This is a genomic window from Pseudomonas sp. SDO52101_S400 (assembly GCF_054071635.1).
Genome location: NZ_JBSVWF010000001.1, coordinates 55,688 through 113,358 on the forward strand (window position 1 = coordinate 55,688; position 57,671 = coordinate 113,358).

General features: G+C 62.3%; 32 protein-coding genes (2 of these 32 running past the window's edge). 20 read left to right on the top strand and 12 right to left on the bottom strand.

What is annotated here, in order from left to right:
* The 3 genes from ACW9HX_RS00280 to gloB form a co-directional block, all read right to left on the bottom strand.
* On the bottom strand, positions 1–265 hold the 5' end (the start) of the coding sequence (locus ACW9HX_RS00280) for an extracellular solute-binding protein (protein ID WP_457378994.1). It extends 1,568 nt beyond the left edge of the window; only the first 265 of its 1,833 coding nucleotides appear in the window; it begins with the start codon at positions 263–265; the stop codon falls past the left edge of the window.
* A gap of 322 nt (positions 266–587) precedes the next feature.
* On the bottom strand, positions 588–2,057 hold the full coding sequence (locus tag ACW9HX_RS00285) for a LysM peptidoglycan-binding domain-containing protein (RefSeq protein WP_457378995.1): 1,470 nt from the start codon (positions 2,055–2,057) through the stop codon (positions 588–590).
* Positions 2,058–2,156: 99 nt separating this feature from the next.
* Positions 2,157–2,924, bottom strand: coding sequence for a hydroxyacylglutathione hydrolase (gene gloB / locus ACW9HX_RS00290; RefSeq protein WP_457378996.1), 768 nt, complete (start codon positions 2,922–2,924; stop codon positions 2,157–2,159).
* 65 nt (positions 2,925–2,989) lie between these two features.
* On the opposite strand from gloB, the gene ACW9HX_RS00295 reads away from it, so the two are divergent.
* The 5 genes from ACW9HX_RS00295 (at position 2,990) to ACW9HX_RS00315 (ending at position 8,181) form a co-directional block, all read left to right on the top strand.
* Positions 2,990–3,748 (top strand): methyltransferase domain-containing protein, encoded by a 759-nt coding sequence (locus tag ACW9HX_RS00295; RefSeq protein WP_011333614.1) that lies wholly within the window; start codon positions 2,990–2,992, stop codon positions 3,746–3,748.
* A gap of 92 nt (positions 3,749–3,840) precedes the next feature.
* A complete protein-coding gene (gene rnhA, locus ACW9HX_RS00300) occupies positions 3,841–4,302 on the top strand; it encodes a ribonuclease HI (RefSeq protein ID WP_039770807.1) in 462 nt (153 codons plus the stop codon).
* 81 nt (positions 4,303–4,383) lie between these two features.
* Positions 4,384–5,142: a DNA polymerase III subunit epsilon gene (gene dnaQ, locus ACW9HX_RS00305; RefSeq protein ID WP_457378997.1), complete on the top strand. Its 759-nt coding sequence runs from the start codon at positions 4,384–4,386 to the stop codon at positions 5,140–5,142.
* A gap of 154 nt (positions 5,143–5,296) precedes the next feature.
* The gene (locus ACW9HX_RS00310) at positions 5,297–7,552 is read left to right on the top strand and encodes an Orn/Lys/Arg family decarboxylase (RefSeq protein ID WP_457378998.1); all 2,256 of its coding nucleotides are present in this window, start codon (positions 5,297–5,299) and stop codon (positions 7,550–7,552) included.
* A 14-nt stretch (positions 7,553–7,566) separates the two neighbouring features.
* The gene (locus ACW9HX_RS00315; RefSeq protein WP_457378999.1) at positions 7,567–8,181 is read left to right on the top strand and encodes a GNAT family N-acetyltransferase; all 615 of its coding nucleotides are present in this window, start codon (positions 7,567–7,569) and stop codon (positions 8,179–8,181) included.
* Here ACW9HX_RS00315 and ACW9HX_RS00320 read toward each other — a convergent pair.
* Both ACW9HX_RS00320 and ACW9HX_RS00325 read right to left on the bottom strand, forming a co-directional pair.
* On the bottom strand, positions 8,147–9,040 hold the full coding sequence (locus ACW9HX_RS00320; RefSeq protein ID WP_457379000.1) for a LysR substrate-binding domain-containing protein: 894 nt from the start codon (positions 9,038–9,040) through the stop codon (positions 8,147–8,149). The genes ACW9HX_RS00315 and ACW9HX_RS00320 overlap by 35 nt on opposite strands.
* A gap of 85 nt (positions 9,041–9,125) precedes the next feature.
* Positions 9,126–9,362 carry a hypothetical protein gene (locus ACW9HX_RS00325; RefSeq protein ID WP_457379001.1) on the bottom strand — a complete coding sequence of 79 codons (237 nt, stop codon included), beginning with the start codon at positions 9,360–9,362 and terminating at the stop codon, positions 9,126–9,128.
* Positions 9,363–9,547: 185 nt separating this feature from the next.
* Between ACW9HX_RS00325 and ACW9HX_RS00330 the strand changes: the two genes are divergently transcribed.
* Together ACW9HX_RS00330 and ACW9HX_RS00335 are read left to right on the top strand one after the other, a co-directional pair.
* A complete protein-coding gene (locus ACW9HX_RS00330) occupies positions 9,548–10,105 on the top strand; it encodes an NADPH-dependent FMN reductase (RefSeq protein WP_457379002.1) in 558 nt (185 codons plus the stop codon).
* Between the two features lie 165 nt (positions 10,106–10,270).
* Complete coding sequence (locus ACW9HX_RS00335) at positions 10,271–11,554, top strand: arsenic transporter (protein WP_457379003.1); 1,284 nt, start codon at positions 10,271–10,273, stop codon at positions 11,552–11,554.
* Here the strand turns inward: ACW9HX_RS00335 and ACW9HX_RS00340 are convergent.
* On the bottom strand, positions 11,551–12,501 hold the full coding sequence (locus ACW9HX_RS00340) for a DUF1853 family protein (protein WP_457379004.1): 951 nt from the start codon (positions 12,499–12,501) through the stop codon (positions 11,551–11,553). The two genes, ACW9HX_RS00335 and ACW9HX_RS00340, sit on opposite strands and share 4 nt — an antisense overlap.
* Positions 12,502–12,616: 115 nt before the next feature.
* On the opposite strand from ACW9HX_RS00340, the gene ACW9HX_RS00345 reads away from it, so the two are divergent.
* From ACW9HX_RS00345 to pepN, 6 genes are read left to right on the top strand one after another with little or no spacing between them, the layout of a single operon-like run.
* Positions 12,617–13,507 carry an NAD(+) kinase gene (locus tag ACW9HX_RS00345; RefSeq protein WP_085733063.1) on the top strand — a complete coding sequence of 297 codons (891 nt, stop codon included), beginning with the start codon at positions 12,617–12,619 and terminating at the stop codon, positions 13,505–13,507.
* Entirely contained in the window at positions 13,504–14,478 is a 975-nt protein-coding gene (locus tag ACW9HX_RS00350) for a metallophosphoesterase (RefSeq protein WP_457379005.1), read from the top strand. The genes ACW9HX_RS00345 and ACW9HX_RS00350 overlap by 4 nt, the downstream gene beginning before the upstream one ends.
* Complete coding sequence (locus tag ACW9HX_RS00355; protein ID WP_457379006.1) at positions 14,475–15,344, top strand: rhomboid family intramembrane serine protease; 870 nt, start codon at positions 14,475–14,477, stop codon at positions 15,342–15,344. Before ACW9HX_RS00350 ends, ACW9HX_RS00355 begins: the two co-directional genes overlap by 4 nt.
* Positions 15,345–15,373: 29 nt before the next feature.
* The gene (locus ACW9HX_RS00360; RefSeq protein WP_007956913.1) at positions 15,374–15,634 is read left to right on the top strand and encodes a YeaC family protein; all 261 of its coding nucleotides are present in this window, start codon (positions 15,374–15,376) and stop codon (positions 15,632–15,634) included.
* The gene (locus ACW9HX_RS00365; protein WP_102621881.1) at positions 15,631–16,461 is read left to right on the top strand and encodes a DUF2797 domain-containing protein; all 831 of its coding nucleotides are present in this window, start codon (positions 15,631–15,633) and stop codon (positions 16,459–16,461) included. The genes ACW9HX_RS00360 and ACW9HX_RS00365 overlap by 4 nt, the downstream gene beginning before the upstream one ends.
* 10 nt (positions 16,462–16,471) lie before the next feature.
* Positions 16,472–19,129 carry an aminopeptidase N gene (gene pepN / locus ACW9HX_RS00370; protein WP_457379007.1) on the top strand — a complete coding sequence of 886 codons (2,658 nt, stop codon included), beginning with the start codon at positions 16,472–16,474 and terminating at the stop codon, positions 19,127–19,129.
* A gap of 299 nt (positions 19,130–19,428) precedes the next feature.
* Here the strand turns inward: pepN and katG are convergent, their stop codons facing one another.
* The gene (gene katG, locus ACW9HX_RS00375; RefSeq protein ID WP_457379008.1) at positions 19,429–21,702 is read right to left on the bottom strand and encodes a catalase/peroxidase HPI; all 2,274 of its coding nucleotides are present in this window, start codon (positions 21,700–21,702) and stop codon (positions 19,429–19,431) included.
* 372 nt (positions 21,703–22,074) lie between these two features.
* Here katG and ACW9HX_RS00380 point away from each other — a divergent pair, with 372 nt between their 5' ends.
* On the top strand, positions 22,075–24,105 hold the full coding sequence (locus tag ACW9HX_RS00380) for a TonB-dependent receptor (RefSeq protein WP_457379009.1): 2,031 nt from the start codon (positions 22,075–22,077) through the stop codon (positions 24,103–24,105).
* A gap of 57 nt (positions 24,106–24,162) precedes the next feature.
* On the opposite strand, the gene ACW9HX_RS00385 is transcribed toward ACW9HX_RS00380, so the two are convergent.
* Positions 24,163–26,373, bottom strand: a complete 2,211-nt coding sequence (locus ACW9HX_RS00385) for an LTA synthase family protein (protein ID WP_457379010.1) — start codon at positions 26,371–26,373, stop codon at positions 24,163–24,165.
* 333 nt (positions 26,374–26,706) lie between these two features.
* Between ACW9HX_RS00385 and ACW9HX_RS00390 the strand changes: the two genes are divergently transcribed.
* From ACW9HX_RS00390 to ACW9HX_RS00400, 3 genes are all read left to right on the top strand, one after another.
* Positions 26,707–27,288: a hypothetical protein gene (locus ACW9HX_RS00390; RefSeq protein WP_457379011.1), complete on the top strand. Its 582-nt coding sequence runs from the start codon at positions 26,707–26,709 to the stop codon at positions 27,286–27,288.
* A gap of 165 nt (positions 27,289–27,453) precedes the next feature.
* Positions 27,454–27,975, top strand: a complete 522-nt coding sequence (locus tag ACW9HX_RS00395) for a hypothetical protein (protein WP_457379012.1) — start codon at positions 27,454–27,456, stop codon at positions 27,973–27,975.
* A 178-nt stretch (positions 27,976–28,153) separates the two neighbouring features.
* The gene (locus ACW9HX_RS00400) at positions 28,154–28,570 is read left to right on the top strand and encodes an organic hydroperoxide resistance protein (RefSeq protein ID WP_085733053.1); all 417 of its coding nucleotides are present in this window, start codon (positions 28,154–28,156) and stop codon (positions 28,568–28,570) included.
* Positions 28,571–28,652: 82 nt separating this feature from the next.
* Here the strand turns inward: ACW9HX_RS00400 and ACW9HX_RS00405 are convergent, their stop codons facing one another.
* The 4 genes from ACW9HX_RS00405 to ACW9HX_RS00420 all read right to left on the bottom strand — a co-directional run bounded on the left by ACW9HX_RS00405 (position 28,653) and on the right by ACW9HX_RS00420 (position 32,163).
* Positions 28,653–29,132, bottom strand: a complete 480-nt coding sequence (locus ACW9HX_RS00405; protein WP_457379013.1) for a copper chaperone PCu(A)C — start codon at positions 29,130–29,132, stop codon at positions 28,653–28,655.
* A complete protein-coding gene (locus tag ACW9HX_RS00410; protein WP_102622132.1) occupies positions 29,132–29,737 on the bottom strand; it encodes an SCO family protein in 606 nt (201 codons plus the stop codon). Before ACW9HX_RS00410 ends, ACW9HX_RS00405 begins: the two co-directional genes overlap by 1 nt.
* 156 nt (positions 29,738–29,893) lie before the next feature.
* The gene (locus ACW9HX_RS00415) at positions 29,894–31,306 is read right to left on the bottom strand and encodes an efflux transporter outer membrane subunit (RefSeq protein WP_457379014.1); all 1,413 of its coding nucleotides are present in this window, start codon (positions 31,304–31,306) and stop codon (positions 29,894–29,896) included.
* A 62-nt stretch (positions 31,307–31,368) separates the two neighbouring features.
* The gene (locus tag ACW9HX_RS00420; RefSeq protein ID WP_457379015.1) at positions 31,369–32,163 is read right to left on the bottom strand and encodes a helix-turn-helix transcriptional regulator; all 795 of its coding nucleotides are present in this window, start codon (positions 32,161–32,163) and stop codon (positions 31,369–31,371) included.
* 493 nt (positions 32,164–32,656) lie between these two features.
* Here ACW9HX_RS00420 and ACW9HX_RS00425 point away from each other — a divergent pair, with 493 nt between their 5' ends.
* From ACW9HX_RS00425 to ACW9HX_RS00435, 3 genes are all read left to right on the top strand, one after another.
* A complete protein-coding gene (locus ACW9HX_RS00425; protein WP_457379016.1) occupies positions 32,657–39,067 on the top strand; it encodes an amino acid adenylation domain-containing protein in 6,411 nt (2,136 codons plus the stop codon).
* 185 nt (positions 39,068–39,252) lie between these two features.
* Positions 39,253–55,485, top strand: a complete 16,233-nt coding sequence (locus tag ACW9HX_RS00430) for an amino acid adenylation domain-containing protein (RefSeq protein ID WP_457379017.1) — start codon at positions 39,253–39,255, stop codon at positions 55,483–55,485.
* Positions 55,482–57,671, top strand: partial view of an amino acid adenylation domain-containing protein gene (locus ACW9HX_RS00435; RefSeq protein WP_457379018.1) — the 5' end (the start) only. The gene runs 12,462 nt beyond the window's last position; only the first 2,190 of its 14,652 coding nucleotides appear in the window; the start codon lies at positions 55,482–55,484; its stop codon lies off the right edge, out of view. The genes ACW9HX_RS00430 and ACW9HX_RS00435 overlap by 4 nt, the downstream gene beginning before the upstream one ends.

A 57,671-nucleotide genomic window follows, 5' to 3' on the forward strand; every position in this document is an offset into this window, starting at 1 on the left:
TGATGCCGTACTGCAGGAAATTCGGGGTAGTGACCGGGCTGGTGCCCTTGAACGTGTAGGGGTTGAGCGTATCGAAGGTGCCAAACGCCATCACCCGCAATGTGCCGCCCTTGGGCGCTTGCGGGTTGACCCAGTCGAAGTGGGTAAATCTGGCCGGGTACTTGAGCGTGCCGAACTGCGCATAACCGTGACTCTCGGTGATCGTCGCGCTGACGGGGGAGCTCAAGGCCAGGCTGATCAGGAGCAGGAGGAGGGGACGCTTCAAGTCAGATCCGATCCAGGCGGCTTGGGCTTTGTGGGCCGTACAGTAACAGCTTGTATGGACAGGAAAAAGATGCGGGTTAATGCAGGGTTAATCGTTTGCGCGAAGAGCCCCTCACCCTAACCCTCTCCCGGAGGGAGAGGGGACTGACCGAGGTAGTTATGAGAGGTACGCCGACCTGAAAAATTGAGTCGAGCTCAGGATTTGAAAAGCCCCCAATCGGCTCCCTCTCCCCCTTGGGGAGAGGGCTGGGGAGAGGGGTGGATCTTATGGGCACCGCAGAATTCGAACCAAAAAAAAGCCCCTGAAATTCAGGGGCTCTTTATCAGTGCGGCTGGTAGACCGTGAGCATCTGCCCAGGCTTGAGCGCCTTGCCGGCGCCCGGGTTCCAGCGTTTGAGATGCTGCATCTCGACGTTGAAACGCTTGGCCACCACGTACAGCGTGTCGCCTTGCTTGACCTTGTATTGGGTCTGCTTCTGGTTGTCGGTCTTGCTGCTGGTCTTGCTGTTGGCCGCCAGCACCGTATTGATGCGTCCGCCGCTGGTGTTGCGGGCCGGCGTGCGCTTGGTGGTGTCCTGCATGACCAGGGTCTGGCCGACCTTGAGGTTCTTGCCGGTCAGCTTGTTCCAGCGTTGAAGGTCCTTGACGTCAACCTTGTTGGCCTTGGCGATGGATGCGAGGTTGTCACCGCGTTTGACCCGGTAGGCACGCTTGAGCTTCGCGACTTCGGTCGGATCGGCGCCTTCGAAGACCGGTTTCAGCGAGCGAGGGCTGATCAGTTCTTCAGGACGCATGGTCTGCAGGCTGGCGGTCAGCAGTTGCGCCTTCGAGGTCGGCACCAGCAGGTGCTGCGGGCCGTCGATGGTGGTGCGCTGCTTGAACGCCGGGTTGAGCTGGAACAGCTCGTCTTCGTCGATGTTGGCCACCGCGGCGACCTTGGACAGGTCCATGCGCTGGTTGATTTCGACGACCTGGAAGTAAGGTTCGTTGGCGATCGGGTTGAGGTTCACCCCGTAGGCTTCCGGCGACAGCACCACTTGCGACAGCGCCAGCAGTTTTGGCACGTAGGCCTGGGTTTCCGCCGGCAGCGGCAGGTTCCAGTAGTCGGTCGGAAGGCCCAGTCGTTCGTTGCGTTCGATGGCGCGGCTGACCGTGCCTTCGCCGGCGTTGTAGGCCGCCAGGGCCAGCAGCCAGTCACCGTTGAACATGTCGTGCAAACGGGTCAGGTAATCCATCGCCGCCGTGGTCGAGGCGGTAATGTCGCGACGGCCGTCATAAAAACGGGTCTGGCGCAGGTTGTAGTAACGTCCGGTGGACGGGATGAACTGCCAGAGACCCACCGCGTCGGCCCGGGAATAGGCCATCGGGTTATAGGCGCTTTCAATCACCGGCAACAGGGCCAGTTCCAGCGGCATGTTGCGTTCTTCGAGGCGCTCGACGATGTAATGAATGTAGAGGCTGCCGCGTTCGCCGGCGTTCTCGAGAAAGGAAGGGTTACTGGCGAACCACAGGCGCTGTTGCTCGATGCGCGGGTTCACGCCCAGGCCTTCCTGAAGCTGGAAACCACCGCGCATGCGTTCCCAGATGTCCTGGGGCGCCTGCGGGCTGGGCTTTTCGGACAGCCAGATGGGCTTCTGCTTGGCTCGCGCAGCAATGTTCGGCGTATGGGTCGCTTCAGTCTGCGGAGCATGGCTGGAGCAGCCCGCCAGCGTGGCGGACACAGCCACCGCGATGGCTTGCGCCAGGCGGGTCAATGCGTCTGAATTGACGGACTTACGTATGGATGACGACATTGGCTGGAAGTAAGTTCCGGGCAAAAATGTCGGGGGATTCTAGAAAGCGCACCCCCTGCGGTCAACCATTCAGAGTTTTTGTACCAAGTGGTGAACGGCTTAGAACTTATCTTTCCAAGCCCGCAGAGCCGCAAAAACCTCACTCGGAGCCCGGTTTTGAGCGCCATTCCGTTCGTCCACTTTTTGTTTAACTAATGTTTCACTGGTGCGCAAAAACGGGTTTGTGAGCTTTTCCAGCGCGATGGTCGAGGGCAGGGTCATGACCCCGTTCTGGCGTTGCAGGGTGACTTTTTCCAGACGGGCGGCAATGTTCGGGTTGCCCGGTTCTACGGCAGCGGCAAATTTCAGGTTGCTCAGGGTGTATTCGTGGGTGCAGTAAACCAGCGTGTCTTCAGGCAGCGACGCCAGACGACCGAGCGAATGGTGCATCTGCTCCGGCGTGCCTTCGAACAACCGGCCGCAACCGGCGGCGAACAGGGTGTCGCCGCAGAACAGCAGGCCGTGATGGTAATAGGCGATGTGCCCCAGGGTATGGCCAGGAACGGCATAGACGTCGAAGTCCCAGCCGAGCACGCGAACCTTGTCGTTGTCCTTGAGCGCCACATCACGCCCCGGAATGCTTTCGCTGGCCGGACCGTAGACGGTGGCGCCCGTGGCCTTTTTGAGCGTCTCGACGCCGCCGACATGGTCGTGATGATGGTGAGTGATCAGAATGTCGCCAAGCACCCAGCCCGGATGCGCGGCGAGCCACGCCTGCACCGGGGCGGCATCCCCCGGATCGACCACCGCGCAACGCTGGGTGGCATGATCCTGTAACAACCAGATGTAGTTGTCGGTGAAGGCGGGCAGGGCACTGATCTGTATCATCTTCGGATTCGCCAAGCGGGTAACATTGGCGCATCTTAGAGGTTCCTGGCGTGTTGGAGAATGCAATGATCGATAAAGCGTTCGCTCAGGCCGATCCTGACTGGCTCGCCCTGATCGGTGCGGCCCGTGAATGGCTGTCCGGCCCCCTCGGGCAATTTCTGCTGGACGAAGAACGCCGCATGCTCGAAGACGAGCTCGGCCGGTTCTTCGGCGGTTATCTGGTGCATTACGGCCCGTCTGCCGAAACGCCGCCGTCGGCACCGCAGGTGCAGCGCAACGTGCGACTTGGCGCGCCATTACCCGGTGTCGAGATCGTCTGCGAGGAGCAGGCCTGGCCATTGAGCGAGCATGCCGCCGACGTGGTGGTGTTGCAGCATGGCCTGGATTTCTGCCTGTCGCCCCATGGTTTGCTGCGTGAGGCTGCCAGCAGCGTGCGCCCCGGCGGGCATCTGCTGATTGTCGGCATCAACCCCTGGAGCACCTGGGGCCTGCGTCATGTGTTCGCTCATGACGCCTTGCATCAGGCGCGCTGCATCTCGCCGTCGCGGGTTGCCGACTGGCTCAACCTGCTGGGTTTCGCGCTGGAGAAACGCCGCTTCGGGTGCTATCGTCCGCCGCTCGCGTCACCCAAGTGGCAGGCCCGTCTGGCCGGCTGGGAGCGCAAGGCCGGCGACTGGCAACTGTCGGGCGGCGGCTTCTATCTGTTGGTTGCGCGCAAGATCGTGGTCGGCCTGCGTCCGGTGCGTCAGGAGCGCCGCGAACCGATGGGCAAGCTGATTCCGCTGCCAATGGCCAAGGTCAATCGTCGCCGTATCGAACCGTAAACCTTCTTTTATTTGTGGCCGGGTTAATCCCGGCCTCGGCCATCGTCGATCCATGATCGGCGGGGCCTCGCATTTTTTCTGGATAGACTGGCATGAGCGAAAGCGTCGATAGCGTAGAACTGTTCACTGACGGCGCCTGCAAGGGCAACCCCGGCCCCGGCGGTTGGGGCGCCTTGCTGGTGTGCAAGGGCGTTGAAAAGGAACTGTGGGGCGGCGAAGCCAACACCACCAACAATCGTATGGAGCTGCTCGGCGCGATTCGCGGCCTGGAAGCCCTCAAGCGTCCGTGCGAAGTACTGCTGGTGACTGACTCGCAATACGTGATGAAAGGCATCAACGAGTGGATGGCCAACTGGAAAAAGCGTGGCTGGAAAACCGCCGCCAAGGAGCCAGTTAAAAACGCCGACCTGTGGAAGGAGCTCGACGAGCAGGTCAACCGCCACAAGGTCACCTGGAAATGGGTGCGCGGCCACATCGGCCACCACGGCAACGAGCGCGCCGACCAATTGGCCAACCGTGGGGTGGATGAAGTTCGCGGTTACAAGCAGGACTGATTCCGTCCGACTGAAACACCCCCGGCGAGCGTGTTAACATCGCCGTTTTTGCACGATTGACCCGTTGAGAGCTGAACACTGATGGCCACCAGATCCGTTGTACTCGATACCGAAACCACCGGCATGCCGGTGACCGACGGCCACCGGATTATCGAAATCGGTTGTGTCGAGCTGATCGGTCGGCGCCTGACAGGCCGGCACTTTCACGTGTACCTGCAACCGGATCGTGAAAGTGACGAAGGCGCGATTGGTGTTCACGGTATCACCAACGAGTTCCTCGTCGGCAAGCCGCGCTTCGCCGAAGTGGCCGATGAGTTCTTCGAGTTCATCAACGGCGCGCAACTGATCATCCATAACGCGGCGTTCGACGTTGGCTTCATCAACAACGAATTCGCCCTGATGGGGCAACAGGATCGCGCTGACATCACTCAGCATTGCACGATCCTCGACACCCTGATGATGGCCCGGGAGCGCCATCCGGGTCAGCGCAACAGTCTCGATGCCTTGTGCAAACGCTACGGCGTCGACAACTCCGGCCGTGAGCTGCACGGCGCATTGCTCGACTCGGAGATTCTCGCCGACGTCTACCTGACCATGACCGGTGGCCAGACCAGCCTGTCGCTGGCCGGCAACGCCTCCGACGGCAATGGCACGGGCGAGGGCGCGGACAACTCCGCCACCGAAATCCGCCGTCTGCCGGCGGATCGCAAGCCGGGACGGATCATTCGCGCCACCGAAGCCGAGCTGGCCGAGCACCAGGTGCGCCTGGAGATCATCGCCAAGTCTGCCGGCGCGCCGGCGTTGTGGACTCAGCTGCTGGAAGCCGAAGCCCAGACGTAAAGCACAAAGGATCGTCCGAACACTCTGGTCGAGTTCGGACGATCCTTTGTTTTTGGCAGTACTGACAACTGGCCACCCTCGCCACATCCGCTCCGACCCTCTACCCTGAGGACATTGGCAGATCACTCTCCGCCGCCTCAGGACACTGAGCCTCATGTACAAAGATCTGAAGTTCCCGGTGTTGATCGTCCACCGCGACATCAAGGCCGACACGGTGGCCGGCGAACGCATTCGCGGCATTGCCCATGAACTGGAGCAGGAAGGATTCAGCATCGTTTCGGCCACGGACTACACCGAGGGCCGGCTGGTGGCGTCGACCCATCATGGTCTGGCGTGCATGTTGATCGCCGCCGAAGATGCCAGCACCAATTCCCATTTATTGCAGAACATGGCCGAACTGATCGGTCTGGCCCGAGTGCGGGCGCCGGACCTGCCGATCTTCGCGCTCGGTGAGCAGGTCACTCTGGAAAACGCCCCGGCCGATGCCATGGCCGAGCTCAATCAGTTGCGCGGGATTCTCTACCTTTTCGAAGACACCGTGCCGTTTCTGGCCAGGCAAGTGGCCCGCGCTGCTCGCAAGTATCTGGATGGATTGCTGCCACCGTTCTTCAAGGCCCTGGTGCAGCACACGGCCGACTCCAACTATTCCTGGCACACCCCTGGCCATGGCGGTGGCGTGGCTTATCACAAAAGCCCGGTGGGGCAGGCGTTTCACCAGTTCTTCGGTGAAAACACGCTGCGTTCGGACTTATCGGTATCGGTGCCTGAGCTGGGTTCGCTGCTCGATCACACCGGCCCGTTGGCTGAAGCCGAGGCGAGGGCTGCGCGCAATTTCGGCGCCGATCACACCTTTTTCGTGATCAATGGCACTTCGACCGCCAATAAGATCGTCTGGCATTCCATGGTCGGGCGCGACGATCTGGTGCTGGTGGATCGCAACTGCCACAAGTCGGTGTTGCACGCCATCATCATGACCGGTGCGATTCCGCTGTACCTGTGCCCGGAGCGCAACGAACTGGGGATCATCGGCCCGATTCCGTTGAGCGAATTCAGCCGCGAATCGATCCAGGCCAAGATCGACGCAAGCCCGCTGACCAAGGGCCGCGAGCCGAAAGTCAAATTGGCGGTGGTCACCAACTCCACCTATGACGGCCTCTGTTACAACGCCGAGCTGATCAAGCAGAGCCTGGGCAACAGCGTCGAAGTCCTGCATTTCGACGAAGCCTGGTACGCCTACGCGGCGTTTCACGAATTCTTTGCCGGGCGTTACGGCATGGCTACCTCGCGCAGCGCCGACAGTCCCTTGGTGTTCACCACCCATTCCACCCACAAACTGCTGGCAGCGTTCAGTCAGGCTTCGATGATTCATGTTCAGGATGGCGGGGCGCGGCAACTGGACCGTGACCGGTTCAACGAAGCGTTCATGATGCATATTTCGACGTCGCCGCAGTACAGCATCATCGCTTCGCTGGACGTGGCCTCGGCCATGATGGAAGGCCCGGCAGGTCGTTCGCTGCTGCAGGAAACCTTCGACGAGGCCCTGAGCTTTCGCCGGGCGCTGGCCAATCTGCGTGGGCACATCGACGCCAATGACTGGTGGTTTTCGATCTGGCAGCCGCCGGGTGTCGAGGGCATTGATCGGGTACAGACCGAAGACTGGTTGCTGAAGCCCGAAGCGGACTGGCACGGTTTCGGCGAGGTCAGCGACGACTACGTGCTGCTCGATCCGATCAAGGTCACTCTGGTGATGCCCGGCCTGACTGCTGGCGGAGCGTTGAGCGACAAGGGGATTCCGGCAGCGGTGGTCAGCCGCTTTCTCTGGGAGCGCGGGCTGGTCGTGGAGAAAACCGGGCTGTACTCGTTCCTTGTGCTGTTCTCCATGGGTATCACCAAAGGCAAGTGGAGCACGCTGCTGACCGAACTGCTGGAGTTCAAGCGCAGCTACGACGCCAACGTCAGTCTCGACACCTGCCTGAAGTGTGTCGCCCAGGAAGCCCCGGCGCGCTATCGCGGCATGGGTCTGCGCGATCTGTGCGATCAGCTCCACGCCTGCTATCGCAGCAATGCCACCGCCAAACACCTTAAGCGCATGTACACCGTACTGCCGGAAATCGCCATGAAGCCGGCCCATGCCTACGATCAACTGGTACGCGGCGAAGTCGAGGCGGTGCCGATCGATGAACTGGACGGCCGGGTCGCGGCGGTGATGCTGGTGCCGTATCCGCCGGGGATTCCGTTGATCATACCCGGAGAACGTTTTACCGAATCCACTCGGTCGATCATCGATTACCTGAAATTTGCCCGCACGTTCGATGCAAGTTTTCCGGGATTCGTGGTCGATGTGCACGGACTGCAACACGAAGATGAGGGCAATGGACGGCAATACACCGTCGATTGTGTGAAGGAATGAGGGCGTTTCCCAGTATGCAACCGGTCATGAATCCAAAATACCCAGGGCTTTCGGTGCGCGTCGCCGACGATGGTTTTGCCGCTTATATCTGGGGCAGTGATTTCAGCTTCGAGGTCGCCGCCTATGGCTCGGCCGAAATCGGCAAGCCTGTCGCGCAGTGGGGCGTGACGTCCATCGTGCCGTACCGCAAGTGCTACGGCATCGACCCCGAGGAGTTCAGCAGTTTTCGCGATGCTGCCGACAGTGCGATCTTCATGGCGTATCTGGAGGATCAGCCGGTGGGGCATCTGGTGATCAGCACCAACTGGAACGGCTTTGCCCACATCGATGAACTGGCGGTACATGCGCCGGCACGGCGTCACGGTGTTGCGAAAGCATTGCTGGACGTGGCGCAGTTCTGGAGCCGCAAGAAAAAACTGCCGGGGATCATGCTCGAGACCCAGAACAACAACCTCGGCGCCTGTCGCTTGTATGAGCGCTGCGGTTATGTGATCGGTGGCATCGACCATTTGCGTTATCGCGGGATCGACCCGAACACTGCCGAAGTGGCGCTGTTCTGGTATCGATTGTTCGATAACCCGCTGGAAAACCCGATCAGCTCGCCAGCATCGCCGCGGCTTGTTCCGTGACGATGCCGAGCAGGGTCTGGACCGCCGATGGCGGCGCTGCGTGCTTGAAGGTCAGCGCGTAGAGGCTGATCGGTACCGCCGGTGACAGCGGGCAGACATCGAGACCGCCGGCGCGGGCGCCGAGTGCGGTGAACGGGTCGACGATGGCCAGGCCTTCACCGGCCTCGACCATGCTGCGCATCATTTGGTGGGTCTGCACCCGGGTCTGGATGCTTGGCGCCGGGCGCAAGGCCTGGAGCTTGTGCTCCAGCGCCGGGCTCAGCGGGTCCTGGCCTTCGAGGCCGAGCATCGCCTGGCCTGCCAGGTCCTGCAGTGAAATGTACTTTTGTTTGGGTTGCAGCCAGCCGTGGGGGGCGAGCAATTGCAGCTTGCCTTGCGCCAGCACCTGGCAATCGATGTCGGGGTGTTCGGGGTCGTGCAGGCTCAGGCCCAGGTCGCTCTCGCGCAGCAACAGACTGCGAACGATATGGCGCGTCGGCTCACTGAACAGAGTGCAGGGTACGTCCGGCAGACGTCGGCGCAATGCGGCGAGGCTTTGCGGCAACAGCTGTTGGGCCAGCGGGGGAGTGCCGATGATTCGCAGAGGCGGGGCGAGGTACTGCTTTAGGCTGTTGGCCAGCCGTTGCACCGGCTCCAGCGCGTCATAGATGTGGGCGATTTCAACCTGCAACGCACGGGCTTCGGCCGTGGCCTGAAGCCGTCCGCGTACGCTTGCGAACAGCATGAACCCCAGCTGACTCTCGGCTTCGCGCAACCGCTCTTCGACATCGCCCGTCGGCAATTGCAGCCATTCGGCGGCGGTGCCCACGTGACCCGTCTGTAAAAGCGCCTGTATCACCTCGATATGACGTAAACGCATGCGTGAAGTCCATGTCCGGCCGTTGGGGTCAGTGGCTGAATCCTACCCCAACTCGGCGCGGATGACTTCTGCTCATAACAATCGGTTATGAAGCGACAGTCGGCTCGGGTTCGCGAATCAACGTGATGCCGGACTGAACCAGCAGGAATTCGTTGTCGTCGATTTTATTGACGCGATCGCCAATGGCCAGTTTGTAGGTTGTAACAGGCTCCGTGCCGGTGAAACCGTCTGCCGACGGGTTGGATTCCTGGAACTCATGCACGGAATAAACGCGGCCTTCCGCATCTCTTGCATGGAACTGACCGACGAGTACTGCTGCCATCTGCTTAGAACCTCTGGAGATAAAACGCTTGATTTGCGGCTTGGTAGACCGTCATCGAGCTCGGTAAGTTTTCCTACGGGAAAAAAATAATCCGGACGCGGGAAATATCCCTCGTCGTCTGGTGGAATCGTCGCCGGATCATCTATAACTACAGGCTCCTCCCACGGACAGTCGAGAGTCTTCCCATGAGCAATGTCTATAACGTCGCCGTAGTCGTCGGCAGCCTGCGCAAAGCCTCGATCAATCGCAAGGTCGCTCTGGCGCTGGCGGAACTGGCGCCGGCCAACCTCAAGCTGAACATTGTCGAAATTGGCGATCTGCCACTCTATAACGAAGACATCGACGGCGATTCACCGCCGGCAGCCTACAGCACTTTCCGGCAAAAAGTGGGCTCATCCGACGCGGTGCTGTTTGTCACGCCGGAGTACAACCGTTCGGTGCCTGCACCGCTGAAGAACGCGATTGATGTCGGCTCACGGCCTTATGGCAAGAGTGTCTGGGGTGGCAAGCCGGGCGCAGTGATCAGTGTTTCGCCGGGTGCCATTGGCGGTTTTGGCGCCAACCAGCATTTGCGCCAGTCGTTCGTTTTCCTCAACGTGCCGTGCATGCAACAGCCTGAGGCCTACCTGGGCGGCGCCGGTACCGCGTTTGACGAGGCGGGAAAATTGAACGACTCGGTGAAACCATTCCTGCAAAGTTTCATCAATGCCTATGGGCAATTCGTAGAGCAACACAAGAAGTGATCCGCTGACTTTTCTGACAAGATATCGACCCTGTGGGAGCGAGCTTGCTCGCGATAACGGTGTATCAGCTGACACCTCAGTTGAATGACACACCGCAATCGCAAGCAAGCTCGCTCCCTCAGGTTTTGTGGTTTGATTTTTCCCTTTTATTGAAGGCTGTCGCGAATGCTTGCTGCGTCACTGATTTTCCTGCTGACCATTACCCTGGTGATCTGGCAACCCAAAGGCCTCGGGGTCGGCTGGAGTGCGACGTTCGGTGCGATTCTGGCGCTGATCTTCGGCGTGGTGCACCTGAGCGATATTCCGCTGGTGTGGCAAATCATCTGGAACGCCACCGGCACTTTCGTGGCGCTGATCATCATCAGCCTGCTGCTCGACGAAGCGGGGTTCTTCGCCTGGGCCGCGTTGCACGTGGCGCGGTGGGGGCGGGGCAGCGGGCGCAAGCTGTTTGCGTTTATGGTGCTGCTCGGAGCGCTGGTGTCGGCGTTGTTCGCCAATGACGGCGCGGCGCTGATCCTCACGCCCATCGTGATTTCCATGCTGCTGGCGTTGCGTTTTTCCCCGGCGGCGACTTTGGCGTTCGTGATGGGCGCCGGCTTCATCGCCGATACCGCGAGCCTGCCGCTGGTGGTGTCGAACCTGGTGAACATCGTCTCGGCCGACTTCTTCCACATCGGCTTCAATCGTTATGCAGCGGTGATGGTGCCAGTCAACTTCGTCAGCGTCGCGGCCACGCTGGCGGTGTTGTTGTGGTTTTTCCGCCGCGACATTCCGACAGCCTACGATCCTGAACAGCTTGAGCACCCGGAGACGGCGATCCACGACAAGGCCACGTTCTACGCCGGCTGGGCGGTGTTGCTGATTCTGCTGGTGGGCTGTTTCGCCCTGGAGCCGTTGGGCATTCCGATCAGTGCGATCTCGGCCGTTTGCGCGGCATTGCTGCTGGGCATCGCTGCGCGTGGACACAAGATCTCCACGCGCAAGGTGATGAAAGAGGCGCCGTGGCAGATCGTGATTTTCTCGTTGGGTATGTATCTGGTGGTCTACGGGCTGCGCAATGCCGGGCTCACGAATCATCTGGCCGGTTGGCTGGATGGCTTCGCCGGGTATGGCGTTTGGGGCGCGGCCATGGGCACTGGCGTGCTGACGGCCTTGTTGTCGTCGATCATGAACAACCTGCCGACCGTATTGATCGGGCTGCTGTCGATCGATGCCAGTCAGGCCTCCGGTGTAGTGAAAGAGGCGATGATCTACGCCAACGTGATCGGCAGCGATCTGGGGCCGAAAATCACCCCGATCGGCAGTCTGGCGACTTTGCTCTGGCTGCATGTGCTGGAGCGCAAGGACATCCGGATCGGCTGGGGGTATTACTTCCGGGTCGGGATTGTGCTGACGGTGCCGGTGTTGCTGGTGACATTGGCGGCTCTGGCACTGCGGTTGAGCGTCTAACTCTGCCCGGGCACGTTCGGCCACAGATCCGAAACCAGAAACAGCCGCTCGGCCTCTTCCCACTCACCCCGGGCATTCTCGGTCAGGCGCACCATCAACTGCGCCGGGGCCAGCGGTTCAAGTTCATCGAGCCAGGTCTGCAACTGCTCGTGGCTCCAGGTCTGATCCGCCGGGTAATGCGCCGGGGCCAGCCAGGCGTGGCGGGGCAGGGGTTGCCAGCGCCCGGCCGGGCGTTGGGCGACAAACGCCGGCCAATCCTTTTGATGTAACCAACTGCCGCGCAAATGTTGCGGATGGGCGCCGTTCGGTGGTTCCGATTGCCCGGGCCATGGATACAGCAGGTAACCGCCCAGCCACAACTGCGCACTGAATGACTCGATATCCAGCGCCGCCAGAGCCTCGCGGCTTTCCGGGCGGGCGGAAATCGGCAACTGGTGTTCGCTCAGATGGGCCAGTTTGCGGTCCAGTCGATCATGGCAGCCGGGGCCGAGCCACTGCGCCGGATCGCGGCCGTCACCGTCCTGCGGGCCGAGGTAGAGCTTGATCGCCAGTTCCAGGTGATGCACGCCGTCGCGATCGCGTAGCAGCATGTCGAGTTCGCCGAGGGTGTGGCCTTCGCGGCGGATCGGCAGGTTGGCGGCGATCAGTTCGATCCCCGGCGCATGCTCGACGGCAAACTGCCAGAGGCGTTCGTAATACAGCCCCAGACGCCGGGTGCGGGCCTGGGACAGCCAATGCAACAAGCCATAGCTGTCCCGGTCGAGCTGCTGCAGCCAATGCGCCAGCCGTTCGGGATCGCGCACCCAGTCGCTGCCCGCCAATGGATGGCGTTGCGGCCACGGCGTGGCGGCGAGCATCGGCGGGGCGAGGATCACCCACGCCAGATCGCGCACCTCCGGGTGACGCAATTGGTGAGGCAACTGGAGCAAATCGGGAAATAGGATCATCTTGCGAGCATAGCCTCAAACACGGTTGCACCCTCGGGGCTGAAAGGATTTTGTCTATCCGGCGCTTTCGCCCATAATCGTCGTTTTCGCCGTTGCAGCCCCCCGCAGGAGTCCCATGGAGCAATTTCGTAATATCGGCATCATCGGTCGCCTGGGCAGTTCCCAGGTGCTGGATACCGTCCGCCGACTGAAACGGTTTCTGCTCGATCGTCACCTGCATGTGATCCTCGAAGACACGATCGCCGAAGTCCTGCCGGGCCATGGCCTGCAAACCTCCTCGCGCAAGATGCTCGGCGAAGTCTGCGACATGGTCATCGTCGTCGGCGGTGACGGCAGTCTGCTCGGCGCTGCCCGGGCGCTGGCAAAACACAATATTCCGGTACTGGGCATCAATCGTGGCAGCCTGGGCTTTCTGACCGATATACGGCCCGATGAGCTGGAAGTCGAAGTCGCCAAGGTGCTCGACGGCCACTATCTGGTGGAAAACCGTTTCCTGCTGCAAGCCGAAGTCCGCCGCCACGGCGAAGCCATCGGCCAGGGCGACGCGTTGAACGACGTGGTGCTGCACCCCGGCAAGTCGACGCGAATGATCGAGTTCGAGCTGTACATCGACGGGCAGTTCGTCTGCAGCCAGAAAGCCGACGGCCTGATCGTCGCCACGCCGACCGGTTCCACGGCGTACGCGCTGTCGGCCGGTGGCCCGATCATGCATCCCAAGCTCGACGCCATTGTGATCGTGCCGATGTATCCCCATATGTTGTCCAGCAGGCCGATTGTGGTCGATGGCAACAGTGAGCTGAAAATCGTCGTGTCCAAAGATATGCAGATTTACCCGCAAGTTTCCTGTGACGGGCAGAACCATTTCACCTGCGCGCCGGGCGACACCATCACTGTCAGCAAGAAAGCGCAAAAGCTGCGGCTGATCCATCCGCTCGATCACAACTATTACGAAGTGTGCCGTACCAAGCTCGGCTGGGGCAGCCGCTTGGGGGGTGGAGGCGAGTGATGCTCGATCCCGCGCGTGGCTACGACCTGATCGGTGACGTGCACGGTTGCGCTCTGACCCTTGAGCACCTGCTCGACCGGCTCGGTTATCACAAACAGGCAGGCGTCTGGCGGCACCCCTCGCGCATGGCGGTGTTCGTCGGCGACATCATCGACCGTGGCCCGCGGATTCGCGAGGCGCTGCACATCGTCCACGACATGGTCGAGGCCGGTCAGGCGCTGTGCATCATGGGCAATCACGAGTTCAACGCACTGGGCTGGAGCACGCCGGCGCCTCCGGGCAGCGGCAAGCAGTTCGTGCGTGAACACACGCCACGCCACGCCCGCTTGCTGCACGAAACCCTGACTCAGTTCGAAGACCATCCCGGCGACTGGCACGACTTCCAGCAGTGGTTCTACCAACTGCCACTGTTCGTCGATGCCGGGCGTTTCCGGGTCGTGCATGCCTGTTGGGATGCCAGCCTGATCGAGCCGTTGCGTGCGCTGTTTCCCGATGGCTGCATCGATGAGCACTTCCTCCAGGCGTCGGCCGTGCCGGGCAGTTTCGCCTGCACCGTATTCGATCGCCTGCTGCGTGGCACCGACATGCGCCTGCCTGATGGCCTGACCATGACCAGCGGCGACGGTCTGGTGCGTTCGTTCTTCCGCACCAAGTTCTGGGAAGACGACCCGCAGACCTACGGCGACATTGTGTTTCAGCCCGACGCACTGCCAGAGCCGGTGGCACAGAAGCCGCTGACCTCCAGCGAAAAGAATTCCCTGCTGCGCTACGGCGTCGATGAGCCGTTGCTGTTCGTCGGCCATTACTGGCGCAGCGGCAAACCGGCGCCGATCCGCCCGAACCTCGCGTGCCTGGACTACAGCGCCGTGCTCTACGGCAAACTGGTGGCTTATCGTCTGGATCAGGAAACCCGCCTCGATCCGCATAAATTTGTCTGGGTCGATGTCGAGCGGCCGGAGGTGCTGCGATGAGCGCGGTAGCGGTATTGCGTCTGCCATTGGCGGCGGACCTGAGCGGTTTCGTCAAACTGCTGCAACGGATGCAGGTGCCTCACCGCGTCAGCGAAGAGTCGGGCGAGCAGGTGCTGTGGGTGCCCTCGGAAATCAGCGAAGACGTGCGTTCGCTGTACGAACGCTTCCCGGCAGGCGACCCGGATCAGCAACTGGATATTCCGGTGGCGCCGACGTTCAAGCGTCCGAGCTTCGCCGAGCAACTGAAACACGCCAGGGCCACCGGGTTCATTCTGTTGCTGAGCCTGCTGGTCGGCGGGCTGACGTATCTGGGCGACAACCTCGACACGATGCGCTGGCTGACCTTCCTCGATTTTCGCGTGGTCGGCGACTATATCCACTTCACGCCATTGGCCGACAGCCTGGCGGCGGGGCAGTGGTGGCGCCTGTTCACGCCGATGCTGATTCACTTCGGCATCCTGCACCTGGCCATGAACGGCATGTGGTACTGGGAGCTGGGGCGGCGCATCGAGTCGCGTCAGGGCAGCATCAACCTGATCGGCCTGACGTTGCTGTTCAGCCTGGTGTCCAACTACGCGCAGTTCGCGTGGAGCGGCCCGAGCTTGTTCGGCGGCCTGTCCGGCGTCCTTTACGGCTTGCTCGGTCACTGCTGGATCTTCCAGTTGCTGGCGCCGAATCCGGCTTATCGTCTGCCGCGCGGCGTGCTGGTGATGATGCTGGTGTGGTTGCTGGTGTGCATGTCGGGGCTGATCTCGATGATCGGCTTCGGCCAGATCGCCAACGCCGCCCACGTCGGCGGGTTACTCATCGGATGCTTCACCGGTTTGTTGGGCGGTTTGTACAACCGCCGTAAACTGGCCGCCTGAATTTTTGAATAAAGAGCACGGAGACCCTGATGTCCTCTTTTAACGACCTGATCAAGAACATCACCCCGGATATCTATCAGAGCCTGAAACTGGCCGTAGAGATCGGCAAATGGTCCGACGGCGGCAAACTCACCGCCGAGCAGCGCGAACTGTCGTTGCAGGCGATGATCGCCTGGGAAATGCAGAACCTGCCCGAGGAAGAACGCACCGGTTACATGGGCCCGCAGGAGTGTGCGTCGAAGTCGATCGAAGTGCCGAACATCCTGTTCAAGTCGGACGCCATCCATTGATCGAGATTGGCCGCGGTGCAATCAGCAAAATGTCGGCGCGCCTGGACGGGCCGAACGTGCAATACGCGTTTCGTCTGGATGACGTCGAGGTGCCGGTCAACCCGTTGATCGGCACGACGGTGCGCCTGGAATATCTGGGGGCGATTCACTGCACCCATTGCGGGCGCAAGACCAAGACCAGTTTCAGTCAGGGTTATTGCTACCCGTGCATGACCAAACTGGCCCAGTGCGACGTCTGCATCATGAGTCCGGAGCGCTGCCACTTCGACGCCGGCACCTGCCGGGAACCGGAGTGGGGCGAGAAGTTCTGCATGACCGACCACGTCGTCTACCTGGCCAATTCGTCGGGGATCAAGGTCGGCATCACTCGCGCCACCCAGTTGCCGACCCGCTGGCTCGATCAGGGGGCCAGCCAGGCGCTGCCGATCATGCGCGTCGCCACGCGGCAGCAGTCGGGGTTCGTCGAAGACCTGTTCCGCAGTCAGGTGGCGGACAAGACCAACTGGCGCGCCTTGCTCAAGGGCGATGCGGCGGCGGTGGATCTGGCGCAAGTGCGCGATCAACTGTTCGACAGCTGCGCCGAAGGCCTGCAAGGCTTGCAGGAACGTTTCGGTCTGCAGGCGATTCAGCCGGTGACCGACGTCGAGCCGCTGGAAATCCGTTATCCGGTCGAGCAGTACCCGGCCAAGATCGTCAGCTTCAACCTGGACAAGAACCCGATTGCCGAAGGCACGCTGTTGGGGATCAAGGGCCAGTACCTGATCTTCGACACCGGCGTGATCAACATTCGCAAGTACACGGCCTATCAGCTCGCCGTGCATCAATAAGGACTTCAGCATGCGCACCGAACAACCGAAGATGATTTACCTGAAGGACTATCAGGCGCCCGAGTACCTGATCGACGAAACACACCTGACCTTCGAGTTGTTCGAGGACCACAGTCTGGTCCACGCGCAACTGGTGATGCGCCGCAACCCGGCCCGTGGCCCGGGCCTGCCGCCGCTGGTGCTCGATGGCCAGCAGCTGGAATTGCTCTCGGTGACCCTGGCCGACCAGGAACTGAGCGCCGATGATTACCAACTGACCGAGAACCACCTGACCCTGCAACCGGCCAGCGAAACCTTCACGGTCGACACCAGCGTTCGCATCCACCCGGAAACCAACACTGCACTGGAAGGCCTGTACAAGTCCGGCACGATGTTCTGCACCCAGTGCGAGGCCGAAGGTTTTCGCAAGATCACCTATTACCTCGACCGCCCGGACGTGATGAGCAAGTTCACCACCACCGTGGTCGCCGAGCAGCACAGCTATCCGGTGCTGCTGTCCAACGGCAACCCGATTGCCAGCGGCCCCGGTGAAGATGGCCGTCACTGGGCAACGTGGGAAGATCCGTTCATGAAGCCGGCCTACCTGTTCGCGCTGGTGGCGGGTGACTTGTGGTGCGTTGAAGACAGCTTCACCACGATGACCGAGCGCAACGTGGCGCTGCGTATCTACGTCGAGCCGGAAAACATCGACAAGTGCCAGCACGCCATGAACAGCCTGAAGAAATCGATGCGCTGGGACGAAGAGGTCTACGGTCGCGAGTACGATCTGGACATCTTCATGATCGTCGCCGTGAACGACTTCAACATGGGCGCCATGGAGAACAAGGGCCTCAACATCTTCAACTCCAGCGCTGTGCTGGCCCGCGCCGAAACCGCGACCGACGCCGCGCACCAGCGGGTCGAGGCAATCGTCGCCCACGAATACTTCCACAACTGGTCGGGCAACCGCGTGACCTGCCGCGACTGGTTCCAGCTGTCGCTCAAGGAAGGCTTCACCGTATTCCGCGATGCCGGTTTCTCCTCCGACATGAACTCGGCCACGGTCAAGCGCATCCAGGACGTGGCGTACCTGCGTACCCACCAGTTCGCCGAAGATGCAGGTCCCATGGCCCACGCCGTGCGCCCGGACAGCTTCATCGAGATTTCCAACTTCTACACCCTGACCGTGTACGAAAAGGGCTCGGAAGTGGTCGGCATGATCCACACGCTGCTGGGCGCCGAAGGCTTCCGCAAGGGCAGTGACCTGTACTTTGAGCGTCATGATGGCCAGGCCGTGACCTGCGATGACTTCATCAAGGCCATGGAAGATGCCAACGGCGTCGACCTGACCCAGTTCAAGCGCTGGTACAGCCAGGCCGGTACACCACGTCTGGCGGTGAGCGAGTCTTATGACGCCGTCGCGAAAACCTACAGCCTGACCTTCCGTCAAAGCTGCCCGGAAACCCCGGACAAGGTTGAAAAGCTGCCATTCGTGATCCCGGTAGAACTGGGCCTGCTGGACAGTAAAGGCAACGAGATTGCCCTGCGTCTGGCCGGCGAAGCCGCGGCCCAGGGCACTACCCGAGTGATCTCGGTGACCGAAGCCGAACAGACCTTCACCTTCGTCGACATCGCCGAACAGCCGCTGCCATCCTTGCTGCGTGGGTTCTCGGCGCCGGTGAAACTGAGCTTCCCGTACAACCGCGACCAGTTGATGTTCCTGATGCAGCACGACAGCGACGGTTTCAACCGCTGGGATGCCGGCCAGCAACTGTCGGTGCAGGTGCTGCAGGAACTGATCGGTCAGCAGCAGAAGGGCGAAAGCCTGGTGCTCGACCCGCGTCTGATTTCTGCCTTGCGTACGGTACTGGCTGACCAGACTCTGGATCAGGCAATGGTCGCGGAAATGCTCTCGCTGCCGAGCGAAGCGTACCTGACCGAAATCAGCGAAACCGCCGACGTGGACGCGATCCACACCGCTCGCGAATTCGCCCGTCAGCAACTGGCGGACAACCTGTTCGATGCCCTGTGGCAGCGTTATCAGGCCAACCGCGAGCTGTCGAAAAAGACCCCGTATGTGGCCGAAGCCGAGCACTTCGCCCGCCGCGCGCTGCAGAACATCGCGCTGTCGTACCTGATGCTCAGCGGCAAGCCTGAAGTGCTGGCGGCAATGCTGGAGCAGTTCGACGCCTGCGACAACATGACCGAGCGCCTGACCGCGCTGGCGGTGCTGGTCAACTCGCCGTTCGACGACGAGAAGGCCAAGGCCCTTGCCAGTTTCGCCGAGCACTTCAAGGACAATCCGCTGGTCATGGACCAGTGGTTCAGCGTGCAGGCCGGCAGCACGTTGCCGGGCGGTCTGGAACGTGTGAAAGCGCTGATGCAGCACCCGGCGTTCAACATCAAGAACCCGAACAAGGTGCGCGCGCTGGTCGGTGCTTTCGCCGGGCAGAATCTGATCAACTTCCACGCGGCGGACGGTTCGGGTTATCGCTTCCTGGCAGATCTGGTGATCGAGCTGAACGGCTTCAACCCGCAGATCGCTTCGCGCCAATTGGCGCCGCTGACTCGCTGGCGCAAGTATGACGGCGCTCGTCAGGCGTTGATGAAGGCGGAGCTGGAGCGGATTCTGGCTTCGGGGCAGCTGTCCAGCGATGTCTATGAAGTGGTCAGCAAGAGCTTGGCTTGAGGCTGGTTGATTGGGGTCGGTCTTGAAGTTGTCTTTCAACTTTAGATCCAGCCCTCACCCTAACCCTCTCCCAAGGGGAGAGGGGACTGACCAAGTTGTTTTCATGAGATACATCGACCTGAAATATTGAGTCGAACTCGAGTTTGAAAAGCATGAAAATCGGCTCCCTTTCCCCCTCGCCCCCTTGGGGGAGAGGGCTGGGGTGAGGGGGTTGGGTTTCAGCCGCGCCGCATCACTCTCGCCGAAAAGAAAAACAAAACGCCGCTCAATGAGCGGCGTTTTTGTGGGTGGGTGAAAAACTACTGGCGCAAATCAAACCGATCCAGATCCATCACCTTCGCCCACGCAGCAACGAAGTCGTTGACGAACTGCTCCTTCGCATCGGAACTGGCATACACCTCGGCCAGCGCCCGCAGTACCGAATTGGAGCCAAATACCAGATCGACCCGCGTTCCTGTCCATTTCACATTGCCGGTCTTGCGATCACGTCCTTCGAACTCATCTGCCGCCTTGGACGTCGGTTTCCATTCCACGCCCATGTCCAGCAGGTTGCGGAAGAAGTCGTTGGTCAGGGAACCGGGTTTGTCGGTGAACACGCCGTGTTTCGTCTTGCCGACGTTGGTGTCCAGTACACGCAGCCCGCCGATCAGCACGGTGAGTTCTGGCGCCGAAAGCGTCAGCAGTTGTGCCTTGTCGATCAGCAGCGCTTCGGCCGGCACGCGGTAGGTGCTGGCGGCGTAGTTGCGGAAGCCGTCGGTGTGCGGTTCAAGGAAGCCGAACGACTCGACATCGGTCTGCTCCTGAGTCGCATCGGTGCGCCCCGGATTGAACGGTACGGTCACGGTGTGCCCGGCGTTTTGCGCCGCTTGCTCGACCCCGGCATTACCGGCCAGCACGATCAGATCCGCCAGCGAGACTTGCTTGCCTGACGCCCCGGCGTTGAACTCGTTTTGAATGCCTTCGAGGGCTTTCAGCACCTTGTCCAGTTGCTCGGGTTGGTTGGCCTGCCAGAAGCGTTGCGGCGCCAGACGCAGACGTCCGCCGTTGGCGCCACCGCGTTTGTCCGAACCCCGGAAGGTCGAAGCGGCTGCCCAGGCAGTCGAGACCAGTTCCGAAACGGACAGCCCCGACGCCAGTACTTTGCCTTTCAGTGCCCTGATATCGCTGTCGTCGATCAGTGGATGGTTGGCCTCGGGAATCGGGTCTTGCCACAGCAACTCTTCCTGTGGCATTTCCGGGCCGAGATAGCGCGACAGCGGGCCCATGTCACGGTGAATGAGTTTGTACCAGGCCCGGGCGAAGGCATCGGCCAGTTGATCGGGATTGGCCAGGAAGCGCCGCGAAATCTTCTCGTAGGCCGGGTCGAAACGCAGGGCCAGGTCCGAGGTGAGCATGGTCGGGTCGATGCGTTTGTTCGGGTCGTGGGCATGGGGAATGGTGCCGGCCCCGGCGCCGTTTTTCGGTTTCCACTGATGGGCACCGGCGGGGCTTTTGGTCAGTTCCCACTCGAAGCCGAACAGGTTTTCCAGGTAGTTGTTGCTCCACTTCGTCGGTGTGGTGGTCCAGGTCACTTCCAGGCCACTGGTGATGGTGTCGGCACCTTTGCCGGTGCCGAAGGTGCTTTTCCAGCCCAGGCCTTGCTCTTCGAGGCCTGCGGCTTCTGGTTCAGGCCCGACGTTGTCTGCGGGGCCGGCACCGTGGGTCTTGCCGAAGGCGTGGCCACCGGCGATCAGGGCGACGGTTTCCTCGTCATTCATGGCCATGCGGCCGAAGGTTTCGCGGATGTCTCGGGCGGAGGCGACCGGATCGGGATTGCCTTCGGGGCCTTCCGGGTTCACGTAGATCAGACCCATCTGCACAGCGGCAAGCGGGTTTTCCAGATTGCGTTCGCCCTGGTTGGTGCGGCTCTGTTCATGGCCGTGTTCGGCAGGCTCGGCGACCAGCGTGCCGTCGCCCGGCTCCTGCACGGCTTCCGGGTGTTTGCCGTAGCGGGTATCCCCGCCCAGCCATTTGTTTTCCGAGCCCCAGTAGACGTCTTCGTCCGGCTCCCACACGTCGGGCCGGCCGCCGGAAAAACCGAAAGTCTTGAAGCCCATGGATTCCAGCGCGACGTTGCCGGTGAGGACGATCAGGTCGGCCCAGGAAATGTTGCGACCATATTTCTGCTTGATCGGCCACAGCAGGCGGCGGGCCTTGTCGAGGCTGACGTTGTCCGGCCAACTGTTGAGCGGGGCGAAGCGTTGCTGGCCGGAGCCGGCGCCACCGCGGCCGTCAGCGGTGCGGTAGGTGCCGGCGCTGTGCCAGGCCATGCGGATGAAGAGCGGGCCGTAGTGGCCGAAGTCCGCTGGCCACCACTCCTGAGAGTCGGTCATCAGCGCCGTCAGATCGCGTTTGAGGGCCTGGAAATCCAGGCTTTTGAAAGCCTTGGCGTAGTCGAAGTCCTTGCCCAGCGGATCGGATGCGGGCGAGTGCTGACTCAGGATTTTCAGGTTCAGTTGATTCGGCCACCAATCGCGGTTCGTCGTGCCACCGCCGGCGGCGTGATTGAACGGGCATTTCGATTCATTTGCCATGTTCGGGTCCTTATCAGGTCTTCTGCGGCCGGCTCGTGCCGACTTCGGATTAGTAAGGCTAGACCCGACTGGGGATGTCAGCTAATAGGCCGACTATTGGTGGCTGATAGGCAAAGTCTTTTACCGCTGTCTGATCAGGATTTTTTCGAAGAAACGCGGGGCGTGCGTGCGCAAGCGGTGATACCGCGTGTGGAAAGCCCATGTAGAAAGCCCCGTGTTTGAGCGGTTGTTGTAAGCATTGAGGCAAGAATCATGATGGCCATTGGAAATGTTATTGTATAACATAAAAATGATTTCATCTGATCGATGTCACTGACCTGTCCGTGTGGCAGTGGCATCGGTCCCTTCCTTTCTGCCTTACGGAATTTAGAAATGCCTTCCCGTTTCCACTCCTTCCAGCCAAGCCTGTTGGCGGCTGCGCTGCTGATCGCGTCCCCCGCATTCGCCGCCGAACCCCTCGAACTGCAACCACAAGTCATCACCGGCAATCCGCTGGGCAGCCAGACCCTCGCGTCGCCCTCAACCGTGTTGAGCGGCGATGAACTGACGCTGCAGCAGAAGGGCAGCCTGGGCGAAACCCTGAACAAGCAGCCGGGCGTGTCGTCGTCCTACTTCGGCCCGGGTGCCAGTCGCCCGATCATTCGCGGACAGGACGGCGATCGCATCCGCATTCTGCGCAACGGCGTCGGCGCGCTCGACGCCTCGTCGCTGTCCTACGACCATGCGGTGCCACTGGACCCGGTCAACGTCGAACGCATCGAAATCGTCCGTGGTCCGGCCGCGTTGCTCTACGGCGGCAGCGCTATCGGCGGGGTGGTCAATACCTTTGACAACCGCATCCCGACCGAAGCCATCGACGGCATTCACGGGGCCGGTGAGCTGCGCTATGGCGGCGCCGACACCACACGCAGCAGCGCGGGCAAACTCGAGGCCGGCAACGGCCAGTTCGCCTTGCATCTGGACGCCAGCGCTCGCGAGTTCAATGACCTGAAGATCCCCGGCTACGCCAAAAGCAGCCGCGAGCGGGCGGGTGATGAGGGCGATTCCAGCAAGCATCGTCTGACCAACAGCGACGGTCGCCAGGACGGTGGAGCGGTAGGCGGGTCTTACACCTGGGATGACGGCTATGCGGGGCTGTCTTACAGCAATTACGACTCCAACTACGGCTCGCCGGCCGAAGACGACGTGCGGATTCGCATGCAGCAGGAGCACTACGCGTTCGCCTCGGAAATTCGCAACCTTGACGGCCCGTTCAGCTCGGTGAAGTTCGACGCCGGCTACACCGATTACCAGCACCGTGAAATCGAAGGCGGCGAGGTCGGTACCACGTTCAAGAACAAGGGTTATGAAGCGCGGGTCGAAGCCCGGCACCAGCCGTTGGGGCCGTTCAACGGGGTGATCGGCGCGCAGGTCAGTCGCAATGAATTCTCGGCGCTGGGCGAAGAAGCCTTCGTGCCACAGACCGATACCAACGCCGGTGCACTGTTCATTCTGGAAGAGCTGCAAGCCACGGATCGCCTGCTGTTCACCCTCGGTGGTCGCCTGGAACACACCACGGTCGACCCCGACGCCAAAGGCAACGAGCGTTTCGCCAACGCCGACCGCTCCAGTAGTTTCACTGCTGGCAGTCTGTCGTCCGGCGCGGTGTACACGCTGACGCCAATCTGGTCGGTTGCTGCCACGCTGGGCTACACCGAGCGGGCGCCGACGTTCTATGAGCTGTACGCCAACGGCGCTCACGTCGCGACCGGCACTTATGAAGTCGGGGATGCGGGTCTGTCGAAAGAGAAAGCCGTCTCCAGCGATCTGGCCCTGCGTTTCGACAATGGCACGCACAAGGGCAGCGTGGGCGTGTTCTACAGCCACTTCTCCAATTACATCGGTATGCTCGGCACTGGTCGCACCCTCAATGATGAAGGCGAAGAAGACGCCGCCGGCATTCCCGAGTACGCCTATTCCGGTGTTCGCGCGCGCTTCAGTGGTATCGAGGCGCAGGATCGCTGGCAGCTTGGCGAGAGCGCCTACGGCAAGTTCGCGCTGGAACTGTCGGGCGACTACACCCGCGCCAAGAACCTCGACAACGGCCAGGATCTGCCGCGCATCGCGCCGCTGCGCTTGAATACCGGGTTGCTGTGGGAGCTGGATCGCTGGCAGGCACGGATCGATGTGGAGCACGCGAGCGCCCAGCATCGGGTCCCGGACAATGAAAGCAGCACCGATGGCTACACCACGCTGGGTGCGAATGTGGGGTATCGCTTTGAAGTCGGCCAGAGCAAATGGCTGGCCTTCGTCAATGCCGAGAACCTGACCAACCAGACCGTGCGCTATGCCAGCTCGATCCTGCGCGACATTGCGCCGGCAGAAGGGCGAAGCATTCAGGTGGGCCTGCGCACCACGTTCTGATCGTTCCCCACGATCTTGGGCCAGCGTCCCGCGAACCGCGTGACGCTGGCCTCGACATCAGCTCGATTGAGCGGTGTCGTCCTCCGGGATTTCTTCCCGCAGATCCTGTTGCCCCGGCAGCTCGGTGATCACGCTGAAATCGGTGACCTCCACCGCACCCAGCCCATAACCCAGCAAATGGAAAGAGAAGGCCTTGCGCGGTTGCGGGTTGTCGAAGCTGAAGTCCATTTCCAGCGGCTGATCCGCCGTGGCGACCATTTCCGAAGGCAGGCCCAGTTGCACGTCCTGTTCGAACTCCTTGGCCTTGAGCTGAATGTACGCCGCCTGTTGCGGGTCCATCGAGCGCACGGTCAGGCGCACGCGGGTGTGGGAGCCCTTGGGCATTTCCAGGTATTGCGCGCCGATCAGGTTGTCGGCCCAGTCATCCTTGATCTGCGCTTGCAGCGGGATGATGTTGTCGCTGCCGAACTGATAGCGCTGGTTCAGCGGAGTGCGCAGCAGCGACAGGTCCAGCGCATCGGCGCGGGCCGCAATCTGCCGCGCATTCTGGCCGCTGGCATTGCCCTTGAACGTGGCGCTTTCGGCGATGAAGCCTTCGCTGGCGTAAGCGCGGCAGCGTCGCGGCATGTCGCATTCGGTCAGGATGCCGTGGCCGTCGTGGTAGCGCAGCTTGCCGTTGGTGAACGACATGATTTCGCGCCCGGTGTCGTAGTCGCGAAACAGCGAACGGCCGCTGAGTGCGGCGGGCACCGGCAGGTCAAAGTAATCGAGGATCGACGCGCTCAGATCGACATGTCCGTAGACCCCGGCGTTCAGGTGCGGCAACTGGGCCTGTTCCGGTGCGAGGGTCAGGTTGAATCCCCAGGACGAGGCGAGCCGCACGCCATCGATGCCATGGGATTCGTCCGAGGTGATCACCACCAGTGTGTCTTTCAGCACGCCCTGACGTTCGAGGCCGCTGAGGAACTGGTCCAGGGCATCGTCCAGATAACCGACAGCGGCCTGTTTCGGCGTGTCGTAGCGTTGCAGGTAGTCTTCGGGCGCGGAGTAGGGCTGATGGGTGCCGACGGTCAGCAGGGTCAGCATCCACGGTTTTTTCTGTTTTTTCAGTTGGCCGACGTAACCCAGCGCGCCTTCGAAGAATGCCTTGTCGTCCTTGCCCCACGGGAATTCCAGGTAGTTGGCGTTGGTGAACCACTCGAGGCCATGGGTCGCATCGAAACCGATGTGCGGCATGATCTTGTCTTTGGCCATGAAGCGCAGGCCGGCGCCTTGCAGGTAGTGAGTGCTGAAACCGTGCTGGCGCAACTGGGCCGGCAGGCAGGCCTGATTGCGTTCGTTCTGGGTCAGCATTTCCACGCCTTTGGGCGTGCCGTTGTTCAGCTTGTCGTAATCGCCGCAGAGCATGGCGTACAGGCCGCGAATGGTCTGGTGCGTGTGCAGCACGTAGTCCGGCGTGTTCATGCCGCGCTCGGCCCAGCGGCTGAGCTTGGGCATCAGGTCTTCCTGATAATGGCTGCCGATGGCCTCGCGATTGGCGCGGATGTAGGCCCCGGGAATGCCTTCGACGGTAACGATCAGGACATTGCGTGCCTGACCTTTGGCGGCCAGTAATGAGCGGCCATTCAAGTCGAGGTCGGTGAGCCCGGCCATCGAGGGTGCGGGTATTTCGCTACCACCTTCCAGCCATTCCTCGGCCTGCATCTGCGCGTCGGCGACCTGCGCGGCGAGCAACTGATGTGGCAGGTTGTACAGACGCCATGGGTCGGCGTCGCTCGGCGAAAGATTCTGTGCGCCCCAATGGGCGGCGAACAGCAACACCGGTGCCGACCACACGGCGCGGGGCAGGGCCGGGGCAGGTGTTCCGCGGTTTGCCCACTGCGTCGCCAGCCACATCAACAGGCCCAGCAGCAATGCACCGGCCACTCCTGGATGGGCGAAGCCGCCGCCGGTGGAGTTCTCCACAAATTGCGGGTCGATCAGGTAGTGCAGGTCCTGGGGATTGGGCAGGCGCCCGACCGCGCTGACCAGTTCCGCCGTCGCCACCGCCAGCAAACCCCAGAACACCAGAACCGGCAGGGCCAGCCACCACGGCCGGCGATGCAACAGAACCACCAGCAGGCTGCCGATGGCCAGGTCCGACAGGTAGCCGAACAGGCTCGACCAGCCGAGCGCCGCACGCAGGCACACCGGTAAGATCAGTACCAGAAAAACCAGAGAGAGAAGACGGGCGTCGGGATGCCGAAGCCGTTGAAAAAGAGCGCTCACAAAAAAGACCTTCCAGCCATCAAACCGTCATAAAAGTGTGCGCGATGATACCAAGGGTGGGCTGTCTGATCGCCTTTTTAAACATGAGGCTGATCTGCTTGCCAAAGCGCGACACAGGGCCTGAAGTCGTGATCGGCGTTCGTATCAGCCCGGTTGTGGCAAATGAACGGGGAGCCATCGACGGCAGATTTATTGTTTCAGGCTGTTTAAGGCTTGCAGTCGCAGGCCCACTCTCGCGGCGTTTCTGGACAGGGTAGTGGCCACTCAGTAGCATTCGGGGCCCAATGTATTTTCCCTTTATGTATCGTTTTGCCGGGATCTCAAGGAAGTGCCATGAAGGATTATGTCTTCGATAACATCGTGATCGAGTTCTGGGAGACGGTAGGGGAGGTTGTTCGCGCCGATCAACTCAGCGAACCACGTCACCGGGAAGAGGATATTATCTGGGTCCGGGACGAGGAGGGCGATGAGCGTGCGGTTGACGTTTCACGCTTGAATTTCCAGGTTCGTCCAGGTGATGAGGTCCAGATTATCTCTGCCTCGAACGACAGGACCAACGACGTTATTTATGCGCTTCTGCGCAATTACCGCAGCGGTGACGCGGGTTTGCTGGATGATGGCGAATTTATCTACACAGAACTTGTCGAGGCCAAACCGAGCAGCAAACCTTTCTGGTTTTCACTGCTGCTGGGGTCGGTCGGAACGTGGTTTTTTGCGGGCTGGGGCCTGTTGATCGGTATTGCTTTCTACGTTCTTGTGCGAATCGAGAAAAAACTGCGCAAGCAGCGTTTGATCGCGGGTTTGCTGGAACATGTCCAGAAGCTTGATCGGCAGAACGTTTCCCGGTCGGTCGTTCACTACGCATTGGCCCGTAATCTTGAAGAAACCCAGCCTCGTATTCATGAAGACAGCTGACTTGATTCAAGCGAAGCGATACACGCCCAAAAAAACGGGGCGTTCCACAAGGTTCACCATGTCCTCGGTGGCTTTCTGGACAGGAGGAAGGTCGGTCAGTAGCATTCGCAGCCAATGGATTTTCTCTCTTCTCGTCGCTTGACGAGAAATGCTCAAGGATTTGAAATGCGCGACGTTCCCAATGGCGATCAACCCTCCATATTCAAGGTTGTGGAGGGAGAGATTCGAACCGAGAGGCACGTGAGTATCAGCTCGGTTTCAGTTATCGATGGCGAAGTTCGCGTCCACTCTGCGTCCGGAAACAGCATCGATATCCATGTGCCTGGTCTGGACGGCGTCTTGCGATTCGATCTGGATGCTGCGCAACAGGTTCAGGTAGTCGAACGCCAAGCGGTAGAGGATCCGAAGGTGCCGGTAGCGTCCAGCGTTTCCGCGTTCGAGTGGAAGACGTTGCTGATCACATTTGTCGTGTGGAATGTGGTGGGCTTGTTTTCGGGCGTGCTGGGCTTCTTCGCTGCGGCGGGATATTTCTGTTACCAGTGGCGGCAGGTGGCCAAGCGCAAGAAGCTTCTGTCGAATGGGCCGTCAATGCAGCCCACCTCCAGTCAAGTGCAAGATCGCGCTCAAGCCAATCCTTCAAAGCTATCCAGGCAGAACGTGCGTGATGCGTTGGCGCGCCATCGCTGACGTCGATCAGACGACACGTTGTCCATCATCGAAAGTGCGGATGCCGTCCGCCATACGTCCTTTGCTCAGGTGAACCGAACTCCCCCGTCTATAGTGACAAGGCTGTGCGAAACGGGTGGCGCTTCCATACCTTGAAGGGGGAGCGCCGAGAAGACAGGTTGTCTATCAGGAGATCGCCATGAGCCAGATCGAAAAAGTCCTCTACACCGCCAAGACCCACACCACCGGCGGACGTGACGGTGCGTCGCGCAGTTCCGACGGAATCCTCGACGTCAAACTGTCGTCCCCCGGCACCAACGGCGGCGGGACCAATCCGGAACAACTGTTCGCCGCCGGCTGGTCGGCGTGCTTTATCGGCGCGATGAAAGCGGTGGCGGGGCAACAGAAAATCAGCCTGCCAGCGGACCTCGCGGTGGATGCCGAAGTGGACCTGGGCACCAACTCGGGAGGGTATCTGTTGCAGGCGCGACTCAATGTGAGCCTGCCGGGCATGGAACGCGGCGCGGCGCAGCAACTGGTGGATGCGGCGCATCAGGTGTGCCCGTACTCCAAGGCCACGCGCAACAATATCGAGGTCGAGTTGAAACTGGTCTGACTTCCAGATGCAAACGGGGCGGCATGATCGTCGATCATGCCGCCCCGTTTGTTTTTTGAAGCGTGAATCTGTCAGTCAGCGATCAATGCATCTTGCTGTGATCGTGGCCTTCCATGTTGGTCAGCGAGCGCACCGGCGCCTGGACTTCGATGGCTTGTTTCTCGCCCTTGGCGTTTTCGACGGTCAGGGTCAGCGGCACGTTGTCGCCTTCCTTCAGTTGACCGTTCAGGCCCATCAGCATCACGTGGTAGCCGTTCGGATCGAACTTCACAGCCTTGCCGGCCGGCAGCTCGACCGAGTTGACCGGGCCCATGCTCATCACGTCGTTCTTCATGGTCATTTCGTGAATCTGCACGTCCTTGGCCACCGGCGATGCAACGCTGAGCAGTTTGCTGTCGCTGTCGGCGGTGACGGTCATGAACGCGCCGCTGGCCGACTGGTTTGGCACGGTTGCACGTACCCAGGCGTCATCGATCTTGGTCTGCGCCGAAACCTGAAAAGCCAGACCCAGCAGGGACAGGCCCAGTGCGGCACGTTTGATGTTGTTCAGAAAAGGGTTCATCAGCAGACCTCCATGACGGTAAGCAAGTCTTCCGTGCACTCTTGTGCAGAAAGCGATTGGGACAGACCCACGCGCAGGTTGCCGCGGGTGTCGTAGACATAACTGGTGGACGTGTGCGACAGGGTGTAAGTGTCGCCGGCAGGGACTTTTTCGTAGAAGACGTCGAATTCCTTGGCGGTGGCCTTGGTTTCCTCGAGGGTGCCGTACAGGGCGACGAAGCTCGGGTCGAAGGTCTTGACGTAGGCGTCGAGGATTTGCGGCGTATCGCGTTCCGGGTCGAGGGTGATGAATACCACCTGCAGGATGTCGCCATCCTTGCCCATCAGCTTCTTGATTTTTGCCGCGCGGGCCAGCGTCGTCGGGCAGACGGCCGGGCATTGGGTGAAACCGAAGAAAATCATCGGCATCAGGCCGCGAAAGCTCGACAGCGTCACGGTGTTGCCTTCGGTGTCCTTGAGCTTGAAGGTGCGTCCGAGGATCTTGTCGCTCAGATCCTTGCCGTACTTGTACGACAGTTGGCCACGGGTGTCGCAGCCGGCGAGCAGGCCCAGACCGAGCACGCCCATTCCCGCAAGCACCTTGCGGCGAGTCAACAAAGCCGTCATCTAATACCGCCCTTTGCAGCCCGCCCGTCAGCAAGACAAGCGGGGGGTTAACCGTAAAAGCGGCGCATGATACCAAAATGAACCGCCAGGTCGGTTTTTGATCACCGACCAATGTCGGATCGGGCGACAAAAGGTGTAAGAAAACATGACCTGCGGTTATTGCAGCGACGGCTCAACCGGGCTCCAGCCACCGCCCAGCGCGGTGTACAGGTTCACTTGCGCCACCAGTTGCGCCAACCGGTCAGTGATCAGGCCTTGCTGGGAGCTGAACAGCGAACGCTGGGCATCGAGGAACGTCAGGCTGCTGTCGACGCCGGTCTGATAGCGGTGCTGCGCCATGTCGTAATAGTCCTGGGTTGCCTGCACCAGATCACGCTGGGCCTGGAGTTGTTGCTGGTAGGTCTGGCGCGCCGCGAGTCCGTCGGACACTTCCTGGAACGCGGTCTGAATGGTCTTTTCGTACTCGGCGACGCTGATGTCCTTCTGCAATTTCGCGTAGTCCAGACTGGCGCGCAGGCTGCCGGCATTGAAGATCGGCAGGTTGATCTGCGGCTGGAAGGTCCAGGCGCCGGAGCCGCCCTTGAACAGCCCGGACAAGTCGCGGCTGGAGGTGCCGGCATTGGCGGTCAGGCTGACACTGGGGAAAAACGCCGCCCGGGCCGCGCCGATATTGGCGTTGGCCGCCTTGAGCTTGTATTCGGCCTGGAGAATGTCTGGCCGGCGTTGCAGCAGATCCGAGGGCAACCCGGCCGGCACTTGTGCCACCAGGTCACTGTCCAGCGGACGCGCCGGCAGGGTTTCGGGAACCGGCGCGCCGACCAGCAGCGTCAGGCTGTTCAAGTCCTGGGCGACCTGGCGCTGATAGCGGGCGATGCTGGCGCGGGTGCTGTCGACGCTGGTCTGCGCCTGGATCTGATCCAGCGCCGAGGACTTGCCTGCCTCACGGTTGCGCGTGGTCAGGCGCAGGCTTTTTTCGTCGGCGGCGAGGGTTTCGCGGGCCAGGGCCAGCAGCTCCTGGTCGGCGCGCCAGGTCAGGTAGGCGTTGGCAACGTTGGCCACCAGGCTCAATTGCGCACTGCGCCGGGCTTCTTCGGTAGCCAGCCAGCTCATCAATGCCTGTTCGCTGAGGCTGCGTACCCGGCCGAAAAAATCCAGCTCATAGGCGCTGATGCCAAGGTTCGCCGAGTAGGTCGAGGTGATCGCCGCTTTGGTTTTGGTCACGCTCTCCGGCACCCGCTGGCGCAGTTCGTTGGCATTGGCCGAGACCGCCGGCAGCAGATCGGCGCGCTGAATGCGGTACTTGGCCTGGAACGCCTCGACGTTCAGCGCGGCGACTCGCAAGTCTCGGTTGTTGACCAGTGCGCTTTCAATCAGTTGTTGCAACGCCGGGTCATTGAACAATCCGCGCCAGTCCTCGACAGCAATCGTGGCCTGGGTTGGCGCAGGATAGGCGGGGCCTTTTGGATACTGCGCCGCACTGGGCGATGCGGGCTGCTGGTATTCGGGAATCAGCGAGCAGCCGCCCATCAGCAACGCCATGGACAGCAGGGAGATCGGCAACCTGGACATCAAACAGCCTCGTTCACGAATGAGAGCGGGCGCCGGGCGCCCATGATGAGTAAAACACCGGATCAGGCACCGGCCATCCATTTCGCCAGACCGTGACGACCACTGACCCCGAGCTTGGCCGCCGCGCGCTTGAGATAGGTCTCGATCGAACTGTTCTTGACCCGCAACCGTTCGGCCATTTGCGGCACGGTGCCGCCGGTCAACAAGCCCAGGCAGACTTCTTTCTCGCGCGCTGACAGGGTGATGTCGCCCAGCGCCAGGCGTTCGTCGAACACCTGTTGTAACGGTGTCTGGTCTTGATCGGCCTGAACCGGACGCGGTTGCCGGGCCATGAGCTGTCGCCGCAGCTGCGCGTGACGTTCGATCAACGGCAGCAGGGTGTCGGACAGGCTTTTGAGAAACGACAGCTCCGGCAGAGAGAACACCCGGTGCGTGTGAGGGCGGCAGAACGAGATGACACAGCGGCGGTTGGAGGTGCGTGACACCAGATTGCACTGATGGACGCTGTGGTGCGGGTGTCGTTGCTGCAGCGAGGCTTTGAGTTGAATCAGCAGCGAGTCATTCATCTCGATCATCTTCTGCAACAGCGGATGATCGTCCTGGCATTGCAGGGGATCCGGGGGCGGGAAGGTATCCGGCAAACCGGCGCTGCCCAACGCCTTGATCTCAACCACACTGGCCTCGCGCTCGTCGAGCGTCCATTCGCTGAGATCCACTCGGTTGACCGGCACCAGGGTGTCGACCAACTGGAACATGTTCGTGGCGAAACGCTCGTTCCCCGTGCTGGCGATCAACTCGCCCAGCTGCCAATAGAAATGCGGGTTGTCCATGTTGCGAAGACTGCCGGTCAGATTCATATCCTTGTCATCCTTGATTTAAAGCCATTGCCGAATCGTCTGCCGTGCATGCACCTGTGAAGCCACTCCCCCAATCATTTCTCCTTGAAATCGATCTGGAGCGGGATTTAAGCCTATGCATTTGTCCTACGTCTGTAGGGGAAAACAGGGACACAAAGTGCCACTATTTCCGGATTAATGGCGCCACGTTTCTGTCAGTCCGAGGGTGACAAGCCTGTAAGACGTGACTGCGCGGTCCAGTGAGAACACCGAAAACCGGGGTTCAGAGCGCCCTTTCCTACGATTGCGAAGTCGTCGTCAGCGCAAGTGGATGGCGATTGTCCTACAGGATTTTCAGCCATTTCTTTCCGAACTTTTGGAGGGATGGCCGGCCAGTCGAGGCCTGCAAGCCCTCAGGGCAGCGCGCGGAGGAGGGGGTTGTCCGGGTTTCACGTGTCATGCGGGTTTCGGGGCCGATGCTTGAATACGCGCCAAATCACATGAGACGGATCTTATGAACCAATTTGCTGCCGATGCGGCGGACGGTCTGTCCGCGATTTCCGAGGCCTTCCCGCTGACCGCTGCTCAGAGCGACATCTGGCTCGATCAACTGCGTCAAGGGGATTCACCGCTGTACAACATCGGTGGCTATGTACAACTGACCGGTCCTCTGGATCCGGCGCTGATGCAGGCGGCCCTCGAAAGTCTCGTGGCCCGGCATGACGCCATGCGCACGATTTTGTTGCCGGGCGCGGGCCAACACGGTTTGCCCCTGCAGCGCTTTGCGCAATCCTTGCCGGCCCCGATGCCGATCCATGACGTTTGCGCGCAGCCCGATCCACAGTCCGCGGCGCGCAGGCTGATTCAGGAGCGCATCGAGCAGCCGTTCACGCTGGACGGCGGGCCGTTGTTCCGTTTTCTTCTGATCCGTCTCGGTGCCGACCATCATTGGCTGTCGATCCTCGCCCATCACTTGATCGTCGACGGCTGGGGTTTCGGCGAGATGCTCAAATCTCTGGACGAGCTCTACAACGCTCTGGCGCAGGGCCGGCAACTGCCCGGCTCGGCAGCGTCCTATGTCGATTTCATCCATGACGATGCGCGCTATCACCAATCGGCCCGTTACACCCACGACCGCGCCTATTGGCTGGACAAGTACCGCGACCTGCCCGAGCCGTTGTTGCTGCCCCGATATCAGGAACGTTTTGCCGCAGCCCTGGCCCCGACCCGGATTTTCTCCCAGGCTTTTCCCGCGAGGTTGCACGAACGCATGAAGCAAGTGGCCCGCGAACACGGAGGGTCGGCGTTCCATGTGCTGCTGGCGGCCTTGCACGTGTATTTCAGCCGGACCGCCCAGCGTGACGAATGGGTGGTGGGCGTGCCGCTGCTCAACCGTTCCGGCGCCCGGTTCAAGTCCACGCTCGGGCTGTTCACCCAGGTCAGCGCGGTACGGATGGGGTTCGGCCGGGAGCTGTCGTTCGGTCAATTGATCACGGCGATCCGCGACGAACTGAAGCGTGATTTCCGCCATCAGCGTTTTCCGTTGAGCGAAATGAATCGCGCCTTGGGTCTGCTGCGTGAGGATCGCTCGCAGCTGTTCGAAGTGACGGTGTCCTACGAGCAGGACGTTCACGAGTACCGCTACGGTGAAGCTCAGGCGCGGGTGATCAAGGTCTCGAACCATGAGGAGGGCACGCCGCTGGCGGTGCATTTGCTCAGCACCCTCAACAACGACAAAGACAGTTTGTACATGGTGTACAACGAAGCCTATTTTGGCGCCGATGAGATCGAAGCGCTGTCCGGGCGTCTGTTGCACGTGCTGGAGCAGGGCCTGGAGAATGTTGACCTGGCGCTGGACGCTTTCAACCTGAGCCTGCCCGCCGAATCGGCGTTATTGCAGCAGTGGAATGACACGCGAGCGGATTACCCTCAGGGCCTGACCCTTCACCAGCGCATCGAGGCACAGTCGGTAGCGCGACCCGATGCAGTGGCGGCAGAGTTTCAGGGGCAACGGCTGACCTATGGCGCGTTGAATCGCAAGGCCAACGGCCTGGCCCACCACCTGATCGGACTCGGTGTGCGTCCGGACGACCGGGTGGCGGTGGTCGCTCGCCGGGGGCTGGATACGCTGGTCGCGCTGTTGGCGGTCCTCAAGTCCGGCGCGGGGTATGTGCCGGTGGATCCGGCGCATCCGCCCGAGCGCCTGAGCTACCTGCTGGGTGACTGTGCTCCGGCCATCGTCCTGACCCAAAGCGAGTTGCGCGAGCGTCTGCCAGTAATGGACGCGCCGTTGATCGAGTTCGACCGACAGAGCTGGCCGGCCAACGTTCTCAATCCGGACATTGCGAACCTGACCGCTGCGCATCTGGCCTACGTGATCTACACCTCCGGTTCCACCGGCCAACCCAAAGGGGTGATGGTCGAGCATCGCACCCTGTCGAACCTGGTCGACTGGCATTGCGCGGCCTTTGACCTGAGCGCCGGTAGTCACACGTCGAGCCTCGCCGGCTTCGGTTTCGACGCCATGGCCTGGGAAGTCTGGCCCGCGCTGTCTGCCGGCGCGACCCTGCATCTGGCGCCGTCCCGTGACGGTGGCGAAGACATTGACGCGCTGCTCGACTGGTGGCGTGCGCAGCCTTTGGACGTGAGTTTCCTGCCGACGCCGATTGCCGAGTACGCCTTCAGCCGCCACCTCGAACACCCGACTCTGCGCACGCTGCTGATCGGCGGGGATCGCCTGCGTCAGTTCAATCGCGAGCAGACATTCGCGGTGATCAACAACTACGGCCCGACCGAAGCGACGGTGGTCGCCACGTCGGGTCGAATCGAACCGGGCCGGACGTTGCACATTGGCAAACCCGTGAGCAATGCCACGGCCTATCTGCTGGATGAGCGACAGCGACCGGTGCCGATTGGCGTGGCCGGTGAACTCTACGTCGGTGGTGCCGGGGTGGCACGGGGTTACTTCAATCGTCCTGAGTTGACCGCCGAGCGCTTTCTCCACGATCCGTTCAGCAGCCTGCCAAACGCACGGATGTACCGTACCGGCGACCTTGCACGCTGGCGCCCGGACGGCAATATCGAATACCTGGGCCGTAACGACGATCAGGTGAAAATCCGTGGCGTGCGCATCGAGCCCGGCGAAATCGAAGCGGCGTTGAGCAGCCATGAGTCGGTGCGCGATGCGGTCGTGCAGGTACGGGACGGGCAGTTGCTGGCCTGGTTCACCGAACATCAGCCTCTGGACATCACGCAACTGCATGCCCATCTGCAAACCCGTCTGCCGAGTGCGATGCTGCCTTCGGCTTACGTGCGCCTGGCGGTGCTGCCGCTGACGGCGAACGGCAAGCTGGATCGCCAGGCCTTGCCGGCGCCGGGGCCGGAGGCGTTGATCCGCCGCGAGTACGAAGCCCCGCAAGGTGACGTCGAGATCCTGCTGGCGCAGATCTGGGCCGAGGTGCTGCAAGTCGAAAAGGTCGGGCGTCACGATCACTTCTTTGAACTGGGCGGGCACTCGTTGCTGGCGGTCAACCTGATCGAACGCATGCGTCAGCTCGGCATGAGCAGCGACGTGCGCGTGCTGTTCGGCCAGCCGACTTTGGCAGCGCTGGCCGCGTCGGTGGGCAGTGGCCGCGAGGTCGAAGTGCCGGCCAACCGTATTCCGCCGGGTTGCACGCGGATCACCCCGGACCTGTTGCCATTGGTAGAGCTGGATCAGGCCACCCTCGACCGGATCATCGCCACGGTGCCGGGCGGGGCGGCCAATGTGCAGGACATATACCCGCTGGCGCCTTTGCAGGAAGGCATTCTCTATCACCACATCACCGCGGCGCAGGGTGATCCGTACCTGCTGCAGTCGCAGCTGGCGTTCGACAGCGTCGAGCGGGTCGAGGCCTATGCGGCGGCGCTGCGTCAGGTCATGGCGCGCCACGATATTCTGCGCACTGCGGTGGTCTGGGAAGGTTTGACCACGCCGGTACAGGTGGTCTGGCGCGAAGCCGAATTGCCGGCTCAGGAAGTTACGCTCGATCCGGCCGGGGGCGATGTCCTCGCGCAACTGCACGAGCGCTTCGATGCCCGTCGTTATCGCATCGATGTCAGTCAGGCACCGCTGATCCGGCTGATGTATGCCCGCGACCCGGCCCACGGGCGGATCGTGGCGATTCTGTTGTTCCATCACCTGGCGCTGGATCACATCGCGCTGGAAGTCTTGCGCCATGAAATGCGCGCCAACCTGTTGGGGCTGAGCGAACCGTTGCCGCTGGCGGTGCCGTATCGCAATTACGTGGCCCAGACCCGGCTCGGTGTCAGCGAGCAGGAACATGAAGCGTTCTTCTGCGAAATGCTCGCCGACATCGACGAGCCGACCTTGCCGTTCGGATTGCAGGACGTGCAGGGCGACGGGCGCGGCATCGATGAAGCCGTGCGAACGCTTGCGCCTGAACTGGACCGCCGTTTGCGCCTTCAGGCGCGGCAGGCAGGCGTCAGCGTGGCCAGCCTGATTCACCTGGCCTGGGCGCAGGTGTTGGCGGCGACGTCGGGGCAAGAGCACGTGGTATTCGGCAGCGTTTTCATGGGCCGCATGCAAGGCGGCGAGGGCGCGGATCGGGCGCTGGGGGTGTTCATCAACACTTTGCCATTGCGGGTGGACATGGACCGGGGCGCGCGCGATGCGGTGCTGCTCACCCACGCCCGACTGACCGACCTGCTCGGGCATGAGCATGCGTCGCTGGCGCTGGCCCAGCGTTGCAGCGGCGTTGCGTCGCCGGCACCGCTGTTCAGTGCGTTGCTCAACTATCGGCATACCGACCTTGAGGTACAGGAAACGACGCCGGATCCTGCCTGGCAAGGCATCCAGACCCTGGAGAACGAGGAGCGCACCAACTACCCGCTGACCTTGAGCGTCGATGATTTGGGCAGCGCTTTGCAGATCACCACACGAACCCTGATCAGCATCGGCGCCCAGCGCATCGGCGACTACGTGCAAACCGCGTTGCAGGCGCTGGTGGATGCCCTGGAGCAGACACCGCAACAACCATTGAATCGCTTGTCGATCCTGCCGGCGGCGGAGCGTGAACAACTGCTGGTCGACTTCAACGCCAGCCAAGTCGATTGCCCGATCGATCAGCCGCTTCAGGTGTTGTTCGAACATCAAGCGCAGCGCAGACCCGACGCCATCGCCTTGCAGGCTGGGGATCAACAGCTGACCTATCGCGAACTGAACGAACAGGCCAACCGTCTGGCGCATCATCTACGCGAGCACGGTGTGCAGCCCGATTCGCGTGTGGCGATCTGCGTCGAGCGCAGCCTGGATCTGATAATCGGCCTGCTCGGCATTCTCAAGGCGGGCGGCGCCTATGTGCCGCTGGACCCGGACTATCCGCTGGAGCGCTTGCACTACATGTTGCAGGACAGCGCTCCGGTGGCGGTGCTGGTGCACAAATCCACGCGCAATCTGTTGGGTGATCCGGGCGTGCCGGTCATCGATTTCGACCGTTGCACCTGGCAGCACGCGTCCGTCGATAACCTGCAAGTACCGGGTTTGAGCGCTGCGAACCTGGCCTACATGATTTACACCTCGGGCTCCACCGGCACGCCGAAGGGCGTGATGATCGAGCACCGAAGTGCCTGCAACATGGTGCACTGGGGCTCGCAGATCAGCCCGCCGACCGAGCACGGCGCGCTGTTGCAGAAGGCGCCGTTCAGCTTCGACAGTTCGGTGTGGGAGATTTTCTGGCCGCTGTGTTCCGGCCTGCGGCTGGTGCTGGCGCGTCCCGACGGCAACCGCGATTCGGCGTATGTGACCCAGGTGATTCGCGAACGGCAGATTACCGTGGTCAAGTTCGTGCCAGCGCTGCTGCAACAGTTCGTCGAACAGGACGATGTCAGCCAGTGCACCAGCCTGACCGACGTGCTCAACGGTGGCGGTGAACTGACTGTCGCACTGGCCCGGCGCGTCCGCGAGCGCCTGCCCTGGGTGCGTCTGCATAACGTCTACGGCCCGACCGAAACCACAGTCGACAGCACCGGCTGGACGCTGGAACCCCATCAACCGGTGCCGGAGGCCGTGGTGCCGATCGGCAAGGCACTGAGCAACACCCGGCTCTACGTGCTGGATGCCCACGACCAACCGGTGCCATTCGGTGTCAGCGGTCACCTGCACATCGGCGGCGTCGGGGTCGCGCGCGGTTATCTGGGACTGCCGGACATGCAGGCCGAGCGCTTCATCGACAGCCCGTTCGTGGCCGGTGATCGCTTGTACCGCACCGGCGATCTGGTGCGCTACCGAGCGGACGGCAATCTCGAGTTTCTCGGGCGCAACGACTTCCAGGTCAAGCTGCGCGGCCTGCGTCTGGAGCCGGGTGAAATCGAAGCACGGCTGATCGAGCACCCGGCGGTGCGGGAAGCTGTGGTGCTGGTGCGCGACGAACGCCTGGTGGCGTATTTCACCGTGCGCGAAGGCTTCGATGCGCCACGCATTGAAACCTTGCGTGCCCATGTGCTGGAGCGTTTGCCGGAGTACATGGCGCCGGGCGCTTACGTGAAGCTCGACGCGTTGCCCCTGACCCCCAACGACAAGGTCGACCGCAAGGCCTTGCCGGCACCGGGGGCCGAGGCGGTGCTCAGTCGTCACTACGAGGCGCCCGAGGGCGAAGTCGAAATCAGGCTGTCGCAGATCTGGGCCGAGGTGCTGCAACTGGAGCAGGTCGGGCGCAACGACCACTTCTTCGAGCTCGGCGGGCATTCATTGCTGGCGGTCAGTCTGGTGGCGCGCATGCGTCAGGCCGGGCTGCACGTCGATGCCCGCACGCTGTTCAGCCAGCCGACCCTGGCCGCGCTGGCGGCTCAGACTTCGGCACGGGCAAAACAGGTGGAAGTCCCTCAAACCACCATCCCGGCGCTTAACCGCAAACGTCGGCTCTGAGGCGACATCGGCGTCGATTCGCGGTTCCCGCGGATCGACGCCATGACTGTCCGGTCACGGGTCTTGTCCCCGCTTCCCATGTCAGACACCCAAGCCCCGATGTTTTAGCTTTTCCGGGCTGCGCGTGGCCGCACGGATTCGCCGCTGCGCGCTCCTTTTTCCCGAATTTACAGCAGGTTACCCCCATGCAATTTCGCGAGCTGATGGCCGTTATTTCCACCCATGCGATCCGCCTTCAACAGGACGATGAAGACCTGGTCATTCTGGGCAACGACGACGCGCTGGACGACGCGTTGTGGGACAGCCTCGCCAAGCACAAGGCGCAATTGCTGGAACTGGTGGCGAGCCACGGCGGCGACTGGTCGAGCCCGGCCCTGCGCATCACCCCGGACATGCTGCCGCTGGTGGAACTGGATCAGCCGGCCATCGACCGCATCGTGGACACTGTGCCGGGCGGCGTGGCGAATGTGCAGGACATCTATCCGCTGGCGCCGTTGCAGGAGGGCATGCTGTATCTGCACCTGGCGGCCGGTGAAGGTGATCTGTATGTGCAACAGGCACAGTTCACCTTCGACAATCACGAGCGCCTCGACGCATTTGCCCAGGCGTTGCAATGGGTGATCGACCGTCACGACATTCTGCGTACCTCGTTTGTCTGGGAACGCCTGGACGAGCCGGTGCAAGTGGTATGGCGCCAGGCACCGCTGGTCTGCGAAGAGGTGCAGCTCGACACCTCCACGGATGTGTTCAGCCAGTTGCAGGCGCGTTACGACGCCCGCCACTTGCGCCTCGATCTGCAACAGGCGCCGTTGCTGCGGCTGGTCTATGCCCGGGATCCGGCGCAGGACCGGATCGTCGCGCTATTGCTGTTCCATCACATGATCATCGACCACGTGGCGCTGGACGTGGTGCGCCGGGAAATCCAGGCCTGGCTGCAAGGGCAAAGCGAACACGTCGCGCCGGCGGTGCCGTTTCGCAATCACCTGGCGCGGGCGCGCATGGCGCTCGATGAGCAGGCCCACGAAACGTTTTTCCGGGAGATGCTCGGTGACATCGACGAGCCGACGTTGCCGTGGGGCTTGCAGGATGTTCACGGCGGCGGACAGGACTTCGAAGACGCGCAACTGACGCTCAGCGACGCACTGAACCTGCGACTGCGCACGCAGGCGCGGCAACTCGGCGTGAGCGTGGCGAGCCTGATGCACCTGGCGCTGGCGCGGGTATTGGGCCAATTGTCCGGGCGCACCTCGGTGGTGTTCGGCACCGTGTTGCTGGGGCGGATGGAGGCGGGCGACGGCGGCGAGCAGGCGTTGGGCATGTTCATCAACACCTTGCCGCTGCGGGTCGATGTCGGTGCGCTAAGCGTTTACGACGGCGTGCTCGCCACGCACCGTCGGTTGAGCGCATTGCTCGCCCACGAACAGGCCTCGCTGGCACTGGCCCAGCGTTGCAGCGCGCTGAGCGCGCAGACCCCGTTGTTCAGCGCCATGCTCAACTATCGCCACAGTGCTGTCGGTGATGTTGCCGAGGTGATCGAACTGGCGCCCGGCGTCCAGGTCCTGAGTGGCAAGGAACCGACCAACTACCCGCTGACCCTGAGCGTCGATGACCTGGGCAGTGGTTTCCGGTTGTCCGCCATCGCCCCGACCGGCATTGGCGCCGAACGCGTCTGCGGCTACGTGCAAACCGCACTCGACGGCTTGCTCGATGCTCTGGAACAGTCGCCTGAGACGCTGATCCACCAGTTGCCGATTTTGCCGACGCATGAGCGGCAACAGTTGCTGGTGGACTTCAATGACAGCCGCGTCGATGTCGATCTGCAACAGACCGTTCACCGCCTGTTCGAGGCTCAAGTCGAGCGCACGCCGCAGGCCATCGCCTTGCAGGCCGATGCGCAGCAACTGACATACGTCGAACTCAATGCACGGGCCAATCGCCTGGCTCACCGATTGTGTGAACTGGGTGTCGGGCCGGATACGCCCGTAGCAATCTGCGTCGAGCGCGGGCCTGAACTGGTGGTCGGCCTGCTGGGCATTCTCAAGGCTGGCGGCGCTTATGTGCCGCTGGATCCGGCGTACCCGGTGGAGCGCCTGAATTACATGCTCAAGGACAGCGCCCCGATGGCGGTGCTGGTGCATGGCGCGACCCGGACGATGTTCGAGGCGGGTGGCGTGCCGTTGCTCGATTTCGATCAGGATCACTGGCAGGACTACCCCGAGCACAATCCTCAGGTGCCGGGCCTGAACGCTTCGAACCTGGCCTACGTGATCTACACCTCGGGCTCTACCGGCACGCCGAAAGGGGTGATGGTCGAGCACCGTGGCCTGGGCAATCTGCTTCATTGGAGTTCGCAGGTGTGCCCGCCCGTGGCGGACGGCGCCCTGTTGCAGAAAACGCCTTACAGTTTCGATGCCTCGGTCTGGGAGCTGTTCTGGCCTCTGACGGCAGGCCTGCGCCTGGTGCTGGCGCGCCCCGACGCACACTTCGAACCAGCGTATCTGACGCAAGTGGTGTGCGAGCAGTGCATCAGCGTGATTCAGTTTGTCCCGGCGCTGCTGCAACAGTTCCTCGAGGTGGAAGACGTCAGCCAGTGCACCAGCCTCACGGATGTTTTCTGTGGCGGCGGCGAGCTGACCCCGGCGTTGGCCCGTCAAGTGCGCGAGCGTCTGCCGCAGGTGCGTTTGCACAACGTCTACGGCCCGACCGAAGCCACGGTCGACAGCACGGTGTGGACGCTGGAGCCGTCGATGCCGGTGCCAGAAGCTCTGCTGCCAATCGGCCGGCCAGTCAGCAACACCCGTTTGTATATTCTCGATGAACAGTTGCAGCCGCTGCCGCTGGGCGTGGCCGGTGAGTTGTACATCGGCGGGGTGCAAGTGACGCGTGGATACCTGAATCTTGCATCGCTCACCGCCGAGCGTTTCCTCGAGGATCCGTTCAGCGATCAGCCGAACGCCCGGCTGTACCGTACCGGTGACCTGTGCCGCTATCGGGACGATGGCAACCTTGAATATCTCGGTCGCAATGACGATCAGGTAAAGATTCGCGGCTTGCGCATTGAACCGGGCGAAATCCAGGCGCGGCTGATTCAACTCGACACCGTGCTCGCCGCCGAAGTGCTGGTGCGCGAAGACGTGGCTGGCGAACCTCGGCTGGTGGCGTACTACACCGGCGAGCCGCTGGAGATCGGCGAACTGCGCAGCCATCTGCTGGAGCAATTGCCGGATTACATGGTGCCGACGGCGTTCGTCCATCTTGACGCCATGCCCCTGAGCCCCAACGGCAAACTCGACCGCAAGGCCTTGCCGGCGCCGGATCAAGGCAGCCAGTTGCTGCGCGGGTACGAGGCTCCGGTCGGCGATGTGGAATGTCGCATCGCCGAGATCTGGCAGACCTTGCTGAACGTCGAACAGGTCGGGCGGCATGACAATTTCTTCGAACTGGGCGGCCATTCCTTGCTGGCGGTGAAACTGGTCGAGCGCATGCGCCAGCAGGAATTGAGCTGCGATGTGCGGGTCCTGTTCGGCCGGCCTACCGTGGCGGAACTGGCGGCAACCCTGGGCGCGTCGTCCAGCGTTCAAGTGCCGGTCAATCGCATCAGCCCTGATTGCCAACGCATCACCCCAGACATGCTGCCTCTGGCCACGCTGGATCAGGCCGGTATCGACCGGGTGGTGAAAAGCGTTCCCGGCGGTGTCGCCAACGTGCAGGACATCTATGCGCTGGCGCCGTTGCAGGCGGGGATTCTGTATCACCACATGGCTGCGACTGCCGGCGATCCTTATGTGTTGCAGGCGCAGTTCGTGTTTGACGGGATCAAGTCGATCAAGGCGTTCGTCCGCGCCGTCAACGTGGTGATCGCACGCCACGACATCCTGCGTTCCAGCGTGGTCTGGGAAGGCCTCGAAGAGCCGGTGCAAGTGGTCTGGCGTGCGGCGCCATTGGCGCTTGAGCGGGTGGATGAGGAAACACTGGAAGGCGACGTGCTGCAACAGATGCAGGCGCGTTTCGACCCGCGTGAGTATCGTCTGAATCTGGGCCGCGCACCGATGATGCGTTTTGCCTACACCGAGGACCCACAGCAACAACGCTGGGTCGGCATCCTGCTGATGCACCACCTGATGCTCGATCACACCGCGCTGGAAGTGCTGGTGAGCGAGATGAACAGCGTGCTGCATGGCCACGCCGCCGAACTGGCGACCCCGGTGCAGTACCGCAACTACGTCGCGCAGGCACGGCTTGGCGCGGATGTCGAGGCGCACGAAGGATTTTTCCGCGACATGCTCGGCGACATCGACGAGCCGACCCTGGCGTTCGGCGTGCAGGACGTGCACGGCGACGGTAGTGCTGTAGTCGACAGTCAACTCACGCTGGATACCGCGCTGGCCTTGCGTCTGCGCGAGCAGGCGCGCCGGCTCGGTATCAGCGTGGCGAGTCTGGCGCACCAGGCCTGGGCGCAGGTCCTGGCGCAGATTTCCGGCCGGGACGAGGTGGTGTTCGGCACGGTGTTGCTGGGCCGGATGCAGGGCGGCGAGGGCGCCGACCGGGCGTTGGGCCTGTTTATCAACACCTTGCCGCTGCGCGTCAGCGTGAATGCCACGGCGGTGCGCGAAAGCGTGCTCGCCACCCATGAACGGCTGGCGCAATTGCTCGCGCATGAGCAAGCGTCGCTGGCATTGGCCCAGCGTTGCAGCGGGGTTTGCGGCTCGCTGCCGCTGTTCGGCACGTTGCTCAACTATCGCCACAGTGCACCGCAGGCTGCGGGGCTGACCCTCGATGGCATTGAATTGCTCAGCTCCCGCGAGCGCAGCAACTATCCGCTGGTGGTCAGCGTCGATGACCTTGGCGAAGGCTTGCGTCTGAGTGTGCAAGCGGTGCCGGGCATCGACGGTGCGCGGGTCTGCGAGTACATCAATGTCGCCTTCGACAGTTTGGTGCAGGCGCTGGAGCAGACGCCGCAACTGAGTGTCGATCAGTTGTCGATTTTGCCGCTGGATGAACGTCGGCAATTGCTCGTCGATTTCAACGCCACTCAACGGGATTACCCGGCGGCGTTGACGGTTCATCGTCTGTTCGAACAGCAGGTGACGAAGCATCCGCAAGCCATGGCAGCGGTGCATGGCAACACCGCGTTGACCTATGAAGAACTGAATCAACGGGCCAACCGACTGGCCCATCACTTGATCGGCCTCGGCGTGCAACCGGACGACCGGGTTGCACTCTGTGTGCGTCGCGGCCCGCAGATGCTGGTCGGGCTGCTGGCGATTTTCAAGGCTGGCGCCGGTTATGTGCCGGTGGATCCGGCGCACCCGGCGGAGCGCATCGCCTACCTGTTGCAGGACAGCGATCCGGTGGCCGTGCTCGCACAGGCTTCCACCCGGGAGCTGCTGGGCATGATGCCGGTGATCGATCTGGACAGCGACGCCTGGCAACACCTGCCTGACACTAACCCAACCCTGCCGTACTTGACCCCGACGCACCTGGCGTACGTGATCTACACCTCGGGCTCCACCGGCCAGCCGAAAGGGGTGATGGTTGAACACGCGACCCTGGAAAACCTCGTGCACTGGCACGCCGAAGCCTTCGACCTGCACGCCGGCAGCCACACCGCCAGCGTTGCGGGGTTCGGTTTCGATGCGATGGCCTGGGAAGTCTGGCCAGCGCTGTGCGTCGGCGCGACCCTGCACTTGCCGCCGGAGTCGGTGAGCAATGAGCACCTGGACGAGTTGCTCGACTGGTGGCGAGCGCAGCCGTTGCAGGTGAGTTTCCTGCCGACGCCGGTGGCCGAATATGCGTTCAGCCGCGAGTTGCAACACCCGACTTTGCGTACCTTGCTGATCGGCGGCGACAAGCTGCGTCAGTTCAATCGGGAGCAGACCTTTGCGGTGATCAACAACTACGGCCCGACCGAGGCCACGGTGGTCGCGACGTCCGGCCCGGTTGAAGTGGGTCAATCGCTGCACATCGGCCGGCCGATTGCCAACGCCAAGGTTTACATTCTGGATGACCAGCAACGGCCAGTGCCGGTGGGCGTCACCGGTGAGTTGTACGTCGCCGGCGCCGGTGTGGCGCGGGGTTACCTGAACCGTCCTGAAATGACCACCGAACGCTTTCTCGCCGACCCGTTCAGCGACCAGCCACGGGCGCGGATGTACCGCACTGGCGACCTTGCGCGCTGGCTGGCGGACGGCAACATCGAGTACCTGGGCCGCAACGACGATCAGGTGAAACTGCGCGGTGTGCGGGTTGAACTGGGAGAAATCGAAGCCGCGCTGGTCAGTCACCAGGCGGTGCAGGACGCGGTGGCACTGGTACGCGACGGGCAATTGCTGGTGTGGTTTACCGAGCGAGCGCCGACCGACATCGAAGCTCTGCGCAATCATCTGCAAACGCTTCTGCCGCAAGCGCTGATCCCGGTGGCTTACGTGCGACTCGACGCCTTGCCGCTGACCGCCAACGGCAAACTCGACCGCAAGGCCTTGCCGGAGCCGGATCAAAGCGCGTGGCTCAGCCGCGAATACGAAGCTCCGCAAGGCCCGGTAGAAAACGCGCTGGCACAGGTCTGGGCCGACGTGTTGAAGCTGGAAAAGGTTGGACGTCACGACAACTTCTTCGAGCTGGGCGGCCACTCGTTGCTGGCAGTCACCCTGATCGAACGCCTGCGCCAGATCGGCCTCAACACTGACGTGCGCGTGCTGTTCAGCCAGCCGACTTTGGCCGCCTTGGCCGCAGCGGTAGGCAGTGGTCGCGAAATCGAAGTGCCGGCCAACCGCATTCCTGCTGATTGCACCCACATCACCCCGGACCTGCTGAGCCTGGCCGAACTGGATCAGCCGAGCATCGACCGCATCGTTGCCACGGTGCCCGGCGGCGCCGTGAACGTGCAGGACATTTATCCGCTGGCGCCGTTGCAGGAAGGCATCCTTTATCACCACTTGAGCGCGGAGCACGGCGACCCGTACCTGCTGCAATCGCGGCTGGCCTTCGACAGTGTCGAGCGTCTGCGCACCTTCACCGACACCTTGCAGCAGGTCATCGCACGGCACGACATCCTGCGCACCAGCGTTGTCCACGAAGGCCTGGCGAACCCTCATCAAGTGGTGTGGCGCCACGCCGAGCTGGCCGTGCAGCACGTAACGCTGGATCCGGCGCAGGGTGACATCCTCGAGCAGTTGCACGAGCGTTTCGACGCCCGTCACTACCGCCTCGACATCAGCCAGGCGCCCCTGCTGCGCATGGTCTATGCCGAAGACCCGAAACAGCAGCGCGTGGTGGCGATCCTGCTGTCCCATCACCTGATCCTCGATCACACCGCGCTGGAGGTGATCGTCGATGAAATGCGCGGTGTGATGTTCGGTGAGATCGACCACCTTTCGGCGCCGATCCCTTATCGCAACTATGTCGCCCAGGCACGCCTGGGGCTCAGCGAGCAGGAACACGAAGCTTTTTTCCGCGAGATGCTCGGCGACATTGACGAACCAACGCTACCGCTGGGTCTGCGGGATGTGCAGGGCGACGGTCACGGCGTCGAGGAAGCGCTGCAACCGGTGGCTGCCGAACTCAACGGACGTCTGCGTGAACAGGCGCGGCAACTGGGCGTGAGCGCGGCCAGCCTGATGCACCTGGCCTGGGCGCAAGTGCTGGGCGTGCTGTCGAACCGCCGCGATGTGGTGTTCGGCACGGTGATGATGGGTCGGATGCAAGGTGGCGATGGCGCCGACCGGGCGCTGGGGGTATTCATCAACACCTTGCCGCTGCGCATCGATGTCGGTGCTGGTGCGCGGGACGGCGTCAAGGCAACCCATGCGCGACTGACCACATTGCTGGGGCATGAACACGCCTCGCTGGCGCTGGCCCAGCGTTGCAGTGGTGTCGCGGCGTCGTCGCCGTTGTTCAGTGCCTTGTTCAACTACCGTCACAGTGCACCTGCACAGCCGTCGCAGAACGGCCAGGGTATCTGGGAGGGCGTGCAAAAACTCGGGGGTGAAGAGCGCACCAACTACCCGTTGACCCTGAGCGTGGACGATCTGGGTGAAGGCTTTGCCTTGTCGGTTCTGGCGGTTAGCCAGATCGGCGCGCAACGGATTTGCAGCTATATGCACACGGCGCTGGAGCACCTGGTGCAGGCGCTGGAACAGACGCCGCAAAAGCCGCTGAACCGTTTGCCGATCCTTTCGACGGCGGAACTGGAACGTCTGGTCGAGGGTTTCAATCCTCCGGTCACGGCCTATCCCCGTGGCGCAACGATTCACGCAATGATCGAGGTTCAGGCCGAGCGCAATCCGCAGGCCCTCGCCGTGATTCAAGGTGCGCAACAGCTGACCTACGGTCAGCTCAATCAACGCGCCAACCGACTGGCCCATCACTTGATCGGCCTTGGCGTGCAACCGGACGACCGCGTCGCGCTCTGCGTGCGTCGCGGCCCGCAGATGCTGGTCGGGCTGCTGGCGATTCTCAAGGCCGGCGCCGGTTATGTGCCGGTGGATCCGGCGCACCCGGCGGAGCGCATCGCCTACCTGTTGCAGGACAGCGATCCGGTGGCCGTGCTCGCACAGGCTTCCACCCGGGAGCTGCTGGGCATGATGCCGGTGATCGATCTGGACAGCGACGCCTGGCAACACCTGCCTGACACTAACCCAACCCTGCCGTACTTGACCCCGACGCACCTGGCGTACGTGATCTACACCTCGGGCTCCACCGGCCAGCCGAAAGGGGTGATGGTCGAACACGCGACCCTGGAAAACCTCGTGCATTGGCACGCCGAAGCCTTCGACCTGCACGCCGGCAGCCATACCGCCAGCGTTGCGGGGTTCGGTTTCGATGCGATGGCCTGGGAAGTCTGGCCGGCGCTGTGCGTCGGCGCGACCCTGCACCTGCCGCCGGAATCGGTGAGCAATGAGCACCTGGACGAGTTGCTCGACTGGTGGCGAGCGCAGCCGTTGCAGGTGAGTTTCCTGCCAACGCCGGTGGCCGAATACGCCTTCAGCCGCGAGCTGCAACACCCGACCCTGCGCACCTTGCTGATCGGTGGCGACAAGCTGCGCCAGTTCAATCGTGAGCAAACCTTCGCGGTGATCAACAACTACGGTCCGACCGAGGCCACGGTGGTCGCCACGTCCGGCCCGGTGGACATCGGGCAACCACTGCACATCGGTCGTCCGATGGCCAACGCCCGCATCTATCTGCTCGATGACCAGCAACGTCCGGTGCCGGTGGGTGTGACGGGCGAGTTGTACGTCGCCGGCGCTGGCGTGGCGCGGGGTTATCTGAAACGTCCCGACCTGACCGCCGAACGCTTTCTCACCGACCCGTTCAGCGATCAGCCGCAGGCGCGGATGTATCGCACCGGCGACCTCGCGCGCTGGCTGGCGGACGGCAATATCGAATACCTGGGCCGCAACGACGATCAGGTGAAACTGCGCGGTGTGCGGGTCGAGCTGGGAGAAATCGAAGCGGCGCTGGCCAGTCATCCGGCGGTGCAGGACGCGGTGGCGCTGGTACGCGACGGGCAGTTGCTGGTGTGGTTCACCGAGCGTGCGCCGACTGCTATCGAAGCCTTGCGCAATCATCTGCAAGGGCTTCTGCCGCAAGCCTTGATCCCGGCGGCTTACGTGCGACTCGACGCCTTGCCGCTCACCGCCAACGGCAAACTCGACCGCAAGGCCTTGCCGGAACCGGATCAGAACGCCTGGCTCAGCCGCGAATATGAAGCCCCGCAAGGTGCGGTAGAAACTGCGTTGGCGCAGATCTGGGCCGATGTCCTGAAACTGGAAAAAGTCGGTCGTCACGACAACTTCTTCGAACTGGGCGGTCATTCGCTGCTGGCCGTGAGCCTGATCGAACGCCTGCGCCAGATCGGCCTGAACACCGACGTGCGCGTGCTGTTCAGTCAGCCGACCCTGGCCGCACTGGCGGCTGCGGTGGGCAGTGGTCGCGAAATCGAAGTGCCGGCCAACCGCATTCCAACTGATTGCAGCCACATCACCCCGGACTTGCTGAGCCTGGCCGAACTGGATCAGCCGAGCATCGATCGGATCATTGCCACGGTGCCGGGCGGCGCCGCCAACGTGCAGGACATTTATCCGCTGGCGCCGTTGCAGGAAGGCATCCTTTATCACCACTTGAGCGCGGAGCACGGCGACCCGTACCTGCTGCAATCGCGGCTGGCCTTCGACAGCGTCGAACGGGTCGAGAGCTTCGCGGTGGCGCTGCGTCAGGTCATGGCACGCCACGACATCCTGCGCACGGCGGTGATCTGGCAGGAACTGGCCGAACCGATGCAAGTCGTCTGGCGTCATGTCGAGTTGCCGGTGCAGGAAATCGTGCTCGACCCGGCGGATGGCGACGTCCTTGAGCAGCTGCACGGACGTTTCGATGCCCGTCACTACCGCCTCGACATCAGCCAGGCACCGTTGCTGCGTCTGGTGTATGCCCGTGATCCGGCTCACGACCGGGTGGTCGCGATGTTGCTGTTCCACCATGTCGTGATGGACCACACCGCGCTGGACGTGGTGCAGCACGAAATGCTCGCCTGCCTGCAAGGACGCCAAGCCTCGCTGGGGGCGGCCGTGCCTTATCGTAATTACGTGGCGCAGGCGCGGCTGGGTGTCAGCGAGCAGGAGCACGAAGCGTTCTTCCGCGACATGCTCGGCGATATCGACGAGCCGACCCTGCCGTTCGGCTTGCAGGATGTACAAGGTGACGGTGGCGACATCGAGGAAACGCAACAGGCCCTGACCGCCGCCATCGGTCAGCGTCTGCGCAGCCTGGCCCGACAACTGGGTATCAGCGTGGCCAGCCTGTTCCACCTCGCGTGGGCGCAGGTACTGGCGGCGACGTCCGGGCAGGAACAGGTGGTGTTCGGCACGGTGCTGATGGGCCGGATGCAGGGCGGCGAAGGGGCTGACCGGGCGTTGGGGATGTTCATCAACACCTTGCCGCTGCGGGTCGATCTCGGTGAAACCTCGGTGCGCGAAGGGGCTCGGGCGACTCATTCGCGACTCAGCGCATTGCTCGGCCATGAGCACGCGTCATTGGCGCTGGCCCAGCGTTGCAGCGGTGTGGCCGCACCGTCGCCGCTGTTCAGTTCGATGCTCAACTACCGGCACAGCGCCGACGAGGCGCAACAGCAAAACGTGCGTCAGGCCTGGCAAGGCATCGAGACCCTGAGCAGCGAAGAGCGCACCAACTATCCGCTGAGCCTGGGTGTCGATGATCTGGGCAACGGGTTCGTGCTCACCGCCATGACCCCCGCGAGCATCGGTTCGCGGCGGATCTGCGATTACATGCAGACCGCGCTGGAAAAACTGGCGGACGCCCTGGAACAGTCGCCGGATCAGCCGCTGAATCGCTTGCCGATCCTTGAAGGCGCAGAACGTCAGCAGGTGCTGTACGACCTTAACGTCACCGGCACCGCAGACGATCTGGACCAAACCGTTCACGCACTCTTCGAAGCGCAAGTCCAACGCACACCGCAAGCCATCGCATTGCAAGCCGGTGAACAGCGGCTGACCTACGCCGAACTCAACGCACAGGCCAATCGTCTGGCTCATCACCTGCGTGAACTGGGCGTGGGGCCGGATTCGCGGGTGGCGATCTGTGTCGAGCGGGGGCTGGAACTGATGGTCGGTCTGCTCGGTATTCTCAAGGCGGGCGGTGCCTATGTGCCGCTGGACCCGGCGTATCCGGCGGAACGTCTGGATTACATGCTCAAGGACAGCGCCCCGGTGGTGGTGCTGGTACATGGGGCGACTCGCGCATTGCTCGACGGAAGCACTGCCTTGGTGATCGATCTGGATCAGGATCACTGGCAATTCAACCCGGACTACAACCCGCAAGTGCCGGGCCTCAATGCCGCAAACCTCGCCTACGTGATCTACACCTCCGGTTCGACCGGTGCGCCGAAAGGCGTGATGGTCGAGCACCGTGGCGTGGGCAACCTGTTGCACTGGAGTTCGCAGCTGTGTCCCGTCGTGACGGACAGTGCCCTGTTGCAGAAAACCCCGTTCAGTTTCGATGCCTCGGTCTGGGAGCTGTTCTGGCCGTTGAGCGCCGGTCTGCGGCTGGTGCTGGCGCGCCCTGACGGACACCGCGAGCCGGCGTATCTGGCGCAGGTGATTCGAGAGCAGCGGATCAGCGTGATCCAGTTTGTGCCGGTGCTGTTGCAACAGTTCCTTGAACAGGACGAGGTCAGCCAGTGCAGCAGTCTCACCGATGTGTTCTGTGGCGGTGGTGACCTGACCCCGGCGCTGGCTCGCCGAGTGCGCGAGCGTCTTCCGCAAGTGCGTTTGCACAACGTCTACGGCCCGACTGAAGCGACGGTCGACAGCACGGTGTGGACCCTGGAACCGTCGATGTCGGTGCCGGACAGCGCGTTGCCGATCGGACGGCCGATCAACAACACCCGCCTGTACGTACTCGACGCCGCCGAGCGGCCAGTGCCGATGGGCGTCATCGGTCAGCTGTTCATTGGCGGTGCCGGGGTTGCGCGGGGTTATCTGGGGTTGCCGCAGTTGATGGCTGAACGGTTTATCCCGAGCCCGTTCGTGGCGGGCGACCGGTTGTACGCCACGGGCGACCTGGTGCGCTACCGCGCCGATGGCCAGCTCGAATTCATCGGGCGCAACGACTTCCAGGTAAAACTGCGTGGCCTGCGCCTTGAGCCGGGTGAAATCGAAGCGCAGCTGCTCAGCCATCCAGCCCTGCGTGAAGCCGTGGTGCTGGTGCGTGAAGAACGTCTGGTGGCGTACTTCACCTGGCACGCCGAGGCCGGGCAACCGGGGATCGAGGCGTTGCGCGAACACTTGCTCGCACGCCTGGCCGATTACATGGTGCCGTCGGCATTCGTAGCGCTCGATGGCCTGCCACTGAGCCCCAACGGCAAGGTGGATCGCAAGGCGTTGCCGGCCCCCGGTGCCGAATCGGTGCTGGTGCGTGAATACGAGCCTCCCGTCGGCGAGACCGAAATCGCCCTGGCCCGGTTGTGGGCCGAGGTGCTGAAAGTCGCGCGAGTCGGGCGTCACGATCACTTCTTTGAACTGGGCGGGCACTCCCTGCTGGCAGTGAGCTTGATCGAGCGCATGCGCCAGATCGGCCTGAGTACAGATGTGCGGGTGCTGTTCAGTCAGCCGACCCTGGCCGCACTGGCTGCGGCCGTGGGCAGCGGTCGCGAAATCGAAGTGCCGGTCAACCGCATCGCGGCCGATTGCACCCGCATCACCCCGGACATGCTGACGCTGGTCACGCTCGATCAGGCCGCCATCGAGCGCGTGGTGTCCAGCGTGCCGGGCGGCGCCGCCAACGTGCAGGATATCTACCCGCTGGCACCGTTGCAGGAAGGCATTCTTTACCACCACTTGAGTGCGGGAGAGGGTGATCCCTACCTGCTGCAATCGCGGCTGGCGTTCGACAGCCTTGAACGTCTGCAGCGTTTCAGCGCGGCGTTGCAACACGTCATCGACCGCCATGACGTGCTGCGTACGGGCGTGGTGTGGGAAGGCTTGAGCGTGCCGGTGCAGGTTGTGTGGCGTCAGGCTGAACTCGTGGTGCAGGAGGTCATGCTCGAACCTGCGGCTGGCGACATTCTTGAGCAGTTGCATGCCCGGTTCGATGCCCGACATTACCGCCTCGATATCGCCCAGGCGCCGTTGCTGCGCCTGGTGTATGCCCGGGATCCGGCCCATGACCGGGTGGTGGCGATGCTGCTGTTCCATCACATCGTGCTCGACCACGCCGCGCTGGAAGTGGTGCGCCATGAAATGCAGGCGTACTTGCGCGGGGCTGACGAGCCGTTGCCTGCAGCAGTGCCGTACCGCAATTACGTGGCGCAGGCGCGGCTGGGCGTTTCGGAGTCGGAACATGAAGCTTTCTTCCGCGACATGCTCGGCGACATCGACGAGCCGACCCTGCCGTTCAGCCTGCGCGATGTGCGCGGCGACGGACGCGGTATCGAGGAAGTGCAGCAGGTACTCGACAACGGCCTGAACCTGCGTCTGCGCAGTCAGGCGCGGCAGATGGGTATCAGCGTGGCCAGCCTGTTCCACCTTGCCTGGGCCCAGGTACTGGCGGCCACTTCCGGGCAAGACAACGTGGTGTTCGGCACCGTGCTGATGGGCCGGATGCAGGGGGGCCAGGGCGCCGACCGCGCGCTGGGCATGTTCATCAACACCTTGCCGTTGCGGGTCGATCTGGGGGAGATCCCGGTGCGTGAAGCGGTCAAGGCGACGCATCAGCGCCTCACCGCGTTGCTGGGGCATGAGCACGCTTCGCTGGCATTGGCCCAGCGTTGCAGCGGGATCGCGGCACCGTCGCCGCTGTTCAGCGCGATGCTCAACTATCGACACAGCCACGGTTCAGTGCATTCGGACAGCGTGATCCAGGCCTGGCAGGGCATCGAGACCCTCAGCAGTGAAGAGCGCACCAACTACCCGCTGAGCCTGAACGTCGATGACCTGGGCAACGGCTTCTCGCTGATTGCCATGGTGCCGACGGACATTGGCGCGCAGCGGATTTGCGGCTACATGCAAACGGCGTTGATGGCGTTGGTGGATGCGCTGGAGCAGGCACCGACGCAGGCGATGAATCGCTTGCCGATTCTTGAGGGGGCAGAGCGGCAGCGGCTGTTGTTCGACTTGAATGCTACGGACGTCGGCTACGACCTTCAGCAGAGCATCCATGGTTTGTTCGAGGCGCAGGTCGCGCGGTCGCCGCAGGCTGTGGCGGTACTTTCCGGCGAACAGCGGCTGAGCTATGCCGAGCTGAACGCTCGGGCCAACCGTTTGGCCCATCACCTGCGCGGACTGGGCGTTGGCCCGGATGCGCGAGTGGCGATCTGCGTCGAGCGCGGGCTGGAGATGGTGGTCGGGCTGCTGGCCATTCTGAAGGCTGGCGGCGGTTATGTGCCGCTGGACCCGGCGTATCCGCTGGAGCGTCTGGCCTACATGCTGGAGGACAGCGCGCCGTCGGCAGTGTTGGTGCAGGGTTCGACTCGTGGGTTGTTGGGTGAAGTCGCGGTGCCGGTGGTCGATCTTGATCACCAGAATTGGCAATCACTGTCGTCCGATAACCCTTCGGTCGATGGATTGACCCCGCAGCACACGGCCTACGTGATCTACACCTCCGGCTCGACCGGCCAACCGAAAGGCGTGATCAACGAGCATTTCGGGGTGGTCAACCGCTTGCTGTGGATGCAGGACGCTTATCGTCTGACGGCTGAGGACGTGGTGCTACAGAAAACCCCGTTCAGCTTCGACGTTTCGGTCTGGGAGTTTTTCTGGCCACTGATGACTGGCGCCCGATTGGTTATGGCGCGCCCTGGCGGACACAAGGATCCGCTGTACCTGAGCGAAGTGATCGAGCGCGAACGCATCACCACGCTGCACTTCGTGCCGTCGATGCTCGACGTGTTCCTCGCCCATGGTGACACCGCCCGTTGCAACGGTTTGAGTCAGGTGATGTGCAGCGGTGAAGCATTGCCGGGCAGTCTGGTGCGGCGCTTCAAGCAGCAGTTGCCGGGTAGCGGATTGCACAATTTGTACGGCCCGACCGAAGCGGCAGTGGACGTTACGGCCTGGGATTGCGCCGGGCCGCTGGAGCAAACGCCGGACAACACACCCATCGGCAAACCGATCGCCAACACCCGGATGTACATCCTTGATGCCCAGCAACAACCGGTACCGCAAGGCGTGGTCGGCGAGCTGTACATCGGTGGTGTGCAAGTGGCGCGCGGTTATCTGAACCGTCCTGAACTCAGCGCCGAACGTTTCCTTCAGGATCCGTTCCAGCCAAACGGCCGCATGTACCGCACCGGCGACGTCGCCCGCTATCTCGCGGACGGCAACATCGAATACCTGAGCCGCAACGACGATCAGGTGAAGATCCGTGGCCTGCGCATCGAACTGGGTGAAATCCAGTCACGCCTGACCGACATCGGAGGCGTGCAGGAGGCGGCGGTGCTGGCTCGCGAAGATGTGCCGGGAGACAAGCGTCTGGTTGCCTACTACACCGGCGCGCGTCTGGAAATCGATGTGCTGCGCGGTCATCTGCTGGAGCACCTGCCGGATTACATGGTGCCTGCGGTATTCGTGCACCTCGATGCATTGCCGCTGAGCCCGAACGGCAAACTCGACCGCAAGGCCTTGCCGGCACCGGATCAAGCCTCGGTCATCACCCGCGAATACGAAGCACCAGTCGGCGAAGTGGAAATTCTCCTCGCCGGACTCTGGGCCGAACTGCTCAACGTGGAACGGGTAGGGCGCCACGACAACTTTTTTGAACTGGGCGGGCACTCATTGCTGGCGGTCAGTCTGATCGGCCGGTTACGTCAGGAAGGCATGGAAGCCGAGGTCAGGGCGTTGTTCGAACAACCCACCCTGGCCGGTTACGCCGCAATTACGGAAAGAATGGAGATCGTCCTGTGAACGTGATCGAACTGTTGGCAACACTCAAAGCAAAAGACATCCAGTTGGCGGTCACCGACGACCAGTTGCGCGTACAGGGCAACAAACAGGCGCTGAGCGATCCGGCGGTGCTGGCGCTGTTGCGCGAGCACAAACCGGCGCTGATCGAGCTGATCAAGGCCGGGCAATATTCAGCCACCAAGAGCGGTCAGGTCGACGTGCCGGCCAATGGCATTGCCCCCGGAACCACGCGAATTACCCCGGCGATGCTGACCTTGGCCGAACTCGATCAGGCGACCATCGATCGTCTGGTCGCCGACGTGCCGGGCGGTGCTGCCAATGTGCAGGACATCTACCCGTTGGCACCGTTGCAGGAAGGCATTCTTTATCACCATGTCAGCGCCACGCAGGGCGACCCCTACGTGATGCAGGCGCATTTCGCCTTTGCCGATCGCGGACGCTTGAACGCTTTTGTCCAGGCTTTGCAGGCTGTGATCGATCGCCACGACATCCTCCGTACGGCGGTGGTCTGGGATGGGCTGGATACGCCGCAGCAAATGGTCTGGCGTGAGGCCCAACTGCCGGTGGAAGAGGTCGTGCCAACCGAAGGCGATGCGCTGGCGTATTTGCATGAACGTTTCGATGCCCGGGAATTTCGCATGGACGTGGGCCGGGCGCCGATGATGCGTCTGGCCCATGCCTGGGATGAAGCCGGGCAACGAGTCGTCGCTACACTGCTGTTTCATCACATGGCACTGGATCACTCGGCACTCGACGTGGTGCGCCATGAGATGCGCGCGTTCCTTACGGGGCAGGGCAATCTGCTGGGGCGGCCGGTCGCGTTTCGTGATTACGTGGCGCAGGCGCGGCTGGGTGTCAGCGAGCGCGAACACGAGACGTTCTTCCGCGACATGCTCGGTGATATCGACGAGCCGACCTTGCCGTTCGGTTTGCAGGATGTGCAGGGCGACGGGCACGGCATCACCGAACTGAGCGTGCCGGTCGAACCCATATTGAGCCAACGCCTGCGGGGGCAGGCGCGGCAGCTTGGGGTGAGCGCGGCCAGTCTGTTCCACCTGGCCTGGGCGCAGGTGCTGGCCACGCTCGCCGGCAAGCAACGTGTGGTGTTCGGCACGGTGTTGATGGGACGTCTGCAAGGCGCCGAAGCCACCGACCGGGCGCTGGGCATCTTCATCAACACCTTGCCGGTGCGAGTCGATGTCGACACCCAGAGCGTGCGCAGCGCCGTGCAGGCGATCCACGCACGCCTGACCACCTTGATGCGCCATGAACACGCGCCGCTGGCGCTGGCCCAGCGCTGCAGCAGCGTGGCTGCACCGACGCCGCTGTTCAGCGCCTTGCTCAATTACCGCCACAGCCATGGCGCCGGATCGGCCAGCGCACAAACCCTGTCGGCGTGGGAAGGCATCACCACCCTGCATTCGGAAGAGCGCACCAATTATCCCCTGACCCTGAGTATCGATGACCTGGGCGACGCCTTCAGCCTGACCTTGCTCGCCACCACTGAGGTCGATCCGCAACGGGTGTGCGACTACATGCTCGGTGCCCTGAACGGTCTGGTGTCTGCGCTGGAACAGGCGCCGGATTCGCCGATCAGCCAGGTTCCGATTCTGCCCGACGCGGAGCGTGAGCAGATCCTGCGCGGCTTCAACGCCACCCGGGCCGACTATCCGCAAGCGCTGACCATTCATCAGCGTTTCGAGGCGCAAGTCATCGAGCGGCCGGAAGCGGTGGCGGCGGTGTTCCTCGGTGAACAAGTGACCTATGCCGAGCTGAACCTGCACGCCAATGCCCTGGCCCATCATCTGATCAGCCTGGGCGTTCGCCCCGATGATCGCGTGGCCATCGTTGCCCGCCGAGGGCTGGATACGCTGGCCGGGCTGCTGGCGATTCTCAAGGCCGGGGCCGGCTACGTACCGGTCGACCCGGTGCATCCGACCGAACGCCTGAGCTACCTGCTCAGCGACAGCGCCCCGGTTGTGGTGCTGACCCAGAGCGATCTACGCGATCGCCTGCCGACGCTGGACGTCCCGGTGATCGATCTCGACCGCCGTACCTGGCCACTGAGTCTGGCCCTTGACCCGCAAGTACCAGGTCTGACCTGCGAGCATCTCGCCTACGTGATCTACACCTCGGGCTCGACCGGTCTGCCCAAGGGCGTGATGGTCGAACACCGCACCCTGTCC

Bases quoted from the DNA above. Each gene is read 5' to 3' on its own strand.
- ACW9HX_RS00285 (WP_457378995.1), bottom strand. From the start codon at position 2,057: ATGTCGTCATCCATACGTAAGTCCGTCAATTCAGACGCATTGACCCGC.
- gloB (WP_457378996.1), bottom strand. From the start codon at position 2,924: ATGATACAGATCAGTGCCCTGCCCGCCTTCACCGACAACTACATCTGG.
- ACW9HX_RS00295 (WP_011333614.1), top strand. From the start codon at position 2,990: ATGATCGATAAAGCGTTCGCTCAGGCCGATCCTGACTGGCTCGCCCTG.
- rnhA (WP_039770807.1), top strand. From the start codon at position 3,841: ATGAGCGAAAGCGTCGATAGCGTAGAACTGTTCACTGACGGCGCCTGC.
- dnaQ (WP_457378997.1), top strand. From the start codon at position 4,384: ATGGCCACCAGATCCGTTGTACTCGATACCGAAACCACCGGCATGCCG.
- ACW9HX_RS00310 (WP_457378998.1), top strand. From the start codon at position 5,297: ATGTACAAAGATCTGAAGTTCCCGGTGTTGATCGTCCACCGCGACATC.
- ACW9HX_RS00315 (WP_457378999.1), top strand. From the start codon at position 7,567: ATGCAACCGGTCATGAATCCAAAATACCCAGGGCTTTCGGTGCGCGTC.
- ACW9HX_RS00320 (WP_457379000.1), bottom strand. From the start codon at position 9,040: ATGCGTTTACGTCATATCGAGGTGATACAGGCGCTTTTACAGACGGGT.
- ACW9HX_RS00325 (WP_457379001.1), bottom strand. From the start codon at position 9,362: ATGGCAGCAGTACTCGTCGGTCAGTTCCATGCAAGAGATGCGGAAGGC.
- ACW9HX_RS00330 (WP_457379002.1), top strand. From the start codon at position 9,548: ATGAGCAATGTCTATAACGTCGCCGTAGTCGTCGGCAGCCTGCGCAAA.
- ACW9HX_RS00335 (WP_457379003.1), top strand. From the start codon at position 10,271: ATGCTTGCTGCGTCACTGATTTTCCTGCTGACCATTACCCTGGTGATC.
- ACW9HX_RS00340 (WP_457379004.1), bottom strand. From the start codon at position 12,501: ATGATCCTATTTCCCGATTTGCTCCAGTTGCCTCACCAATTGCGTCAC.
- ACW9HX_RS00345 (WP_085733063.1), top strand. From the start codon at position 12,617: ATGGAGCAATTTCGTAATATCGGCATCATCGGTCGCCTGGGCAGTTCC.
- ACW9HX_RS00355 (WP_457379006.1), top strand. From the start codon at position 14,475: ATGAGCGCGGTAGCGGTATTGCGTCTGCCATTGGCGGCGGACCTGAGC.
- ACW9HX_RS00360 (WP_007956913.1), top strand. From the start codon at position 15,374: ATGTCCTCTTTTAACGACCTGATCAAGAACATCACCCCGGATATCTAT.
- pepN (WP_457379007.1), top strand. From the start codon at position 16,472: ATGCGCACCGAACAACCGAAGATGATTTACCTGAAGGACTATCAGGCG.
- katG (WP_457379008.1), bottom strand. From the start codon at position 21,702: ATGGCAAATGAATCGAAATGCCCGTTCAATCACGCCGCCGGCGGTGGC.
- ACW9HX_RS00380 (WP_457379009.1), top strand. From the start codon at position 22,075: ATGCCTTCCCGTTTCCACTCCTTCCAGCCAAGCCTGTTGGCGGCTGCG.
- ACW9HX_RS00390 (WP_457379011.1), top strand. From the start codon at position 26,707: ATGAAGGATTATGTCTTCGATAACATCGTGATCGAGTTCTGGGAGACG.
- ACW9HX_RS00395 (WP_457379012.1), top strand. From the start codon at position 27,454: ATGCGCGACGTTCCCAATGGCGATCAACCCTCCATATTCAAGGTTGTG.
- ACW9HX_RS00400 (WP_085733053.1), top strand. From the start codon at position 28,154: ATGAGCCAGATCGAAAAAGTCCTCTACACCGCCAAGACCCACACCACC.
- ACW9HX_RS00405 (WP_457379013.1), bottom strand. From the start codon at position 29,132: ATGAACCCTTTTCTGAACAACATCAAACGTGCCGCACTGGGCCTGTCC.
- ACW9HX_RS00410 (WP_102622132.1), bottom strand. From the start codon at position 29,737: ATGACGGCTTTGTTGACTCGCCGCAAGGTGCTTGCGGGAATGGGCGTG.
- ACW9HX_RS00415 (WP_457379014.1), bottom strand. From the start codon at position 31,306: ATGTCCAGGTTGCCGATCTCCCTGCTGTCCATGGCGTTGCTGATGGGC.
- ACW9HX_RS00420 (WP_457379015.1), bottom strand. From the start codon at position 32,163: ATGAATCTGACCGGCAGTCTTCGCAACATGGACAACCCGCATTTCTAT.
- ACW9HX_RS00425 (WP_457379016.1), top strand. From the start codon at position 32,657: ATGAACCAATTTGCTGCCGATGCGGCGGACGGTCTGTCCGCGATTTCC.
- ACW9HX_RS00430 (WP_457379017.1), top strand. From the start codon at position 39,253: ATGCAATTTCGCGAGCTGATGGCCGTTATTTCCACCCATGCGATCCGC.